Annotated in this window: 58 protein-coding genes (2 of these 58 cut by a window edge); 11 read left to right on the top strand and 47 right to left on the bottom strand. The window is 48.9% G+C overall.

What is annotated here, in order from left to right; translation table 11 throughout:
* Positions 1–275, bottom strand: the start of a protein-coding gene (locus tag ACE6ED_RS07595; RefSeq protein ID WP_410826494.1) for a 5-methyltetrahydropteroyltriglutamate--homocysteine S-methyltransferase. The gene continues 868 nt to the left of window position 1, outside the view; the window shows 275 of its 1,143 coding nt (coding positions 1–275); it begins with the start codon at positions 273–275; its stop codon lies off the left edge, out of view.
* 216 nt (positions 276–491) lie between these two features.
* On the opposite strand from ACE6ED_RS07595, the gene ACE6ED_RS07590 reads away from it, so the two are divergent.
* Both ACE6ED_RS07590 and ACE6ED_RS07585 read left to right on the top strand, forming a co-directional pair.
* A complete protein-coding gene (locus ACE6ED_RS07590; RefSeq protein ID WP_410826493.1) occupies positions 492–1,286 on the top strand; it encodes a TrmB family transcriptional regulator in 795 nt (264 codons plus the stop codon).
* Between the two features lie 82 nt (positions 1,287–1,368).
* Complete coding sequence (locus ACE6ED_RS07585; protein WP_410826492.1) at positions 1,369–2,193, top strand: inositol monophosphatase family protein; 825 nt, start codon at positions 1,369–1,371, stop codon at positions 2,191–2,193.
* A 102-nt stretch (positions 2,194–2,295) separates the two neighbouring features.
* On the opposite strand, the gene ACE6ED_RS07580 is transcribed toward ACE6ED_RS07585, so the two are convergent.
* The 4 genes from ACE6ED_RS07580 to ACE6ED_RS29250 form a co-directional block, all read right to left on the bottom strand.
* The gene (locus tag ACE6ED_RS07580) at positions 2,296–3,597 is read right to left on the bottom strand and encodes an extracellular solute-binding protein (RefSeq protein WP_410826491.1); all 1,302 of its coding nucleotides are present in this window, start codon (positions 3,595–3,597) and stop codon (positions 2,296–2,298) included.
* A gap of 402 nt (positions 3,598–3,999) precedes the next feature.
* A complete protein-coding gene (araA, locus tag ACE6ED_RS07575; protein WP_410826490.1) occupies positions 4,000–5,424 on the bottom strand; it encodes an L-arabinose isomerase in 1,425 nt (474 codons plus the stop codon).
* 55 nt (positions 5,425–5,479) lie between these two features.
* The gene (locus ACE6ED_RS07570; RefSeq protein ID WP_410826489.1) at positions 5,480–6,175 is read right to left on the bottom strand and encodes an L-ribulose-5-phosphate 4-epimerase; all 696 of its coding nucleotides are present in this window, start codon (positions 6,173–6,175) and stop codon (positions 5,480–5,482) included.
* Between the two features lies 1 nt (position 6,176).
* Entirely contained in the window at positions 6,177–7,790 is a 1,614-nt protein-coding gene (locus ACE6ED_RS29250; protein ID WP_458782622.1) for a xylulokinase, read from the bottom strand.
* A 335-nt stretch (positions 7,791–8,125) separates the two neighbouring features.
* Between ACE6ED_RS29250 and ACE6ED_RS07550 the strand changes: the two genes are divergently transcribed.
* Positions 8,126–9,211: a GntR family transcriptional regulator gene (locus tag ACE6ED_RS07550; protein WP_410826488.1), complete on the top strand. Its 1,086-nt coding sequence runs from the start codon at positions 8,126–8,128 to the stop codon at positions 9,209–9,211.
* A 506-nt stretch (positions 9,212–9,717) separates the two neighbouring features.
* Here ACE6ED_RS07550 and ACE6ED_RS07545 read toward each other — a convergent pair.
* The 6 genes from ACE6ED_RS07545 to ACE6ED_RS07520 all read right to left on the bottom strand — a co-directional run bounded on the left by ACE6ED_RS07545 (position 9,718) and on the right by ACE6ED_RS07520 (position 15,153).
* Positions 9,718–10,419, bottom strand: coding sequence for an aspartate/glutamate racemase family protein (locus ACE6ED_RS07545; RefSeq protein WP_410826487.1), 702 nt, complete (start codon positions 10,417–10,419; stop codon positions 9,718–9,720).
* An 84-nt stretch (positions 10,420–10,503) separates the two neighbouring features.
* Positions 10,504–11,220, bottom strand: coding sequence for a response regulator transcription factor (locus ACE6ED_RS07540; protein WP_410826486.1), 717 nt, complete (start codon positions 11,218–11,220; stop codon positions 10,504–10,506).
* A gap of 14 nt (positions 11,221–11,234) precedes the next feature.
* The gene (locus ACE6ED_RS07535; RefSeq protein ID WP_410826485.1) at positions 11,235–12,701 is read right to left on the bottom strand and encodes a sensor histidine kinase; all 1,467 of its coding nucleotides are present in this window, start codon (positions 12,699–12,701) and stop codon (positions 11,235–11,237) included.
* A 3-nt stretch (positions 12,702–12,704) separates the two neighbouring features.
* Positions 12,705–13,430 (bottom strand): ABC transporter permease subunit, encoded by a 726-nt coding sequence (locus tag ACE6ED_RS07530; RefSeq protein ID WP_410826484.1) that lies wholly within the window; start codon positions 13,428–13,430, stop codon positions 12,705–12,707.
* Positions 13,427–14,149, bottom strand: coding sequence for an ABC transporter ATP-binding protein (locus ACE6ED_RS07525; protein WP_410826483.1), 723 nt, complete (start codon positions 14,147–14,149; stop codon positions 13,427–13,429). Before ACE6ED_RS07525 ends, ACE6ED_RS07530 begins: the two co-directional genes overlap by 4 nt.
* 26 nt (positions 14,150–14,175) lie before the next feature.
* A complete protein-coding gene (locus ACE6ED_RS07520) occupies positions 14,176–15,153 on the bottom strand; it encodes a hypothetical protein (protein WP_410826482.1) in 978 nt (325 codons plus the stop codon).
* Between the two features lie 255 nt (positions 15,154–15,408).
* On the opposite strand from ACE6ED_RS07520, the gene ACE6ED_RS07515 reads away from it, so the two are divergent.
* A complete protein-coding gene (locus ACE6ED_RS07515; RefSeq protein WP_410826481.1) occupies positions 15,409–15,771 on the top strand; it encodes a nuclear transport factor 2 family protein in 363 nt (120 codons plus the stop codon).
* 34 nt (positions 15,772–15,805) lie between these two features.
* On the top strand, positions 15,806–16,687 hold the full coding sequence (locus tag ACE6ED_RS07510; RefSeq protein WP_410826480.1) for an NmrA family NAD(P)-binding protein: 882 nt from the start codon (positions 15,806–15,808) through the stop codon (positions 16,685–16,687).
* 294 nt (positions 16,688–16,981) lie between these two features.
* On the opposite strand, the gene ACE6ED_RS07505 is transcribed toward ACE6ED_RS07510, so the two are convergent.
* The 6 genes from ACE6ED_RS07505 to ACE6ED_RS07480 form a co-directional block, all read right to left on the bottom strand.
* Positions 16,982–17,584 (bottom strand): TetR/AcrR family transcriptional regulator, encoded by a 603-nt coding sequence (locus ACE6ED_RS07505; protein WP_410826479.1) that lies wholly within the window; start codon positions 17,582–17,584, stop codon positions 16,982–16,984.
* A 356-nt stretch (positions 17,585–17,940) separates the two neighbouring features.
* Positions 17,941–18,546, bottom strand: coding sequence for a hypothetical protein (locus ACE6ED_RS07500; RefSeq protein WP_410826478.1), 606 nt, complete (start codon positions 18,544–18,546; stop codon positions 17,941–17,943).
* 122 nt (positions 18,547–18,668) lie between these two features.
* Positions 18,669–19,649 carry a BtrH N-terminal domain-containing protein gene (locus ACE6ED_RS07495; RefSeq protein ID WP_410826477.1) on the bottom strand — a complete coding sequence of 327 codons (981 nt, stop codon included), beginning with the start codon at positions 19,647–19,649 and terminating at the stop codon, positions 18,669–18,671.
* Entirely contained in the window at positions 19,646–20,203 is a 558-nt protein-coding gene (locus tag ACE6ED_RS07490; protein ID WP_410826476.1) for a PadR family transcriptional regulator, read from the bottom strand. Before ACE6ED_RS07490 ends, ACE6ED_RS07495 begins: the two co-directional genes overlap by 4 nt.
* A 156-nt stretch (positions 20,204–20,359) precedes the next feature.
* Complete coding sequence (locus tag ACE6ED_RS07485) at positions 20,360–20,836, bottom strand: phage tail protein (RefSeq protein WP_410826475.1); 477 nt, start codon at positions 20,834–20,836, stop codon at positions 20,360–20,362.
* 20 nt (positions 20,837–20,856) lie between these two features.
* The gene (locus ACE6ED_RS07480; RefSeq protein WP_410826474.1) at positions 20,857–21,351 is read right to left on the bottom strand and encodes a GyrI-like domain-containing protein; all 495 of its coding nucleotides are present in this window, start codon (positions 21,349–21,351) and stop codon (positions 20,857–20,859) included.
* Between the two features lie 99 nt (positions 21,352–21,450).
* Between ACE6ED_RS07480 and ACE6ED_RS07475 the strand changes: the two genes are divergently transcribed.
* A complete protein-coding gene (locus tag ACE6ED_RS07475) occupies positions 21,451–22,422 on the top strand; it encodes a helix-turn-helix transcriptional regulator (protein WP_410826473.1) in 972 nt (323 codons plus the stop codon).
* An 18-nt stretch (positions 22,423–22,440) separates the two neighbouring features.
* On the opposite strand, the gene ACE6ED_RS07470 is transcribed toward ACE6ED_RS07475, so the two are convergent.
* From ACE6ED_RS07470 to ACE6ED_RS07440, 7 genes are all read right to left on the bottom strand, one after another.
* Positions 22,441–23,655 carry a hypothetical protein gene (locus ACE6ED_RS07470; protein WP_410826472.1) on the bottom strand — a complete coding sequence of 405 codons (1,215 nt, stop codon included), beginning with the start codon at positions 23,653–23,655 and terminating at the stop codon, positions 22,441–22,443.
* 98 nt (positions 23,656–23,753) lie between these two features.
* Positions 23,754–24,395, bottom strand: a complete 642-nt coding sequence (locus ACE6ED_RS07465; RefSeq protein ID WP_410826471.1) for a hypothetical protein — start codon at positions 24,393–24,395, stop codon at positions 23,754–23,756.
* 3 nt (positions 24,396–24,398) lie between these two features.
* Entirely contained in the window at positions 24,399–25,478 is a 1,080-nt protein-coding gene (locus ACE6ED_RS07460) for an ankyrin repeat domain-containing protein (protein ID WP_410826470.1), read from the bottom strand.
* 216 nt (positions 25,479–25,694) lie between these two features.
* Entirely contained in the window at positions 25,695–26,114 is a 420-nt protein-coding gene (locus tag ACE6ED_RS07455; RefSeq protein ID WP_410826469.1) for a VOC family protein, read from the bottom strand.
* Entirely contained in the window at positions 26,114–26,548 is a 435-nt protein-coding gene (locus tag ACE6ED_RS07450) for an SRPBCC family protein (RefSeq protein ID WP_410826468.1), read from the bottom strand. Before ACE6ED_RS07450 ends, ACE6ED_RS07455 begins: the two co-directional genes overlap by 1 nt.
* Positions 26,549–26,619: 71 nt before the next feature.
* Positions 26,620–27,579 carry a sigma-70 family RNA polymerase sigma factor gene (locus tag ACE6ED_RS07445; RefSeq protein WP_410826467.1) on the bottom strand — a complete coding sequence of 320 codons (960 nt, stop codon included), beginning with the start codon at positions 27,577–27,579 and terminating at the stop codon, positions 26,620–26,622.
* A gap of 131 nt (positions 27,580–27,710) precedes the next feature.
* A complete protein-coding gene (locus ACE6ED_RS07440; RefSeq protein WP_410826534.1) occupies positions 27,711–28,391 on the bottom strand; it encodes a TetR/AcrR family transcriptional regulator in 681 nt (226 codons plus the stop codon).
* Between the two features lie 128 nt (positions 28,392–28,519).
* On the opposite strand from ACE6ED_RS07440, the gene ACE6ED_RS07435 reads away from it, so the two are divergent.
* Positions 28,520–29,872, top strand: a complete 1,353-nt coding sequence (locus ACE6ED_RS07435; protein WP_410826466.1) for an MATE family efflux transporter — start codon at positions 28,520–28,522, stop codon at positions 29,870–29,872.
* Positions 29,873–29,963: 91 nt separating this feature from the next.
* Here the strand turns inward: ACE6ED_RS07435 and ACE6ED_RS07430 are convergent, their stop codons facing one another.
* The 9 genes from ACE6ED_RS07430 to ACE6ED_RS07390 form a co-directional block, all read right to left on the bottom strand.
* Entirely contained in the window at positions 29,964–30,347 is a 384-nt protein-coding gene (locus tag ACE6ED_RS07430) for a hypothetical protein (RefSeq protein ID WP_410826465.1), read from the bottom strand.
* Between the two features lie 236 nt (positions 30,348–30,583).
* Positions 30,584–31,018 (bottom strand): MarR family winged helix-turn-helix transcriptional regulator, encoded by a 435-nt coding sequence (locus ACE6ED_RS07425; RefSeq protein ID WP_410826464.1) that lies wholly within the window; start codon positions 31,016–31,018, stop codon positions 30,584–30,586.
* A 4-nt stretch (positions 31,019–31,022) separates the two neighbouring features.
* The gene (locus tag ACE6ED_RS07420) at positions 31,023–31,979 is read right to left on the bottom strand and encodes a quinone oxidoreductase family protein (RefSeq protein WP_410826463.1); all 957 of its coding nucleotides are present in this window, start codon (positions 31,977–31,979) and stop codon (positions 31,023–31,025) included.
* Between the two features lie 92 nt (positions 31,980–32,071).
* On the bottom strand, positions 32,072–34,378 hold the full coding sequence (gene secA2 / locus ACE6ED_RS07415; RefSeq protein WP_410826462.1) for an accessory Sec system translocase SecA2: 2,307 nt from the start codon (positions 34,376–34,378) through the stop codon (positions 32,072–32,074).
* Positions 34,379–34,396: 18 nt separating this feature from the next.
* Positions 34,397–35,107: an ABC transporter permease gene (locus ACE6ED_RS07410; RefSeq protein WP_410826461.1), complete on the bottom strand. Its 711-nt coding sequence runs from the start codon at positions 35,105–35,107 to the stop codon at positions 34,397–34,399.
* A complete protein-coding gene (locus tag ACE6ED_RS07405) occupies positions 35,104–35,949 on the bottom strand; it encodes an ABC transporter ATP-binding protein (RefSeq protein ID WP_410826460.1) in 846 nt (281 codons plus the stop codon). Before ACE6ED_RS07405 ends, ACE6ED_RS07410 begins: the two co-directional genes overlap by 4 nt.
* A 140-nt stretch (positions 35,950–36,089) precedes the next feature.
* Positions 36,090–37,025 (bottom strand): LytTR family transcriptional regulator DNA-binding domain-containing protein, encoded by a 936-nt coding sequence (locus ACE6ED_RS07400; RefSeq protein WP_410826459.1) that lies wholly within the window; start codon positions 37,023–37,025, stop codon positions 36,090–36,092.
* A gap of 161 nt (positions 37,026–37,186) precedes the next feature.
* Positions 37,187–38,248, bottom strand: coding sequence for an aminoglycoside phosphotransferase family protein (locus tag ACE6ED_RS07395; protein ID WP_410826533.1), 1,062 nt, complete (start codon positions 38,246–38,248; stop codon positions 37,187–37,189).
* Positions 38,249–38,662: 414 nt separating this feature from the next.
* Positions 38,663–39,046 (bottom strand): collagen-like protein, encoded by a 384-nt coding sequence (locus tag ACE6ED_RS07390; protein WP_410826458.1) that lies wholly within the window; start codon positions 39,044–39,046, stop codon positions 38,663–38,665.
* 197 nt (positions 39,047–39,243) lie between these two features.
* On the opposite strand from ACE6ED_RS07390, the gene ACE6ED_RS07385 reads away from it, so the two are divergent.
* From ACE6ED_RS07385 to ACE6ED_RS07375, 3 genes are all read left to right on the top strand, one after another.
* The gene (locus ACE6ED_RS07385) at positions 39,244–39,645 is read left to right on the top strand and encodes a hypothetical protein (RefSeq protein ID WP_410826457.1); all 402 of its coding nucleotides are present in this window, start codon (positions 39,244–39,246) and stop codon (positions 39,643–39,645) included.
* 185 nt (positions 39,646–39,830) lie between these two features.
* Positions 39,831–40,601, top strand: a complete 771-nt coding sequence (locus tag ACE6ED_RS07380) for an ANT(4')-I family aminoglycoside nucleotidyltransferase (protein ID WP_410826456.1) — start codon at positions 39,831–39,833, stop codon at positions 40,599–40,601.
* Positions 40,602–40,897: 296 nt separating this feature from the next.
* Positions 40,898–41,836, top strand: coding sequence for a VanZ family protein (locus ACE6ED_RS07375; protein WP_410826455.1), 939 nt, complete (start codon positions 40,898–40,900; stop codon positions 41,834–41,836).
* Between the two features lie 366 nt (positions 41,837–42,202).
* Here the strand turns inward: ACE6ED_RS07375 and ACE6ED_RS07370 are convergent, their stop codons facing one another.
* The 14 genes from ACE6ED_RS07370 to ACE6ED_RS07305 all read right to left on the bottom strand — a co-directional run bounded on the left by ACE6ED_RS07370 (position 42,203) and on the right by ACE6ED_RS07305 (position 55,690).
* Positions 42,203–42,802: a DUF4304 domain-containing protein gene (locus tag ACE6ED_RS07370; RefSeq protein WP_410826454.1), complete on the bottom strand. Its 600-nt coding sequence runs from the start codon at positions 42,800–42,802 to the stop codon at positions 42,203–42,205.
* 86 nt (positions 42,803–42,888) lie between these two features.
* Positions 42,889–43,566: a DUF4386 domain-containing protein gene (locus tag ACE6ED_RS07365; protein ID WP_410826453.1), complete on the bottom strand. Its 678-nt coding sequence runs from the start codon at positions 43,564–43,566 to the stop codon at positions 42,889–42,891.
* A gap of 85 nt (positions 43,567–43,651) precedes the next feature.
* Positions 43,652–45,214 carry a LuxR C-terminal-related transcriptional regulator gene (locus ACE6ED_RS07360; RefSeq protein WP_410826452.1) on the bottom strand — a complete coding sequence of 521 codons (1,563 nt, stop codon included), beginning with the start codon at positions 45,212–45,214 and terminating at the stop codon, positions 43,652–43,654.
* A gap of 703 nt (positions 45,215–45,917) precedes the next feature.
* Entirely contained in the window at positions 45,918–46,505 is a 588-nt protein-coding gene (locus ACE6ED_RS07355) for a uracil-DNA glycosylase (RefSeq protein WP_410826532.1), read from the bottom strand.
* 93 nt (positions 46,506–46,598) lie between these two features.
* Positions 46,599–47,432 carry a DUF6544 family protein gene (locus ACE6ED_RS07350; protein WP_410826451.1) on the bottom strand — a complete coding sequence of 278 codons (834 nt, stop codon included), beginning with the start codon at positions 47,430–47,432 and terminating at the stop codon, positions 46,599–46,601.
* Positions 47,433–47,465: 33 nt separating this feature from the next.
* The gene (locus tag ACE6ED_RS07345) at positions 47,466–47,927 is read right to left on the bottom strand and encodes a MarR family winged helix-turn-helix transcriptional regulator (RefSeq protein ID WP_410826450.1); all 462 of its coding nucleotides are present in this window, start codon (positions 47,925–47,927) and stop codon (positions 47,466–47,468) included.
* 178 nt (positions 47,928–48,105) lie between these two features.
* Complete coding sequence (locus ACE6ED_RS07340) at positions 48,106–48,840, bottom strand: DUF4241 domain-containing protein (RefSeq protein WP_410826449.1); 735 nt, start codon at positions 48,838–48,840, stop codon at positions 48,106–48,108.
* Between the two features lie 185 nt (positions 48,841–49,025).
* Entirely contained in the window at positions 49,026–50,216 is a 1,191-nt protein-coding gene (locus ACE6ED_RS07335; protein WP_410826448.1) for a winged helix-turn-helix domain-containing protein, read from the bottom strand.
* 343 nt (positions 50,217–50,559) lie between these two features.
* Positions 50,560–50,964, bottom strand: coding sequence for a VOC family protein (locus tag ACE6ED_RS07330; protein WP_410826447.1), 405 nt, complete (start codon positions 50,962–50,964; stop codon positions 50,560–50,562).
* Between the two features lie 216 nt (positions 50,965–51,180).
* Positions 51,181–51,546 (bottom strand): GntR family transcriptional regulator, encoded by a 366-nt coding sequence (locus tag ACE6ED_RS07325; protein ID WP_410826446.1) that lies wholly within the window; start codon positions 51,544–51,546, stop codon positions 51,181–51,183.
* Positions 51,546–52,199, bottom strand: a complete 654-nt coding sequence (locus ACE6ED_RS07320) for an ABC-2 transporter permease (RefSeq protein WP_410826445.1) — start codon at positions 52,197–52,199, stop codon at positions 51,546–51,548. Before ACE6ED_RS07320 ends, ACE6ED_RS07325 begins: the two co-directional genes overlap by 1 nt.
* Positions 52,192–53,046, bottom strand: coding sequence for an ABC transporter ATP-binding protein (locus ACE6ED_RS07315; protein ID WP_410826444.1), 855 nt, complete (start codon positions 53,044–53,046; stop codon positions 52,192–52,194). Before ACE6ED_RS07315 ends, ACE6ED_RS07320 begins: the two co-directional genes overlap by 8 nt.
* A gap of 168 nt (positions 53,047–53,214) precedes the next feature.
* Positions 53,215–55,026: a response regulator gene (locus ACE6ED_RS07310; protein ID WP_410826531.1), complete on the bottom strand. Its 1,812-nt coding sequence runs from the start codon at positions 55,024–55,026 to the stop codon at positions 53,215–53,217.
* A gap of 76 nt (positions 55,027–55,102) precedes the next feature.
* Positions 55,103–55,690, bottom strand: a complete 588-nt coding sequence (locus ACE6ED_RS07305; RefSeq protein ID WP_410826443.1) for a sensor domain-containing protein — start codon at positions 55,688–55,690, stop codon at positions 55,103–55,105.
* Between the two features lie 238 nt (positions 55,691–55,928).
* On the opposite strand from ACE6ED_RS07305, the gene ACE6ED_RS07300 reads away from it, so the two are divergent.
* A protein-coding gene (locus tag ACE6ED_RS07300; protein WP_410826442.1) for a serine hydrolase crosses the window boundary here: on the top strand, positions 55,929–57,360 show its 5' portion. 575 nt of this gene lie beyond the right edge of the window; only the first 1,432 of its 2,007 coding nucleotides appear in the window; the start codon lies at positions 55,929–55,931; its stop codon lies beyond the right edge, outside the window.

Here is a 57,360-nt window from a genome sequence, read left to right as displayed (position 1 = left end):
TCTACGCCATCAAATCCCCAAAAGAAGTCCAGATGCCACCAGGAGCGGCGGAATTCGCCGTCGGTTACCGCCTGCAGGCCCACTTCTTTTTGTTTCTGCACGAGTTTTATAATTTCGGTGTCCTCCACCTCGCGCAGCTGCTCAGCATTAATTTCGCCGTTCTTGAACTGCAGCCGGGCTTCCTTCAATGGGGCGGGGCGAAGAAAACTGCCGACAATATCATATCGAAATGGAGTCACGGTCCGTTGTTTCGGTTGTTGGGTTTGTATGCTCATTAGGTTCGTCTCCTCGCAAAATTATTTTTAGTTACTATAGCATACGCTGCCGGTTATATGGTTCTACGAAAGAGCTATGGTTAGTTATAGGCAGCGGCTATAGCAATAAAGGACTAATAAACCCGGTCTCCTATTACAGTCAACTAAACCGGCTTGACCTGGCCTAAAACCTCATGGTAGTATTCAAACATACGACTCACAAGCAAGGAGGTAGACATGGAAATTGAAATGCTGAGGAAAATCGGATTATCCGATTTGGAGGCACGGTGTTACCTGACTTTACTGGAGGAAACGGATCTTTCCGGTTATGAAGTGGCTAAGCGGGTATCGGTGTCCCGAACGAATGTCTATGCTGCGCTGCGGTCATTAACCGATAAAGGTGCCTGCCGTGTGATTGAAGGCGAACCTCTACGGTACAATGCCGTACCTGCCGACCAACTGATTAAGCTGCTGCAGGATGGCTTTACGCAAACGGCGAAGCAGCTTCTAGCTGTGTTGAACACAAGACCGCGGAAGACGCCGGCTTTTTTCAACTGGCAGGGAAATCAACAGCTGGAAACGGCTCTACAGCGGGTCATTGCCATCGCGGAGCATTCGCTTGTTGTCGATATTTGGGCAGAGGATTTTCATATCGTTGAGGGACCGCTGCTGGAGGCAGAACGCCGGGGCGTCAAAGTCACGGTCGTGATGATCGGCCAAAGCCCCACACCGCTCAAACATATTATAGAGCACCAACGGAACGGGGAATGGACGGCCGAACGATCGCGGAAGTTCTCTGTTTTGTGCGATTCGCAAACCTCTATGATCGGCAGCTTCGGCGGCGATATCAAGGCTGCGGCGGTGGAAACGGACCATCCTGCCGTAAGCGAGCTGCTGCGCAATGCCTTCTACCACGATGCCGTCATGACAAGGATTGAGCAGGATTTTCCTGACCAACTTCGGGCCCGATACGGAGAGCATTACCAATCTATCCTTGAAACCGTGCTGGAATCCTCGGGTCTTAAGCGTTAACCGGCAGTATCAATGCTGCCGCTTTTTTTCTGTAATATTTATAGTAGTATTCTAAAATACCCCTTAAAAGGAGCGATCGATTATGAATCAAAATGACTTGGATTTTTGTGAATCCCTTATTCGAACAGCCGGTGCTGCCCTGCATTCCCAATGCGCCGGACGGACTCAACCTCCGGCAACAAAAGAGGCTGTATTTATAACTTTCCAAGAAGCGAATGATCAAATCGAAACCCTATTGAAGGAGGCGCTGCTACAACGTTTCCCCGCCATCCGCTGGTCATCGTCCGAATTCAGACCCGATCAGCAGCAGCAGCCGGAGTTCGACGGGCTTTATTGGATTTGCGACGCTATTGATGGAGCCCTCCATTTTCTGCAGGGATTTGGGTTTTATTCGCTTTCCCTGTGCTTGATTCAGGACGGAAAACCCGTCCTTGCTTTTATCTATGATCCTGAACGTGACGAATTATTTTATGCGCAGGAGGGTGTGGGCGCCTTTATGAACGGAAAGCGAATCTCACCTGCCGCAAAAACAGCACTAAGCGATGCTTACATCGCCACCTCTCCCCCCTCCTTCCCCGCGGATGAGCCGGAAACCACAGCATATGCCATTCAGTCTGCTCATGCGGTCATGATGAAATCTTTTGCTGTAAAAATGCTGGGTTCCGTTAAACTGCAGCTCGCTTACGTTGCTTGCGGAAGGCTGGACGGTTATTGGGAGTTTGCCAGCGGATACGGCGATTATTATGACTGGCTGCCCGGAGCTTTTATCGTTCAAGAAGCTGGAGGAGTGGTTACGGACACAGAAGGCCGCCCGTTTACATGGGGAACACGCGGCGTGTTAGCCGCAAATGCCTCCCTCCAGCCCCATTTGGCACAAGAGTTATCCGTTATTAGAAACAAGAAATAACAAGACAAAAACCAAGAGCGCCACCAATATGGTGTGCGCTCTTGATAACAGTAAGGTCACCCTTGCGTAGACAGTTCTTTGATTTCTCAATTCTATTTTGCCCTACTTGTTCCCAGCCTTGTTAAGGATATTCTGCACCTGCGTATTGATAGACTGGAGGGCCTTTTCTTGATTTTTTTTATTATTGATTACTTGTTTGATTTCACCCTGCACGATATTTGAATACTGTATATCAAATGACATTCCTAATGGGTTCTGATAAGCTGGAGAATCCAGATTAGGTTTCAATTTGTAAAAGGCATCCAGACGGTAGCCTTTGTACTCCTTGCTATAATCCATGCGGGACAGGGCATAGTCGCCCAACTTGCCCGACTGAGACTTTGCAAATTCCACTCCATTGTAGAATTTTATGAAATCCCATGCGAGTTCCTTATTTGTTGAACCCGTTGGAATAGTCATAATCGCCGGGATCAGAATGTTTCTGGTTGTTTTTTTATTTTTTGGATCAGCAGGACCTGCGGCTATTCCAACTTTGAAAGGCTTGAAGTTTGGTAGCGCGGATTTATCCGCGGTAATATCCCTTAGGGTATCGGTACCCGATGCGGCAACCAGCATAGCCGATCTGCCCATAATAAACGAATTATTGGAATAACCGCTTGTATTTGTCCCCTCAATAGTGCCGGACTTTATGGCGGACACAGCCATGGCAAATGTTTTTTTCCATGGGGCGGTGTTCATTGCAGCCTTCAGATTATCCGGATCATAACGGGTTAGCCCTTCTGAATCTGCGATATTATTCAATAAGTAAACGTATTTATCAAGCGGGTAATCAAGCCCCCAAACCCGGGTATCCTTGCTCCCTTTGGTTGGAAACTTCGCGGCTAGCTTCAAAATCTCCTCCCAGGTCATTCCATCATGGGGCAGAGCAACCCCGTATTTCTTGAACAAATCCACATTGTAGTAAATGGCCTGCGTATTGAAGGTTGGACTTAATCCGTACAGCTTACCGTTGTTTTTAAGAGCCTCGAGCAGGCCGGGGTAAATGGAGGTTGTGTCGTATTGATCACGCTGAATCAACTGCCCCAAATCCACTAACTGATTGCCTTTGGCAAGCTGCTTGTATTCCGCCGTATTCAGCATCACAACATCGGGAGTTTGCTTGGCGATAAAATCGGTTAACCTCGTTTTGCCATCCCAGTATACTTCCTTGATCTCCGCATTGGGATATTGCTTTTTAAACAAAGATTCGTCAAACAGGTATTTCTCCTTATACATTACTTTTATAGTTTGTTTCGAAACGGTTTGTTCCCCGGTATTTGCGTGGACTGCGGCACTGCCCGCGAAAACAAATAACATTATACTCAAACTAATCATGGAAATCTTGTGCATCCAATTTGCTTTCAAAATAGGCCGTTCCTTTCTCAAGGGAGTTTGAAGTGATGGGCGCCTAACCTGACAACGACACAATCTTGGTTCTTTTAAAACCAATATATTTCTAAGCGGACCAAGCATCACCCCAATTGTTATGTAATGGTTGTTATATGTTATACGGAACCATTTCCCAGTATATTGCGTGCAAAATTATACCGCCATGCAGTTACCTTACACTTTTCTTACAGCAGGCATAAGGTTATGTTCGGTCTGCTGCACCTTCTGCTCTCTCTTTTCTGGTCAAACAACCGCCAGTTCCGGAGCAAAATAATAGGGCACCCTGCAAGGGGCGCCCTATTTAATGTCTATTTCTATTGTGGTGACTGCGACTTCTTTCTGACGTCTAATGCGGCTTCCGGATTGGCCGCGGCTTGATTATTTAATAATCACATACTCCAGATTCACCAGTTTGGCATAAGTCACGATCTGGTCTGTTGTCAGGTTCAGCGAAACTACAGTATGGTGGCCGCCGCCGTTTTCGATCCAGGCTTTGACGCCATCCTGGAAGTTCGGCTTCACCTTCCACAATACCCGGGCCACCGGTAGCTTGGGAGCCGGTACTGTCGGCTCGAATGCCGTGACTTCGTTAATCAGCAGCTTGTAGTGCGTGCCGAAGTCTGCCATCGACACCACCACGCCATCGCCAGCCTTGCCGTCAAATACGAGCCGGGCCGGATCTTCGCGGTCGCCAATACCAAGCGGAGACACCAGAATTTTTGGTTTGTTGCCTGCCAGACTCGGGTCTACCTCAAGCATATGGGACTGCAGGATGGCTTCCTGGCCCGCAGCCAATTCGTACGTGTAATCTTCCATAAATCCGGTGTTCTGGTTGTGGCTCATCACTTTCAGCAGACGGTCAAGCGCAGCCGTCTTCCAGTCGCCTTCGCCGGCGAAGCCATAACCCTGCGCCATCAGGCGCTGCACCGCAAGCCCGGGAAGCTGCTTCATGCCGTGCAGATCCTCAAAGTTTGAAGTGAAGGCATTGTAGCCGCCGTTATCCAGGAAACGTTTCAGGGCAATTTCGTAGCCGGCCTGTACTTTTACGCTGGCCTCCCACGTCTCCTTGTCATAATCGCCATAATCAAAATCATACAGCTCCGCATATTCCGCAAACAGTGCGTCAATCTCCGCTTCCGTAACCTCGTTTACATAAGCGACAAGATCGCCGATGCCGTAATAATCGACCGTCCAGCCGAATTGAATTTGGGCTTCGACTTTGTCCCCTTCCGTAACGCCAACATTACGCATGTTGTCGCCAAAGCGGGCAACCTTGATGTTAAAGCTTTCGTTATAGGCAACCGCCACGTCCATCCATTCCGCAATTTGCTTCTGCACTTCGGGCCGTTCCCAGTACCCGACCACCACTTTGTTTTGTTTCCGCAGCCGGGCGTTGATGAAGCCATATTCACGGTCGCCATGGGCGGCCTGATTCAGGTTCATAAAGTCCATGTCAATGGTTGCCCACGGAATGCTCTCGTTGTATTGCGTAGCCAAATGCAGCAAAGGCTTTTGCAGCAGCTTTGTGCCGCGGATCCACATTTTGGCCGGAGAGAAGGTATGCATCCAGGTGATGACACCGGCAACCTCGTCACGGTAATTAACTTCCTTCATGATGGAGGTGATTTTGTCCGCGCTGACCGCAAGATCCTGCAGGACAAGCGGATAAGGCAGGACGCCGCTTTTGTTAAGCGCATCGGTCATGGCCTGCGCGTGTGCTTTGACTTCCGACAGCGCTTCTTCCCCGTAAAGATGCTGCGACCCTACGACAAACCAAAATTCCTTGGCGACTGCTGTTGACATAATGCTCAACCTCTTCCTTTATTTGATATGGAATGAATGATGGATGACCGTATCTTTACTTTTGACCGTAATAGGCGTCTTTCCCATGCTTCCGCAAATAATGTTTATCCAAAATCCGCTGCGGCAGCTCTTCGGCAAAATGGTTCAAACTGCGGGCAAACAAATTCATTTTGCAGACTTCCTCCAGCACAACGCTGTTCATTACCGCCGACTGGGCGTTTTTCCCCCACGTGAATGGGGCATGGCCTTTAAGCAGGACACCGGGAACCGCCATAATATCCAGCCCGCGCTGCTCAAAAGTTTCGATAATCACCCGTCCGGTCTCCGCCTCATAGCCGCGGTCCACCTCTTCTTGGGTCAGGAAGCGGGCGCAGGGAACGGAGCCGTAAAACGTATCGGCATGTGTAGTCCCCATAACCGGAACATCCAGGCCGGCTTGAGCCCAGGTCGTCGCCCAGGTCGAATGCGTGTGCACAATTCCGCCAATTTCTGCGTAATGCTTGTAGAGCACGGCATGAGTCGGCGTATCGGAGGACGGTCTAAGCTCGCCTTCCACCACATTGCCGTCAAAATCCACAACCACCATGTCGCTGGGTTTCATTTTGTCATAGCTGACGCCGCTTGGCTTGATGACGAACAGCCCGCTGTCCCGGTCCGCCGCACTGACATTCCCCCATGTATATTTCACAAGTCCATGCTTCGGCAGATCCAGATTGGCCTCATAGACCTCTTCTTTCAATCGCTCTAACATCTTATTCCCTCCAGTTCTCCACCAGATGATCTACAGCAGCCTGCTCAATTGCAAGGCCGCCGATGTACCGTTCCATGAACAGCCCAAAGCCTTTCACATCCGCGGGATCGGGATGAATGACCTGCCCTTCCGCATCCTTAAAGACCTTGTTCTCCAGGAAGTCGGCCAGCTGCTCCTGCTCCTCTTTGTTCTTCAGATAGGCGGCCAAAATCGCCATTCCCCATGCGCCGCCTTCTCCGGCTGTCGCCATTACGGCTACCGGAACACCCAGCGCGGCCGCGACCATCCGCTGCCCGACAACCGGGGTCTTGAACAGTCCGCCATGCGCCAAAATGCTGTCGATCGCCACCCGTTCTTTTTGCGTGAGGATGTCCATGCCGACCTTCAACGCGGCAAAAGCGGTAAACAGATGCGTCCGCATGAAATTGGCCAAGGTAAACCGGCTCTCCGGCGAACGGACGAACAACGGACGGCCTTTGTCGATGCCGGTAATGTTCTCCCCAGAAAAATATCCGTAGCTGAGCAGGCCCCCGCCATCGGGGTCCGCTTCCAGCGCCTTGTTGAACATAACGCTGAATAGTTGGCCGGCATCCGCCTTATGCCCCATCGCTTCATAAAACTCACGGAACAGGCCCAACCAGGCGTTGATGTCGCTGGAGCAGTTGTTGGCATGCACCATGCCAACCGGACTGCCGTCCGGTGTCGTTACCATGTCGATCTCCGGATAAACCGCCGACAGCTTTTGCTCCAATACAAGCATGGCAAAAACCGAAGTTCCCACGGAAATGTTGCCGGTCCGCTTGCGTACGCTGTTTGTGGCCACCATTCCTGTTCCGGCATCGCCTTCCGGCGGACACAGCGGAATTCCCGCCTGCAGATCCCCGGATGGGTCCAGAATAGCAGCTCCATCTGCGGTTAATACGCCTGCCTGTTCGCCTGCATTATACACTTTGGGAAGGATGCTGCTCAGCTTCCAGGGGTAGCCCTTGGCTGCCACAAGCTCATCAAACTGCCCGATCATCGCGGCATTGTAATCCTGCGAAGCTTCATCAATCGGGAACACGCCCGAAGCGTCGCCGATTCCGAGCGCTCTGTTCCCGGTCAGCCGCCAGTGAATGTACCCGGCCAGAGTAGTCAGATAATCAATCTGCGGCACATGCGGTTCTTCGTTCAAAATAGCCTGATACAGGTGGGCGATACTCCAGCGTTCCGGAATGTTGAATTGAAAAAGGTCCGTCAGCGCCGCGGCCGCAGCGCCGGTTGTGGCATTCCGCCAGGTCCGGAACGGAACCAGCAGCTCGCCCGTCTTATCAAAAGCCATATACCCGTGCATCATCGCGGAAAAGCCAATGGAGCCGACCGTCTGCAGGGTGACCCCGTACTGCCGCTCGACCGCTTGTTTCATTTCGCGGTAGGCCTCTTGCAGGCCCTTAATAATATCCGTCAAGTTGTACGTCCAGTACCCGTCAACCAGGAGATTCTCCCACTCATAACTGCCCGATGCGATCGTTTCAAACCGGGAATCAATCAGCACCGCCTTGATCCGTGTGGAACCCAATTCGATCCCAAGCGAAGTTGCGCCTTGTTCAATCGCTTGTTTGACGTCCTGATCCATGCTCACGTTACTCCCCTCCGTGACACTGATTTTTTACCTGTATCCCTGTAAGAATGCGCTTTCCTTTATTGTCAGCCCTAGTATATTTTTTGTCCGTACATTTGTCAATAAAAATAATAAGATATACTAACAAGTAAGCCGAGGGAGAAGTCTTCCTATGAATCCTTGCGACTGCATGTCCAAACCTGCCGGAGTTGTTGTATAATTTCGCCTGCATTCTTCAATTTCATTTCCTATAGATTATAATTACGTTCATCTTGTGCTAGAATATGTACATACAAATTCTAAACTAAAAATAATTCGTATTCGAACAACTGTGAAAGAAGTGACTATAGATGAAGCCAAAATATCAGGTCATCCTCGAGGAGTTAAAAAGTGACATTCTATCGGGGGTATATAGTGTAGGCGAACAAATCCCTACGGAATCCGCTCTGCAGGACCGGTACAACGTCAGCCGGCAGACGGTGCGCAAGGCGATTATGGAGCTGTCCAAAGAGGGTTTTTTGCGGAGCGAAAAAGGGTCCGGCACCTACGTCAGCAACCAGTTCCGGTCCAAGTCCGCCGGGAGCTCGGCTAAACGTACCATTGGGGTGATCACCACGTATCTCTCCGATTATATTTTTCCGTCCATTATCCGGGGGATCGAAAGCCGCCTAAATGAAGACAACTATTCGCTGCTGCTCGCCAGCACCAATAATGATGTTGCCCAGGAGAAAAAAGCGCTCGAAATGATGTTGTCCTATGGCGTGGACGGCTTGATCATCGAACCGACCAAAAGCAATTTGTACAATCCCAACATTGCTTATTACCTGTCGTTCAAGGAGCAAAATGTTCCTTTTATCATGATCAACGCCTACTATGAAGAACTTGAGGTGCCCTTTCTGTGCCTCGACGATGTGCAGTCCAGCTATCTGGCGACCCGGGAGCTGATCTCCAAAGGACATACCCAAATCGGGATCATCGCCAAAATGGATGACCTGCAGGGCAAATACCGCATGAAGGGGTACATTAAAGCGCTGGGCGAAGCCAGGCTGCGGTTCCATCCGGAGCAGGTGCTGTCGTTTGATACGGAGACGAAGCAGGAGCTGTCCGTAAATTTAAGAAACTTTTTGACGGAAAATCACGGCTCGATAACGGCTATTGTCTGCTATAACGATGAGGTAGGGCTTGAAGTGATCAATGTGTGCAGACAGCTGGAGCTGTCCGTTCCGGGGGACTTATCGGTCATCGGCCAGGATAACTCGTATATCGCCAAAAATGCCAATATCAAACTGACTACCTTAACCCACCCGCAGGAGCAGATGGGCCGTGACGCCGCCGATTGGGTTATTAAGAAGCTGCAGGGGAAAAAAGATGTACGGGATAACGTTTATTATCAACCCGTGCTGATTGAGGGAGAGACGGTGCGGGAGAGGCAGTAAATGCTCCGACAGCAGCATATTAGGATGTGTACGCAAACTGTAAATTAAAGATATAAGGGTCAGTCACCCGACTCCGTGATGGGTTACGAGATGCTAGCAACCCTGGATCTATACCTGTTTATTGCCTGATCGATCTACGCATCCTCTCCTGTGACACACCCGCAGCGGAGCAGCGGATTACCACAGAACGCGATACGGAGGTCTTTGCGGACCCAGCGGACGTTATTTTTGAATTTCTTGGGCTTTGGTATGCCTTGCGGACTCCAAGGCCGTTATTCGTACCGAAAACCTACAAACTATGGATTCTCCGTGTAAATAGGTGCTTCTGAGTCCGCAACTTCGCCAAAACACGGAATAATCAGCAAATAGGGTCCCCTGAGTCCGTGAACTTGTACCCATACTTTCTCTGACGGCTACAAAAGGGGGGAATCTGGGATAAAAGTTGCGGCTCGGTGGTTTGCGGTTTGCGGTTTGCGGTTTGCGGTTTGCGGTTTGCGGTTTGTCTGTCACGCTTCGTCTGCCAATGCAAAACCAACGGCCGCCTCGGCATGAAGTCTTGTTGTGTCATAGACCGGTATCGTGCAGTCCTCCTGGGAAATCAGCATGGTGATTTCCGTACAGCCAAGGATAACGGCCTCTGCTCCCTGGCGGATAAGACGGTCAATGACCTCCAGATATTTTTGCTTGGAAGCCTCTTTTATGATCCCAAGACACAGCTCCTGGTAAATTATATCGTGAATGACCGCCCGATCCGCTTCATCGGGGACCACGACCTCCAGTCCATATTTTTCGGTAAGCCTGCCCTTATAAAATTCCTGTTCCATCGTAAAAGCTGTTCCTAACAAAGCCACTTTTTTCACTTGATCCGCAGCGATTGAATTTGCAGTGGCATCTGCGATATGGAGTAATGGAATCGACACGGAGTTCATTACTTCCTTCGCCATTTTGTGCATGGTATTTGTGCATATGACGACGACCTCGGCTCCGCCTGCTTCTAGTTTTTGGGCCGCTTCAATCATAATTTCCGTTGCGGCTGTCCAGTCCCCTTGATGCTGAAGGTCTTTAATTTCTTGAAAATCCACCGAATACATCAGACATTTTGCCGAGTGGTGCCCTCCCTTCCTTGCTTTTACCGTCTCATTGATGATTTGGTAATAAAGCATCGAGGATTCCCAGCTCATGCCTCCGATCAGTCCAATGGTCTTCATTGAAGCTTCCCACCCGCCTTGTTCTATGTTCTCTATGCAAAAAGCCTGCGGCCAACACAGGCGATAAGCAAATATGTGCGTGTGCTAAATCTTAAACCGGTATCCCGCGCCCCATACCGTCTCGATAAACTGGTGTTTTGAGGGTTCCTTCTGAATCTTGTCACGAATTTTACCAACATGAACCGTGACCGTAGCGGTGTCGCCAAAATGTTCAATCCCCCACACCTTATCCAGCAGCTCATCTTTGGAATATACCCGGTCGGGATTTTCTGCGAGAAACAGCAGCAGGTCAAACTCTTTTGCCGTCAGCGGGACCTCTTTGCCGTGCAGCAGCACCCGTCTAGCATCAACCTGAATCGCAAGCCCGTGGATGTTCAGTTCGCGCGTCTTCCGCACAGGCGCAGAACCGGCACCGGCGGCAGCCCCGGTCAACCGGTCATACCGCTCCAGATGCGCCCGCACCCGCGCAACAAGCTCCGACGGGCTGAACGGCTTGGTCACGTAATCATCCGCGCCTAACCCCAGCCCCCTGATTTTGTCGATATCCTCCTTGCGCGCCGACACCATCAGCACCGGAATCGGCTTCGTCTCCCGGATCCGCCGCAAGAGATCGAAGCCGTCCATGCCCGGCAGCATGACATCCAGGATAATCAGGTCGTAATCCTGTTCCAGCGCTTCTTCAAGCGCTTCTATGCCGTCAGCCCGAAGAATAACCTCATAACCATGAACCTCCAGGTAGTCTCGCTCCAGCTCAGCGATCGCCCGGTCATCCTCGACGATTAGCACTTTTCGCTTCGACATCTCCCACTCTCCAGTCACGTTCGATACTGAACCATCGGGAGGGTAAACCTCACCGTCATAAACTGCCCCGGTTCGCTTCTTGCCTCAATTCTTCCGCCATGTTGCTCCACAATCTGCTTCGCGATTGCCAGGCCGAGGCCGGAGCCGGCCACGTTCTGATTCCGGTTGGCATCTCCGCGGTAGAACCGGTCAAAGATCTGCGCAAGCTCGCCAGGGTTCATTCCAGGTCCATTGTCGGTTACCGCAATGACCCATTTATCCTCCTGCCTTCCGAAATGAACACGGATGCACGGATCAGGTTTATCCATAAATTTTATCGAGTTGCCGACGATGTTGAGAATGACGCGTTTGATTTTCTGGGCGTCCATCGTTGCAAACGCATCGGCTCCCGCCTCATACTCGCCCGTCAAGCGAACGCCTGCACTCTCGTATTCCATGGACAACTCATTAAGCGTCTGCTCATAGAACTCTTCCAGCGGTACCGTTTCAAAATAAAATCTCTCCTGCTCCAAATCGAGCTTGGAGAACAGGAACAGGTCGTCAATCAGTCGATCCATATCCAGCGCCTTCGAATGAATTACGTCGATATACTTCTTCAGCTTCTCCGGATCGTTCGCTATACCTTCCTGAATTCCCTCCACATATCCTTTGATCGAAGTCAGCGGAGTCTTCAGATCATGCGATATGTTCGAAATCAGCTGCTTGCGGCTCTCCTCCAATGCCAGCTGTGCTCCGATCGCCCGCTGCAGCTCGCTGCGCATTTTTTCGTAAGAGCGGATTACACTGCCCACTTCGTTGCGTACCTTCGACTCCAAATGGAAATTCAGGTCTCCCTCTGCAATCCGGCGCGAGCCCTGTTCCAGCTGCCTCAGCGGCCGCACAATATCCTTTGTCGTGATCCAGATCAGCGGAACGATGATGATACTGAATAAGATGGCAATAGCTATAAGCATGAAACCCTGGAACCGGTGGTCCGGGGTCCCTGTCTCTGTCATATCGATGATCAGATAATACGCTAAAGGAGCGTCTATCTCCGGAAAGTCGTAACGCACAGAAAGCAAACTGCGCCCTTCCCACTTGCTTACCCCAAACGGCTCATCCCCGTGCATCCGGGAAGCTGAGGCATCCTGTCTCAGCTGCGCAAGGAAGGGTTCCCCTTCACTCAACTTGCCGTAGCTGCGCCACTGCTCCCCCTGCCGGACAACTACAAAACCCCCAAACGGCTCCAGCCGGTCTCCAAGCTGTCGAGCAAACGAAGAAGACGTCAGCTCCGCTGGCGTATACCGCTCCGCATAACGCAGATCTACGAACAGGTCAATGCCCCGGAAGATCGCATCCTCCGTGGACTGTTCTTTCACGAGGCTGTTTCCGTAATAGGAGATAATTCCCGTGATTACCCCGATTCCAGTCGCTGTAACGATGATTGCGGTCAGGAAAATGCCAATAATATACGTTAAAATAAGCTTTAGCCGAATGGACATAGGTTAGATTTCTTTCCTTTGGAAGGCTAGCAAGCCCGTTATAGTGCCCATGATATAGTAAGCGGTCATAAATATCAATGGCGCTACCGACGCGCCTGCATTTCCTGTATAAAGGAGCGGCTGCACCCAATCCGCGTAGTCCGTAACGAAAAACCGGCTTAACTGTGGCTCAAAAAAACCAATGACGCCCATGGCCAGCCACAACACGACGCTGACAACCATTCCAACCCCGCTGCTTCCCGTCCACAGGGACACGCTGTTCACCAGTACCACCAACAATCCGCAGAACACCATCGCGCCGCCCGCCTCCGCCAAAGCTGCACCGATCGATGGCAGGGCAGTCATTCCCTGCAGGAACAGGCTCCCTAGAAACATAGGCACGAACAAGCTGAGCACAATCAAAGCGCCAGCCGCCCATCCTGCGAGTATTTTTCCTATAAAAAGAGTCTCCCGGCTGACCGGCAGCTTCAGCGCATGTTTGATTGTGCCATCTTTGAATTCGCCGATCATCAGATCGCTGCCGAGCGACACCATGAATAATGGAAGCACGACCACAAGCAGCAGCTCCAGTGCGGTCACTGGCAGGTTTCCGCTCAGGCCAAGACGTTCGCCAATGAAAACAAAGAGAATCCCAATCAGAAAAGAGAGCAACAGCAGTACCCTCAGCTTGCCTCCGCGAAGCAGCTTCCGCAGCTCTTCTCCAGTGAGATAAAAGATAGGCATCCTCATGCCGCACCTCCCCTTTCCTTGGCTATGCAGTTCAAATAATAGTCCTCCACGCTTGCAAACGACTCCCGTATCTGCGCAGCACTTGCGGTATCCACGTGTTTTCCTTCATAGATAATACATGCCTGCGTAATCCAATCCTCGATCTCGTGTACCTGGTGGGAAGAAATGATGATGCTTATTCCCGTCTCCGTCACGAGACTCCGCAGCATCGCTGTCATCTCCCGCCGTCCTTCAATGTCCATGCCCGAAAACGGCTCATCCAGCATCAGGAGTTTCGGCCGGTGCAGCAGCACGCTGGCCAGCTCGATCCGCTGCTTCATGCCAGTGGAATACTTCTTGATTAAGAGCTGCTGGTGCCTGGACATCCCCACAAGCTCCAGGGTCTGCCGGATACGTGCTTCGTCGATGCCTGGATACAACCTGGAGTAAAGCTTCAGATAATCACTGCCTGTAAAATAGGGATGCGGAGCCGGCTCGCCGATCATCAGGCCCATATGGAGCCTCGTCTGTTCGGGCCGATCCGCAACGGAAACGCCGTTCCAGCGCGCTTCCCCGCGGTCTGCGGTGAGCCATCCGGCCATTGTTTGCAGCGCTGTCGTCTTCCCGGCACCGTTTGGTCCCAGCAAGGCTGCAACCTCACCGGGATGTACGGTGAGGTTCAGCCCCTGGATGCCGCGGCCGCCGGGATAGACCTTGGTAAGATCACAAACTTCAAACATTCGTAAGGCCTCCCCGAATTGTGCTGTTAGCCGCGGTCTTCGAACACGTCCGCATCGATGATTTCTGCAGAATGGCCGGCAGGGTCATATACGTCAGGCGTCGTTGTGTTGACGCCGCTGATGTCGCCCGCACCTTCCAGCTTCACGCGATGGGCGGCACCTGCTTCGTCTTTGCCGCTTACCTCAAACTCCCCTTGTACACCTTGCAGCTTGTTGTCCGTATCAACCTTCATCTGCAGGCGCACATGCTCAATCGCAACGTCTTCCGTCAGCTCCGGCAGTTGGCCTTCAAGGTCTAGTGTGTCAAACCCCTGGAAAAAGGGGAGCTGCATTAATCCCTCCAGCTCTGCCGGCATCCCCGATGCGTGCTCATCTTCATGTTCCCCCATGCCGCCGGCCGACACCACTTCCATCAGCAAACGTACCGTTGTTGGAACTTCCTCTTTGCTTACATCCAATGTGATCGTCTTTGAGCCGTCCGTATGGCTTGCTACACTGAAGTCGTCGCTTAGATCGCCGACCAGGAAGTCGAGAAGCGCTTCCTCCGGTTTATTCATCGGGCGATTCTCAGCGTGTTTCAGTTCCGGCCGGTTGCCGTGCTTGCCGGCATACTCATCATCCAGATTAATTACCTGATAGTGAAGACCATGGGTTTGGTCTACAAAATAAGCCGTGTCCCCGTTACTGCTGTACACGCTGCCGCTGCGTTCAATGCCCGGGAGGGTCAAGTCAAAATCAGCGCTTGCACTGTACTTCCCGCCTGCGTCCTTAACCTTCGCCGTGCCGTCTGCTTTCACCAGCGTTTTGCCATCCAGCTGAATCGTGAAATTTCCGTTCACTGTTCCGCTTTGGATGGTTTGCTCCGCTATTTGGTTTGCTTTCAGCACCTCTTTGAATGCCTTATACCCCTCCAAATCCGGCGTAGACGCAAATGCCGTCACCGCGAACATACTTACCGCCGCCACCGACGCGCCGGTCATCAACACTTTGCTTTTCCTTTTCATTTTGTACCCGCTCCTTCAAAAGTGGTTGAGTTTTGTTTCGTGCTTACAACCTTAGTCTAAAGGAGGAGTCTAAACTCCCTCGAAAGCAAAAATAAAAATTTTCTAAATTATTTGACCAATCAGTCCAAATATATTTGACCGAACAGTCCGGAAATGGTATAGTTTGGTCACACCCTTAGTTTTTACGGCAATCATCCCATAAAAGAAAGCGAGGCTGCTAATATGAGTAACCTGTCTTACGAGGAGGCCGAAAAGATGATGCAGTTATTCACCGAACGTTATGTTCAGAAGGATCTTGCTGCTTTTCTTGATTTGTTTGCTGACGATATCATCTTCGAATTTCCTTATGCCCCGGCTCCTAATCCTAAACGCCTGGACGGAAAAGCCGCGATGCAGCAGTATCTGGAGCGGCTGGAAGGGGTGCTTGAGATCCATTCGTTTACAACACCTATTATTCATGTTTCGGCTAACTCTCCGGTGTTTTTTGCCCAGTTTGAAGCGCGCGGCACCAACCTGGAGAAAGACAGCCCTTATGAACAGCACTATATTTCCGTAGTGGAAGTAAAAGACGGAAGGATTTCCCGTTACCAGGACTACTGGAATCCATTAGCCATTTGATGGGGAACACAACATACATGGAGGAGATTTTCTTATGCATACCAATACATCAGCTCGTATTTTGTTAACCGGAGGACTAGGCAAAACCTCCTCCCGCATCGCTCAACTGCTGAGCAGTCAAGGTTATCGTGTCCGCAGAGCGGGACGCAGTTTATCCAGAGCAGGAGGTGAACGGGCGGAAGAACACTTCCCCTTCGACTGGTTCGATGACTCTAACCACGCTGCCCTTCTGCAGGACGTCCATGCTGTTTATTTGGTTTCGCCGCCAAGTCTACAGCCCGAGGAATTCATGATTCCTTTTATACGCAGAGCGCTTGATGCTTCCGTTACTCGCTTCGTATTGCTGTCCAGCGCATCCATCCCGGAGAACAGTCCGCCTTTTGGAGCGGTTCATCGCTTCCTGCGGAAGCACGCTCCGGAATGGGCCGTACTGCGCCCTTCCTATTTTATGCAGAACTTTACTGAAGGCGGACACCTGTATACCCTGCGGGAAAGCGGGCAGATCTTTACAGCAGCCGGAGACGGAAAAGTAGCCTTCGTCGACGCAGACGATATCGCCGCTGTTGGATTCCATGCTCTGACTGACGAAAAACCTCATAACAGAGAGCATATCATTACGGGACCCCAATCCCTTTCTTATGATGAAGCCGCCGAGATCATCCGCCGGGTTACCGGCTTACAAGCGAAACACTGTTTCATCTCCTCGGAGGAACTTGCAGTAAGACACACTGCTGCCGGGTTACCTGCGGATTATGCCGGACTTTTGGCCAGGATGGATGATCGCATTCGACTGGAGGGAATGGAGGATCAAGTTACGGATACAGTGCTTCGTGTAACAGGGAGAGAACCTCGCTCCCTGGAGGAATTCATTAGGGACAACAAGGCGTCGCTTCAGTCTGTCCTGCAGAGTATATAATAATACTGACTGAATGATTGAATGACAGGAAAGAGGAGCAGGCACGGAGGCAATTTGGAGATGGAGGAGCGAACGCGACTGCCTTTATTTTTGGAGTTCTCCCGATAACCGGGCCTGCTAATCAAGAACTCCGAAAATAACAGCAACCGGAAGTCCCAAATTCGCCGCAGTGACTGCTCTGTTTCACCTGTCCTTCTTAAGTTCAGTCTATTAGATGAAAAATAGGCTTTCCTTAGGACCGCTGTCGAGACGGCGACCGCAAGGAAAGCCCTTCTTTTTGCCTAGGAATACAGCTTACTTGCCCTGCTGCACCGCTGGCTGAAAAACGGTTAGAACCATTTGCATGATACCCAACAACCTGTGTTCATCCATTCCCAGCTTGGCTGACGTAATCAGCGCGATTCGTTCATGCACCAGGAACCGGGCCAGCTCCCGGATATTTACCTCGGGGTTAAGCTCGCCCCCCTGTACCGCACGTTCCAGCATGGTATAAAAAATCTGCTCCGTCTGTTCAGTATTCGCCTGTAAAAAGGCTGCCAGCTCCTCATTGTGGGGTGCCTGCTCAATCGCACTGCTAATAATGAAGCACTGCGGGCGCAGTTCGGGGTCTACAAGGACCTTAATAATCGTAGTGAATACCCGTTCCAATTTGACAATCAATGTCCCTGGTCCGTCCACCTCCTGCTGTAAATCGCAATTCTTCTGCTCCATATAATGCCGGACTGCTGCGAGAAACAAATCCCACTTTGTCCCGTAAGTGTCATATATACTTTGGCGGGCAATGCCGAGCCCTGCGATCAGATCCGGCAGTGAGGTGCCTTCATAACCGCGGTTCCCAAAGACATTCATCGCTTTATGCAAAATCTCGGTTGTATCAAACGCCTTTGTTCTTGCCATCTCCAGCCCCCCTTTCCCTGCCATTTCAATATATAAACTGAACTTAAGAAAAACAGGCATGGATTGGCACTGCGGCGAATGTGGGACTTCCGGCTGCTGCGTTCGCTCCTACAACTCCAAATTGCCTCCGCGCCATTTTCTTTCCTGTCGTTCAAGCATTCAGTTTATACAGCTATACAGCCATTATACGATAGACTGGCCTCGCTCACGCAACAAAATCACCGTTCCACGGCTTTTGAATTTGAATATGTACAGTGTAAAAAAGTCGGTATGTTGATTATACGTTGAAAACGGAGGGCATAAGCTAACCCCCTTTGAGGTTCAAAGGGGGTTAAATGTCCTTAGCTGTGTTCAGGCTATTCATTATCCGGCTTGGCCTCGCCGGGCGGGTTCATCAAACCTTGAACAGCGCCGAGAAACGGGCGGATGGATTTGATCATGCCGTAGCCCATCTTGACGACCGGTACAAATCTTTGGACCATGCCGAACAGACGCATCCCGCCGCCGAGCAGGCCTCCCAGCCCGCCTCCGCCCGCAGCGGCACCGCCGCCAAGACCGCCAAAGCCGCCGAACAGCGAGCCCAGCATCGGGAGGAAAGCCGAAACCTTGGCGACCGGCTTACGGGAACGGGAACGCGAGTAGCCGGACGGCCTGCGGGAACGGGAACGCGCTTGGCCAGACAGCCTCCGGGAGTGGGAATGCGAGCGGCCGGACGGCTTGCGTATGCCGCTGCCCCGGACACCAGAACGGGTGCCTGCTGCACGTGCACCCGTTCCGGGGGACCGGGAGCTTGGCTTTCCGGAGGAAGCAGGCGGAAGGGTCCCCGCGCTGGCAAGTACCAACTCGCTGGAGTTCACGTCGGTAATGTACCCGACGTAAGTCTCACCGCTATGGAGGGTGACACAGACCGGGCGTCCCTGCAGCCTCTTAGCCCGAGTACGCATCGCTTTTGATTGTGCCATGAAGTTAGTTCACCTCGCTCACTGGTTTGTACTTCAATGTACGCCAGAGACGGGCGAATTGCTTGTGCGAATGGGGGCATACGCACGCCAAAAGTCACTTGGTGATGCCTGCAGCCGGCTTTTTAAAGCTCCAGTAACAGCTCCATAGCTTCCTTTTCCTTTACGGCTATCTCCTTTAAGATTTTGGAGGTATGCCGCAGCCAGTCCTCATTTCCCGTTTTTCCCGCTTTGTCGATCGAAGCGGCAACTTCACTCCATGCCGGAGCAATTTCCGTGAACTTCAAGCAAGCCTGCTTTATCCTTGGCTCATTAAGGAGCTCGTAACTTTCTTTAAGGAAATCCCTGTATAGATTGCGGAACAACGCGCCGCCCGTCCCTCCTCTTTCCATCAAAAGGGCCATCAAACCTAGGCTATCCGCCAAATCGGAACCACGCGCCGGCCATTTGAGCACTTCTTTGCTCATTTTGTCGATGCCTTTATTCCCGATATTACGGATCGGCGGGTTCAAATACTTGTAAGCATTTCTTGAGATAGCCGTCCGGAGGATTGAGGGCAGCTCTGGAAGTGCGGATGGCTGCTCGATGGTGTAGGATAGATTACGGGAGCTCATCGGCCCTTTTTCATTTCTGGCGAGAGACAAGGTACTTAACCGCGTTTGGGTACGGCTGCCTTGTTGAGCTGTGTCGGCCATATAGGCGTATTCATCATCATACCCGTATATAGCGGCATAGTGTCCCGCAAAGTGAACTTTATTGTTGAAATAATCCAGATGGTAGCTGTCCAGCTTCAGGCCTACGGGAATACCGCGGTCCAGCTTTTCCTTAATATTCGACCATGCCTTTGTCACAGAGCTGGTTTCCTGTACCTCAAGTTTCAAGTTTAAATGCGACGCTACACAGGAGGTTAACTCATCCGGCTTCACCCTGCCGCCGATAAAGGGGAGTTCCATGCCCTTCTGATCCCAATAGATAAACCCCAAACCTTCTCCTATTCCAAATAGCATCGGTTCAGACAGCCGGATCCCCTTATGCAGAAGCAAATTGCCAAATGCAGTAGTCTCACAGTGCTCCCCTCTATACGGAACAAAACGGTCTATTATCATTTCTCTGCTCCTCCTTCCAGCTCACTTATCAGCTGACCAATAAACTGCAGTTCTTTATCAATGAGACTCAGCGGGTGCAGGAAAAGCGCCCGGACATGCAGCGGCAGCTGTTCCCCGCCCTGGATTTGGTATTTCTCCTCTAATTGAACAGAGGTTTTTGTTAGAAAATCACACCGTTTACTTAACGCTTGTACAGCTTCTTCCTTGGGGATGAAAGGTAAAGCAGCCAGTCCAAGATCAAAACGGCTGTCTCTCTCCCGCGTGGATGACAAGCAGTCAATAACCTCCTTGTGGAGGATCTGCTGCCCGTTCTTCGTAATTGCAAATTTGGTGGGCAAAGGGCCTTTTCCGGTTTTATTATCAGAGTGATCCGATTGGATGAGCCCTTTTTCCTTTAATTTGTGTAAACCCGCATAGATGGAAGTGGTGCCAATCTTGGTCCACTCCCTGTACCCCCGCTGCCCGATCAGTTTATTGATATCATAGCCCGACACCTTGCTTGACTCTGTAATGATTTGTAACAGCACCATCTCTACCGCTGAAAGCTGATTCACGATAAGTTTTCCTTTCTGCATGTATATTCCACACACGTAATATAACACTAGTGAAATATAAAGTAAACACGAATACAAAAAAGGCACCCATTCAGGTGCCTTCCCATTCAGGTGCCTTGATGCCTTTCACGGCCTCCCGCCTGCTAAGCAGGGGCTTTAAGCGAGTTCATACTCCCCTTTAATCACGAAAAACGATCCGCGGATGGTGCCGGCCAGCTTGGACTTCTGTCTGGCGAACTTAAACTTTTTCTCTTCCAGCTCCTTGGGAATTTCCATTCCTTCGGACAGCTTAAACCCAACAGCCCGCTTTTTAGGATCATCAACCGTATACATGACATTGACCCCCAGGCCATCTTCATAAAAAACGAACGCCCACTTGATATTCTCCACTTGAAACCGCGCTGTTTCCAGAGGTTTGGCCGCAAACTCAATCCCGCGTTCCTCTTTCAGAATGCGGCTAACATAATCAAGGGTCTCCTGGCTTTCGCTTGCAGGCGTCACCGTAAACTCATGTTTGTATTTGTTCATAAAATAGCGGGCTTCATTCGCACGCAATCCGGCAAGCGCATCCGCCACAGGGGAGGACTCCAACCCGGCTGTTGACACCTCTTTAAAATCAACGGCATAAGACATGTTCATCGCTCCCTTATCTCTTATTTCCTAACAACAGGAATCCACATCTCCCCGACAATGGAGCCGTCCCGCTCTCCCATCATAACTGCCGCATTAGGCCCGCCCACATAGGCAATATGAGAAGCTTCCGGCAGCGCTTGGCCAAAGGCAATGCCAGCCAGCTTGTTGCTTAATTCATCTGCTGTTTTCCCTTCCCCTTTTACAACCAGGTATTCCCCCTTAGGGAATTGAATAATCCTGGACCCTTCCGCTTCCGCTGCAGACCCTGGCGCCGTCTCGGTCATCACTCCGGCATAATACATCATTTTGTTATTCACCGCTTCATTCACGGCAAAAATGTAATCATTGGCAGCCATGTTCTTTAAAGCGTCAAGTCTTCCATCTGTGCTGACGGTCTGCCAAAAATCCGTTTTTTCCTTGTTAATGCCGGCATAATCGGTATAATCGCTTTTCAGCTCCGTGCCAAGACCATAAACGATAAAGCTTTCTTTTTCCTCTACATTGTAAACTGCCATAATCCATTCCTTCTTTCTTTTATTATTTTGTGTTCTTCACTTGATAGGTATATGATAGCCTTAAATCATGTCAAAAAATGAAACTGTTTAGGAGGCCCGATGAAAAAAGTTGAACGGATTAATACAATCATGCGGTATATCAACAACCGTTCCCACTTTACCATCTCCGAAATTATGCGGGAGTTTGCCATCTCGCGTTCCACCGCGATTCGCGATATTCGCGAAATCGAGGCCTTAGGCATGCCGCTTGTCGCTGAGGTTGGACGGGATGGCGGCTATTTTGTCATGCACAATTCTCTCCTGCCCGGTGTGCGTTTCACCGATAATGAGGTTAAAGCCCTTTTTATTGCCTTTATGGCTACAAGAAATGCGCAGCTCCCCTATTTAAAAAGCCGTCACTCTTTAGCCGAAAAATTACTGGGCCTGCTCTCGGCCAACCAGCAGGATGACCTTGTGCTTTTAAATCAAATCCTGCTGTTTGAGGGGACCAACCCGCATAACCCCGACCTGCTGGAGCTGTCGGACCTGCCCCATCCCATGCTCGAAAAACTCATCCAGAGTCTGCTGATAGACAGTCATCTGCTGATTACCGTTGAGGAAGCAAAAGAAATGAACGCTTATTCCATCCATCTCCTGCACCTTTATCACGAAAAAGGCCTTTGGTTCATGGAGGGTTTTGACTTAAAGGAAGAAGAGAAACGAATTTTTTCGGTCGACAGCCTTACCGAAGTGCAGCTCTACCCGGAGAAAAAAAGAGTTACCCGTAAAAAAATTGCAGAAAAATTAAGCAGGCAGGAAGAAGAAATTAACCTTGTCCTTGATCTTGGCCCCAAAGCCATTGCGCAATACAAAAAATACCACCCTTTAAAAGCTTCCCTTTCCTACACCAACCCGTATCAAACCACAGCGATACTTAAGACGTTTGTCCATGTGAACAAACCCGAAGAATTGTCCGAGTTCGTCAACTGGCTCCTGTTCCTGGGAGACGATATGAAGATCAGGCAGGCGCCCGAAGAGATTGGGGAAGAGATGCTACAAAGGGTGGGGCTTTATGCTGATTTTAAAAGCTAGCTCCGGCGCTTGTTCCAATCAATAATCGCGTGCTGCATCAAACCAGCGCTGCGCCATTTCCTCTGTTATCGTCTGGCCGGTCTGATTAGCGGACTGGCTGAGCTGCCATACCGCTTCACCAAGGTCTTCCCTTTCGGTCGTTTCAATACCTTTTACTGTATTGAAACGTTCGGTGAAGGCGGTGATGGCAGCCTCGGCTTCGGCCAAACTGCGGGCCTCTGCCAAAGCAGCCTGTGCAGTGTTGTACGCTTCGTTAGCCAGCTTGGCCAGACGTTTCGGCCAGGCTGAGAAAGGGCGGCCAAATTCGGTTGTCCACCACTCCGTCTTTCGCAGTTGACTCACGGATGCATGGCCGGTCCACGGGCGGGTTTTAGCCCGTGTTTTCAGCTGCTGCCTTAGCCGTTTGCCTGCGGTCTCTTCCACATTATGGGCAATAAAACAGTCAAGCAGCGGCCACGTGCCCAAAGGGGGTAAATCTTCCAAATCCGGCATGAACCGCAGCTCCAGATTCGTTAACTGTGTTTGACGAGCCAACAACTCTAAGCTGCAGAAGTTCCCCCACAAGCTCAGGGAGTCCAGGTTGGGGAACCGGTCCAGACATTCAAGCGAAACAGGTTGTCCGAACGGCTCGTTTACCAATGTGAGGCTCGTCACCTGATGCAGCAGGCCCAGGTCGGGCAGCAGAAAAGGAGGATCCGTGTGGCGCCGGCTCGTGCGCGGCGCGAGTGACAGCAAAGAAGGTATACTGCCGGTGGCCGAGAAACGCGAGAGATCGCCGGAAACGATCAGCCGGAATATGCTTTCCGAAAGCTTTAAGCTCAGCCGCCCGCCGGACTGGTCCAACCCGATTTGCAGGCTATGGATCCGGGACTTGCTGGCGTCGGCTACCGTATCGGCAGACAGGACCGGGGTCCATGTCATTCCCTCAATGGGGCGCTGCTGCGCCCAGTCAAAAAAACCTGCATCACTGCCTGTATAATGCAGAAACCGCGGCCAAGGCGAACCCGCCGGCGTGGCAAAAGCCTCGAATACGTTCCAATGAATGCGTGTGTCCGGCTCGGCGTGAAGGTCTGCTTTTTTTCCCAGTTCGGAAGGTCCGATCGACAGGCTGCCTACACCAGGCCGGATGACAAGCGTGTGGCTGCGTGGTCCCGTCAGGTCAATGGGGTAACGGCCGGGTTCGCTAATAGAAGCAGAAGGTTGAGCTTGGTTATCGTTTGGCACTGTTGTCATCCTTTCTTTCCTTGGCGGATTGGGGGCCGGCTACGGCCGCTCCTGGATTCCTGTGCTGCATATGCAGATCTACATATACAAGTGCTGCACATGCAGCATCATGAAAATTGCCAAAAACCGGCGGCTGGCTGTTGGATGTCCTCCCCCTCTATTTTGGCGAAAATATAGAGCGCCCCATAACCAAATGGATAACTGTAATCCTTCCGAACCAGCGTTTCAGGGTAACCGTCTTCATCTACTTGAAACAAAAACGAAAAGGACTCCTCTCTCAGCTTCGAGAAATAATAGTCTTCCGTTTGAATAAGTCTCGGATTTCCGCCTAACTTGATCAAAAAAGGCTGATCCATCGATTCTTTGTCCTTGCTGATTTGCCCGTCTGAAATGGCGTGTTTTGCAAGACCGGGGTGAGTAAATAGATTGTTGATGCTTTCAGCAGCAACTGGATGCTCGATCACCTTCACCCGGCAATCCGGATAAATATTGTGTTCCAGATACGTCTCATAATCGTCAGGGATAAAAACCGAAATCATACTTTCGGGTTTAAACGGATGAATGAGGCATAAATAAAAATAATAGTTTTGGTTACCCTCGCGGATAAAGTCGGCTTGATCATCAAAAAACGCAGGCGCATTCCCGCCAATCCAGCCCGCACAGTATTCGTTTGGTAGAACGGGTTCGGCATAATACAGCAGGCAGTCTGTTCTCTCACCCAAAATTTTGGTTTGGTGTTCCATAGGCATATGCTATAGCTCTCCCTCAAGAAACTTCACAAGATACATGGCAGGCTGCATGAGAAACTCTGAGAAGCTGCACAAATCCGCATAAACTTGATGCTCCGCGTCATAACAGCCTATCCGGCCTTTGTTCTTCGGATTCCACACCAGCTGCAGATCGGAGTAGTTGTCGATATCAGCGGATAGACGCAGCAGTTTTTGCCGGCCGAGTTTCAGCTCAATCGTATCGGTCAAGGTGAAAAAGTCGATATATCCGATTTCATATTCATTTTGCGCCAGCTCAAGGCGCAGCTGGTTTCCAGTAAGAAAGCTGACCAGTTCATCGGGTAGTTTGTACTTTTTCAGCTCATACCTTTTGTTTTCCGTGTTATGGAACTCGGGTGGCTCCAGCGATTTCAGATAGTCAGCCAAGGCGGTATTCTTATTGCTGACGGCAATCGTATACGGACGCTCACCGTCTTTTTCCGCCAAGGTAACGTCTGCCCCGCGTTCAATCAAAAATTTGACCATACCCATATTCCCGATACGCACGGCAACGGTTAACGGAGTCGCTTGATAAGGGTAAACCGAATCCGCCTGATTGTAATTGATGTCTACTCCCTGATCGAGCAGATACGTGAGCGTCTTGATGTCATGATCCGACACAGCTTGACGTGTTACAGCCCCGCCATGCAGCTTGATATTCAGTCCCAGCTCCTGAATAAGCGGGATATTCTTTTTGTTGCCGTAATATGCCTGTGAATATGCGCCTGAGCCTATGCGGTTGACCTTGTCCATTTCTGCCCCTTGCTCTACAACGTAGCGAACGAGATCCTCCTTGCAGTAACGGACAGCGCGCAAAAAAGCCGGATTATGCGGGACATTCAAGTTAACGCCGTGCTCCACCAGCAGTTTTACAACCTTCTTTTTCTGCGCTACAAGCGCCAAATCCAGCGGACTTAACGTGGTGTTTTTGCTAAGTACGATGCCAGCTTCGATATCCCAGCCTGCTGCGATTGCAGCGCGTAAAGCCGGAAGATCTTCGTTATAAATCTGCATCGCAATTTCGGGCAGCTCCTTAAACTTCCCTATATCCTTCAGAATGATCATTTCATCCCCCTCCTGCTTCTGGATGTTCCCGCTTCATTTAAGCGGACAACACGGGCTCGCCGAACCCCTCCCGCTGTAACTATTTTCCTATCATTTTATCATAAAGGCCTCTTGTTGATTTAGCATGCGGCTTTATTCTTATTAACAAGGCACCGGTTTCTTTATCCATAAAAAAAGCTGCACCATCACTGGGCAGCCTCTTTTCCATAAGCAGTGTTAAATTTCCGTGTAAATTTGGAAGGTGACACCAAACTTGTCCGTCACATCGCCAAATCCGGGGCTAAAGGACTCTTCCTTAAACGGCAGGTTCACTTTACCGCCCTGCTGCAGCGCTTCAAACATTCGTTTGGATTGTTCCACCTCGTTTGTTGTAATGCAGATGGTGACCTTTTGTCCGCTTTCAATAGGGGAACCCCACGGATTATCAGAGAACATAAGCTCCGATTCACCAATTTGCACCTTGGCATTGGCCACAAAGCTTTTCAGATCATCATTAAAAGTTTCCGGCATATCCGGCATGTCTCCATAAGTAACGATCGAGATTACTTTAGCACCGATAGCCTGCTCATAAAACTGAATGGCTTCCTTTGTTTTTCCACCTTCTAAAGTAATATAAGGAGTGAGTTTTACCGTCATCAATCGTTGCCCCCTTGTTCCGTGTATTTTTTGAAGTTGTCTATAATCGCCTGCCAGCCCGCCTGCTGGAATTCAACGGGATGCGTGTTTTCTGCGTCAAATGTTTCAACAACCTTCGTTTCCGTGTCTTGGCCTGTGAAAGTAATCTCGACTTTTCTTCCATCTCCTATGGTATAGGAGATCCATTTGAGCGGCTCCACTTCGTCATATACTCCGGCAAAATCAAACCCCATGCTGCCATCCTTAGCTTCCATCCGGGTCAGAAACTTGCCGCCGGCCCGCAGATCATTTTCCGCGTTCGGTACATGCCAGTCCTCGGAAGCTTGATTCCACTTCATAATGTGCTTGGGCTCTGTCCAATAGCTCCATACCTTTTCAACAGGAGCCTGAACAACCGTCTGAACCGTTATTTTTGTCGGATGATTTGTTCCCATTTCACTAGACACCTCACTATATTCGTCATTTTTGCTTTTACAATTATGTAGACGTTATTCCAATCGGAAATTCATCGGTGAATTTGCTCCGGAAGCCCAAAACGCAAAAATAATTTGGTGTTAATAAAATTTTGAACGTGCAGAATCTTCTGGTCCTTGATTTCTACTACGTGAATCCCCCAAGGAATCAGCACGGAAGCTTCTTCAGGACTCGGCATATACTGCGCCAAAGCAGGATACCCTCCATTAATCGTGACCGGCAAAAAGCGGGAGCCTTCACAATGCGGCCGGGTCAGTGAAAAAAACTTGAACAAATTGTCCTTACCGCGCACCCACATGGTAAATGGCGGCATAGACATGCAGCCCTCCTCATGGAATAACGCAACCAGGGCATCGACATCAAATTGTTCAAAAGCCTGGATATAACGTGACAGCAGTTCCCGGTCGGGCTCGGCATCCATTTGGTTGGGACCGTCGGAGCGCAGCTCTGTTCGTTTCATCGTCTCCCTGGCCCGCTGCAAGGCACTATTTACAGCTGCAGGCGACAATTCCAACACTTCCGCGATTTCTTTGGAAGACCAGTCAAACACATCCTTCAATATAAAAACAACACGTTGGCGTGGCGGCAAAGTTTGCAGGAGTGCGATAAAGGCGAGCTGAAGCGTATCTTTGCGGATGAGAGCGTCCTCGGGGTTCTCCCCAAAACCGGGGGCAGGCCAGATCCAGGAGGAGTCAGGCAGCGTTTCACGGGGGACGGTAATGGATACCGCCGGATCAGACAGGTCAATGGGCAGCATGCGGCGTTTGGCTTGTCTCAGTTTGTCCAGACATAAATTGTTGGCGATACGATAAATCCACGTTTTGTGGGAAGATTCCTGCCTGAAGGAGTTCCAGTTCTGCCAGGCCCGGATATAGGTTTCCTGGACCGCATCGTCTGCATCTTCGATGGACCCCAACATTCTGTAGCAAAACGATGTTAGTCCCGGCTTCAAATTCTCCAGCAACTGCACGTCCAGTGCCGCCTCGCTCATAGTAGCCTCCTTTTAAAAGGTAAATTGGATTGTGCGTTTTGTCATAGTTTACCACAGGGCCGAGCGGTGATCATCCTTAGATTTTGCGAAAAAAACGGGCTGACCCATGTGGCCAGCCCTCCTCTTTCCTTTTACTCCTCCTGCTCCTTGATCACCTGCTCAATCCCCAGCAAAATCAGCCTTAAACCGAATTCAAACGCCCGGTCGGTTCCCATCAACTCAAACAATCCGTTGGTGAACATCCTCCGGAACAATCCCACATCCGTCTCACCCATCGTGTCCAGCAGCTGGGCCACCTCCTCACCCGGAGCAGCTCCCTGGTCTTTAACAATTTCGGAGACACTGCGCTCATGCTGATAGTTGTCCAGCACGAAGTAATAGACATAGTTCACAAGCGTAGTCACCACTTGCATCTTCTGCTCCTGCTTCAGCGGCGTCGATTCCACGCAGAGCAGCATTTGGTTGGTGAACCGGATGATGTCGGGTTCATGAGGCAGCGTCATCATCATGAGCTGCGTGGAGCAAGGATATCGGCTGAGTACGCTCCGTATTGTGACCGCAAGCTCCGTCAGTTGCTCCTTCCAGTCTCCCTCAGCGTGGAACTCCTCCAAAATGATTTTGGATACTTGGTTGGCCAGACGCTGGTAGAGCTTTTGTTTACTCTTGAAATACCAGTAGAGAGAAGGGGCCTGAATTCCCAGCCTGTCGGCGAGCCGCCGCATGCTTAGCTTCTCAATGCCTTCCTCCCCAAGAAGCTCCCAAGAAGCTTCCAAAATTTTATCCTCCGAAATCTGAGGCTGCTGCTTTTTCATCATAATCCGCCCTTTTATCTAACAGTGTAAGTTTATGCTTTACAGGTTTGTAGTCTTATGATATCATCTAACACTGTAAGGTTCAATCTTACACTGTTAGATAAAGAAAAAAGAAAGTGGTGATCCGTATGGACGCAGAAAACCTTTATTATTTTGAAAAGGCACCCGTCACAAAAGCTGTAGCGCACTTCGCTGTACCCATGATGTTAGGCACATCCATGAATGTTATTTACTCCATTCTAAATGCCTACTTTCTCGGTACACTCCACAATACGGCGATGTTAACCGCCCTCGCCTTAACCCTGCCGTTATTCGCCGTCATTATGGCGCTGGGCAATTTGATTGGCATAGGCAGCGGCACCTTCATCTCCCGTTTGATGGGTGAAAAAAAGGCGGATGACGTAAAACATGTATCTTCATTCGCCTTCTACAGCAGTTTGGTTCTTGGACTCCTTGTAATGGCCGTAGGTCTCCCGTTAATTGATCCCATTGTTCATGGCTTGGGGGCAACACCTGACTCTTTTGGTTTCACCAAAGATTATGTCACGGTTATGCTAATAGGTTCCCCATTCGTTGTGCTGTTTTTCACCCTGGAAAACATCGTTCGCTCGGAGGGGGCAGCGATCACATCGATGGTTGGGATGATTCTCAGTGTAATTGTAAACATTGTTCTCGATGCGTTGGTAATCTTCGTTTTTCACTGGGATGTGCTTGGCGTTGCGTCTGCTACGGTCATCTCTAACTTGGTTGCTAGTGTATTCTTCGCCTTCCACATCAAAGCGAAAAGCCAATTCCTAACGGTCTCCGCAAAATGGTTTAAGGCCTCTAAAGAAATTTTGAGCAATGTGTTCAAAATTGGCGTTCCCGTTTTTATTATGAGTATCTTTTTAGGGGCCATGTCGCTTATTTTCAACCATTTTCTTGTCGAATATGGGGATCAAGCCGTAGCAGCTTACGGACTTTCATCCCGGTTATTGCAATTTCCTGAGTTTATTCTGATGGGTTTATGCGAGGGAGTTGTACCGCTCATTGCCTTTACTTTTACAGCGAATAAGCTGCGGATGAAACATACGATTGGATTTACGATTAAAGCGATTGTGGGATTAGCCGTCGTGTTTGGCATCGTCGTTTATTTGGTCTCCGACCATCTCATTGGTTTATTTACCAATGATCCGCAGTTAATCGAAATGGGCAGCTATATTCTGCACGTAACCTTTTTATCTTTGTTCATTTCCGGAATGACCACCCTTTTTACGGGGATCTTTCAGGCCACAGCACAAGGCACCGCGGCGTTTGTCATGTCGATTATTCAAGGCGTCACCTTGATTCCTGTGCTTTTTATTGCCAATCGGACGCATGGTTTCCATGGGGTGGCCTGGTCGCTGGTCATTGCGGATGCCGCCGCCTTCCTTGTGGGTGCGGTTATGCTGTATGTGCTGAGGAATAAATTGCAGCCGGAGTTGGATGCATTGGTGCAGTAATCCATGTGGTGCGCACCCTTCCGCTTCACAAAAAGAAGGTGTGAACAAGCCGGTTCAGCACCGTACGCTTGTTCACACCTTCGCTCTTTTGTTATATTAATGCGTTAAAATGGCCTTCCGCATCCACCGTTGCCGTCCGCGGATCGGTTTGACCGATGCCCTCGAAAGCTCCCTTGCCTTCCTCCCGCCAGATTGGGGGGTGGTCCTGCAGCGGAGGCGCCGGTACAAAGCCGGCCAAAGCGCCGCTCCCGCTTTTCTGCACCATTTGGGCCTCCAGCAGCCGGATCTGCCGCTGCAGCTGCTCCCGGCGATACGGAGTTTGATTCTCTCCGCCCTGCGCTGCATTCACCTTTTCCAGCTCGATCAGCAGCCGGTTCCGCTGGTTCTCCAGGGAACTGACATCACTCTGTGTTCCGCCGTAGGCCGAAATCGCCTGCACCGGACTGATGCCGGAGACCGTCTGTTGTATCGCCATGGTCTGTCCCTCCGTTTCCTTGGCTTGCCGCCTCGAATCCAACAAATTCGAAGGCTGTATCCCCCATTATTACCCAGGGAACTCCGCCGTGAAAACCCTACAGACCGCCTATCCGCAATAATCGTTACTTCGACTCAGCCAGCCTCTTTTGAAGGAATATACTAAAGACCTACCCATGCCCGGCCAAGGTTCTATTGCTGGTGCATATCTGCACGCAAAAATCACAACTTTTTTGTTTAGTCGAACTTTTTCATAGATTCAAATAAACGCCTTAAGTTATGCAGCAGGTTGGTCTTCTCCTCCAGTGTCCAATCGGCCATAGCTTCACGCATAATGCGTTCACGCGTAAGGCTGATCATGGTGTTGAGCTCCTCCCCGCTTTTCGTCAATTCTGACACCCGGATGCGGGAATCCGAATTTGACGGATACGTATGAACCAACCCGGCCGCCTCTAACTTATCGATTTGCCGGCTTACGCTCGAATAGTTTTTCCCCATCATGGCAGCCAAATCACCCACACTGGTCGGTTGGACATGCCCAATCCCAACAAAAACGCGAAAGGCCGCCTCCTCCAAATTAACGCCAGCCTCAGCGATCATCTTCTTATCGCGGTCTGGCCGATTGATCATGGAGACTAAATCGATAAAAGCTTTAAAAATTTCATTTTCCATTGATTTATTCCACCTTTATAACTGGACGAGGAGCCATTGGGGCATTCCAGGCCTGCTCGATCTCTTCCAGTGTGAATACTGCTGTGTCAATTTTGATTTTCCCTTCGGCAGCCAATTCAAAAACACCGCTAACCGCGGTCAGCATATCCGCCTGCGAGACACTATTGCCCCCGCTCCCGACAAGTTCAATGGTTGATGAACGTAAAATAGCGGAAGGCAAATGAATGTTTTCCTGGCCGGATGCCGTTCCAATGCTTACAAAGCGGGTAACACGATCTGTAACTGTTTTGGCAAGAGCTGACATGATGGCGATTGCGCTATCGCCCCAAAGGTAATCCAACACCACATCAATCCCATCAGCAGCGGCGGGCATTAAGGCGGATTCAAACCTTTTTTGTCCATTATCAGCTGTCATATCAAAGGCAATTACCTCATCGGCTCCCAGAGCTTGCAGCTTCGATTCGTTGCGTCCCGTTACAATAATTTTTTTGGCGCCCAGGCTTTGGGCAATCTGAACAGCTAAATGACCGGATACGCTTGTAGCGCCATTAATCAACACCGTCTGCCCGGATTGAAAGCCTGCCCGAAAGACCAATGCAGCCCATGAAGACATGCCAGGGTTGGCGATAGCGGCAGCAGTAATGTCATCAAGACCATCGGGTAAGCGGACCATCCGCTTTTGGTTAACAAGGGTGCGCTCCGCCAAACTGCCGTATGGTGCTGTAGGCAGCGCAAAGTAAACACGGGACCCGTCTTCTAATGTTCCAACTCCATCGATACCGGCTACAATTGGAAAATTAGCTTCTGATAAGTAGTGCATTCCCATTGAACGGAACTTACTGACACGGCTTAATCCTGTGGCCGTAACCTTAATTACCACTTCCCGATCTGTTCCAACTGGGACGTCCATTTGGCCCAATACAGGATTTGTCCCTTTACTCCTTACGATTGCTGCCTTCATAGCTATCGACACCCTTCTTCCGCTTCAAATTATGTGCATTTTGCACATAATTCAGTATAGCATAATTGTGTGCGTTTTGCACATATTATCGATCAAAATTTCTCCAGTTTGTGTACCGGCCACAATACTCGTCTCAAAGCTTTACGTAGATAATAAGCGATGATCGTGCCCGCTGACCAAGAACTGGGTTTCTGCAAATAGTCCATGTATTGATCGCTGATCATATAAGTCCAGGTGGAGGTCGGGGTCTTCAGCCCGAACTTGGCCCACACGGCCGGATCGTTGGAACCTCCGAGCTTGACCAGCATATTGGCCGATTCGCTATCTATTTTCGCCGGCATTTCCTCGTATGCCTGGATCATTTGCATATGAAATTCATCGATTGGATTGCGGTTAGTAAGGCCTGTCAAATGGATGCTCTCGCGAATGTAAGAAGCGTATGCCAGATGTTCAGCCCAGAACTTGTCGATAAAATAAAGCCGTACCCGCTGCTCCGCAGGGCTCATCGTCTTCTCGCCTTTCAAAATCCGAAGGCGCTCCTCATACAGGAGACGCCTCTGTTCCTCCACCATATCCGCATAACGGTTCAGCTCCTGGCGGATTTCAAAGTTCTGGCCCATAATCACGCGCTGAATATGTGTAATTTTGCCGCGGAGCACCGACTCTTCCAGCGCTTCATCCTGTCTAAGACCGCGATAAGCGGTCGGGATTACTTTATCGATGCCAAACCGGAGCATCAACTCGTCCTCCAGGCTTATAAAAAACACGGAAGCTCCCGGGTCGCCTTGGCGTCCGGAACGCCCGCGCAGCTGGTTGTCGATCCGCACACTTTCGTGCAACTGCGTCCCTATCACGTACAGCCCGCCCAGTTTGGCGACAGCTTCGGCCTGCGCAGGGCTGCCGCCGCCGAGCCGGATGTCGACGCCGCGTCCCGCCATGTTCGTGGATACCGTCACGGCGCCGATTTCTCCTGCTTTGGCGATGATCCCGGCTTCTTCTGCATCGTTTTTTGCATTCAGAACATGACAGGGGACGCCGGCAGCCGCCAACGCCTCCGCCAGCAGGCCGGATTCCTTGACGCTTGACGTGCCAATGAGAATCGGACGTCCCGTCTTATGAACAGACGAGATTTCTTGTACCAGCGCCTTCAGCTTGGCCTCTTTATGGGTATAAATCCGGTGCGGATGATCGATTCGTTGGTTTGGCCGGTTCGGCGGGATCTGCACGACCTGGAGCCCATAAATCGCTTCAAACTCCATTGCGGAGGCTTGCGCGGTAGCTGTCATTCCGCAAATTTTGGGATAGAGGCTGAGGAAGTGCTGAAGGGTGATCGTACCAAGAATTTTTCCGCCGGCTAAGGACTGCAGCCCTTCTTTGGCCGCAAGCGCGGCCTGCAATCCGTCCGGCAAATGCCGGTTCTCCGCCACGCGGCCGGTATATTCGTCGATCAGCTCGATTTTACCGTCCCGGACGATGTAATCGACGTCTTTTTTTAATAACAGCTCCGCATGCAGCGCGCAGTTTAACGACGATAACACATGACTGTTTTGGCTGTCGTACAAATTGCCGCAGCCCAGCAGCGATTCCGCTTTTGCTGCGCCGGCTTCATTTAAATAAACATTCCGTTTGAACTCGTCGAAGTCATAATGTGCATCTTGTTCTAGCTGCCTGGCCACTGCCGCAAAACGAACACCGTCGTTACCCGAAATGTCCGGCTCACCGGCGATAACTAACGGTACCCGCGCTTCGTCGAGAAGCAGCGAATCCGCTTCGTCAACGATAACGTAGTGGAACGGTCGATTTACGGTATCTTCTTCGCTCAGCGCAATGGTGTCGCGTAAATAATCGAACCCCGCCTCTTTTGCCGTAACATACGTGATATCCGCAGCATACGCCTCCCGTTTATCCGGCAAGCTCATGCCTGCTTGAACCGATTTAACGGTTAAGCCGAGAAACCGGTAGATCGGGCCCATCCACCTCGCATCCCGGTTTGCCAAATAATCATTAAAGGTCAGCACATGAACGCCTTTGCCGGTCAGTGCATTTAAATATGCAGGCATTACGGCGGACAGCGTTTTTCCTTCCCCGGTATGCTGTTCGATCAAAAATCCCTCGTGCAGAGCAATAGCAGCCATAATCTGAACATCGTAAGGCTCCAGCCCGAGCATTCTCTTTGCTGCTTCGCAGACCAATGCGTAAGCATCGACAAGCAGCCCGTCCAAAGGCGTACCTGCTCTTGCTTCCTTTTTGAGCCGCAGCGATTCCGCCTGCAGCCGCTGTTCGTCCCATGCCTCTAAATTCCGTGTCTTGATAAGCTCCGCTTGTTCCCTATAGCCTTTTAGCTTAAGCCGGTTGTCGCGGCCTTTAAATTCCTGGATTAGCTTAACGGCTGCATTCATCGGATTGCCCCCCTTTTTTTACTCATCCTTTAACCGCCGTTGATACAAAACAACAGAAATTGCGGTTAATCCAACCGTCCATACCAAGATCATGAGAAGGGGTTTTAGTAGGTCTCCCGCGGCAAAACCTGCTTTAGGCAGATTTAGCAGATGCACAAGTTGACTGCTTGGCATGTAATCCAGCACTTTTAAAATGGGGTAATCCTCCACAAAAAACGCTCCCCATGGCGGCCCGGCAAAAACGATCCCCACAGGAATGATCGCTAGTGAGGCATCAAGCAGTGTTTTGGAGTATAAACCGCATATCGTCCCGGCTGCTATGTATAAAATAATAGAGAGTAGGATTGCCGCCACAAACGCCCACATGCTAGCCGGCTCGTAGCCCAGTATAAGGGTGGAAGCCGCAAGAACAACAGCAGACATTACAAAAACCAAGGTGCTTTTTCCGATTAAAACATCCATGGTCGTAGCCGGAGTCATCATTAATGACCGTAACGTGTTACGTTCCTTTTCCTCCGCAATCAAACATGCCTGTACTAAACATGTTAGGATCACAAACGAACTATTTAGAAGAAAACCAATGGCTCCCGGTAAAGATGACCCTGCCCCCCGAAACAGTAACGCAAAGACTAATGGAAAAATGACAACAATCGAAATCGCATAATTACGGGAGAACTCTTTGTAATCCTTCACAAATATCGCCCGGGCGCGTTTGAATGAGAGATTCATCGCAACTCACTTCCTGTCATCTTAATAAAAATCTCTCCCAGGCTCGGCTCTTTTGTTTCTAATCGATCAATTAACCCTCTTTTCATCCAATCAGCGATTTGATCAGCCGTTCCCTCATCTACCGGGAGCTCGTAAGCTTCTCCATTGAGCAAGTCAACACGCACTATGTTTTCCCTATGCTGTTTTTTCAGTTCCCTTGGCGAGCCGATCGTTTGGATTTGTCCTTGATACAGAATCGCTACACGGTTACACATCAATTCCGCCTCAGCCATATCATGTGTTGTTAAAAAAATCGTGGTTCCCTGCTCATTTAAGTAACGTAAGCCTTTATAAATATGTGCTGAGTTTACTGGATCTAAAGCCGAAGTAGGCTCATCCAAAAATAACAACTCCGGCTCATGAATCACCGCACAGGCCAACATGACACGCTGGCGCATCCCTTTCGATAACCGGTTGACTTTCTTTTTGCGTTCTCCGCTCAAGTTTACAAACCGCAGGACCTTATCAACCGCAGACCTGGGGAAATCATACAACTTACGATACAGCTCCAGATTTTCTTCAATCGACAGTCTCTCATATAAACCACTGTTATCCGTCAAAATGCCAAACCGCATCTTCTGTGCAGACAGCTGCATCCTCTCCGCCGGCTGATCCAATACCCTCACCTGCCCGCTTGTCGGATTTAACTGCGCCGTTAAAATCTTGATTAATGTCGTTTTTCCCGAACCGCTTGGACCGAGGAAACCAAAAATCTCACCTTTCGGAATGGAAAAAGACACATCTGCTAACGCATCCTTTGTTCCAAATCTTTTCCGAATGCGTTCTACTTGGATAACATTCACTTCCACCACTTCCTTAGGTTGATGATGGTTCGAGTATATAAAGATTACATGCCTCCAGCCATCAAAACCCGCCGAATTGTAGCTATTGCCGCCTGAACTGTACCATTGCATGCTGATTGGTCCGACATTCCCCTCAAAAATCAGATGTTTAGAAGCGACTTTAATTCTTGCAGCTTTGAACGGGATAACGGAACCACGGCATCTTTGTCGGTATTTAACCGCAAGCTGTAGCTGTTTTTTGTCCAGGTGATAATCTCCCTTACTTTTTGCAGATTAACAATGTAGGATCGGTGACACCTAAAAAATCCGAAGTTCAACAATCTCTGCTCAAGCTCGGTTAACGTCAAAGTACAGTCATAATTTTCTCCGCCCACGTGGACATGAATGGAGCCCTCCACACTTTCGATAAAATCAATTTCAGGCGGATTAAACAAAATCACCTTGTCTTTTCTTTTGGTATAAATCTTCTGCAAGGTTATGTTGGCCCGGTCTTGCTCCTGCACTTCCTGCTTATCCTCCTCAGGGTCCCGAATGTCCAATGGATGAAATCCAAGCTTGTTCAATTGATAAATGACATCGCAGGAAATAAGAGCATCCTCCAGATTTGAGGTCAAAATTAAAATTTGTTTTTCCTTCGACAGGTCATCTAGAATTCGTTTCAAATGACGGCGGTCTTGTTCTTCCAAATAAAAATAGGGTTCCTCCAGCACAACCGCAGGCTGATGCGCAAAAAAGACACGCAGTAATGTCACATACGCCCTTTTGGATGGGCTTAAATTTTTGATTTTGACTTTTTGTTCTTCTTTTAGAGCAAAATACTCCATCAACAAGGTGACACGGTCGTTCCTCTCCGTCACATTGATTAGAAAGGTAATGAGCTCTTTCACCGTTAAGTGCAAATACTCGTTTTGCCCGGCGCGAAACAAATAATATTGCGAAGGATCCTCTAATTGATTCATTAATAGCTGCTTTCGCTTCAAGTCCGTTATAAGGCCAACCGATTGATTCGGTATCATATTAAATTCGATTTCCGGCAGAAGTAATTCCCCGTCATAATAAACTGGTTGAAAATGCATGCTGCCCCGTCCTCCTGATAAATACCGCTATAGGATATATATAACAATTATAGTGCCGGGAGGCTTTTGGGGGAAATCTGACGCAGGTATCGAGTGTGATCGTAATAAAAGAAAACTCCGAAGACCCGTATATATACGGGCTTTCGGAGTTTCTTTTAAAGTCAGCCATGCACAGGGCTGGTTTGCATTTCATAAATTTTTTGGAGGGTATCGATACATTGCGTTTTCTCTTCCTCATCTTCTGTGTGGAGATACCCTTCCACAAGCCTATACCCAAATATGAGAAGGATAAATTCGTGAACGCAATGTTCTGTTATTGGGGAGGCCTCTGCATACTCCAAAAAACCTTTGTAATACGCGGGGACACAACGCTGGTAGTATTCGACCATGTGATCGATATCCGCTTCATCTGCAATCAGGCTTGCGAGATCTTCGCCCAGGTACCCCCATCCGCAGGTATCCCAGTCGATGAGTGCAATGTTGCCGTCGGCGTAAATCAGGTTGGTCACCCAGAAGTCCCGGTGGCATAACACGCGGGGCAATTGTTCGATACGGGCGAATATCGCATCTGCATGCTCATCGATGCCGATGAGCATTCGCCGCACGTGCCGCGGGAATTCGCAGGCATCCGAGCGTATACAATCGTAGACGACCGGCCAGGACCGGTAATGCAGATACGTTTGTTTCATGAGATCAACATGGCTCAGGTTGTTTAGGCTGCGCAGTACGGCGGGCTGCTCCGCATACAACTTGCCTTGATAGCGTCCCAACTCCAGCGCGGCCTGCTCATACATGTCACCAGTCAAGTCTAAACCGGATATGCCATCGATGTATTCCAGCCACAGCTCAAATTCATTTTCTTCGGTATTCATCTCGGCGTAGTAACATACCGGCCAGCGGAAAGAATCCGAAAACGTTGTTCCCAAATCAGACGCGTAGAGATCATATTCACGGCGCCATGAATCCGGATCGCCGTAGCGCTCCCATTTTTTCTGGATTTTCAGGACAATCCGGTACGGCAGTTCGCCGCCATTCGCGGTTTCTGCGATCCCAGTTACCAGGTACACCTTTCCCACAGTTCCCCCCTGTAACGAACTCGATTGCCAGTCGGCGGAGAGGATCTCTGTTTTGAACTGCTGGCTTAAAGCATAGATCAGCGCTTCCGGTTTACGGGTTTCATCTCTTCGATCCCCGTTTGCATATCCATAGGTTTTGAAATCCATCATGGTTTTGAGTTAGCTCCTTTAATGTTGTTTTGGACGCAAAAATGCCGCGGACAAGCAGCCTCTAAAGAAACTGTTGTCGCGCGGCATCAAGACGCAAAAAAGATACGACCTTCATCGTATCCTGCAAACAGCATATTTCACGAAAGGTTACTATGGATGGCATACTAAATAAGACGGGCACTCCCGCTTTATTGATGTATGCCTGCTATTCAGTTCTAAGACCCAACCACCCTATAAGTAGCTGCCATTTGAACACATCCCCTTTCGTGTCAGGAACTCGCTTATCGCTAAGCTGTTTATAAAATAACCTGTTTTGGAAAATAAATCAATCCCGTTTGCGTTTCGAAACCTTATACCTGAAAAACCGCAGAAAAAAAGAACAGCATGTAAGCTGTTCCCTTTCGCTGTGCTTTAAAAACACGTAAACGAGCTAATCCGTCTCAAATCGATGCCAAAGTACCCCCAGAAGAAACCGAACCATCTAAATCCTGCAACAGAATTGCGCCCGACGAATACCGGGAAAAACCAGAATTGCTCGCCGTTATTTAGCCAGATGTACGTGTTACGGTACAGGCAGCGTCTAATCCCTCCGGGGTCGACGGCAAAAGTGGAAACCTGCTGCGGCACAAATTGCGGCGGCGGTGCTGTTGGCGCTTGAACGCCTCCCGGTGCTCCCCCTGGAGATCCGCCTGGAAACCCTGGCCCTCCCGGCACGCTAGGCCCCCCTGGTACGCCAGGTCCCCCTGGGATTCCCGGAAATCCTCCGCCAGGTCCGGGTGATGGAAAAAACCCCATATATGATCGCTCCTCTCATTGAATAGGCATTATCATCATATGCATTCGCGGAGAAGGCGCTTGGGCGGATGCCCATAAAAAACGTCCAGCTGAAGTTGGACAGCAGTTACAATCAGGGCAACAGCAAATGGTAACCTTTTCGGTTTATCCGCGTCTTATTAAATAATAAAGAGATCTGACGATTCGAGGTGAATGCTTTGAACAACACCATAAGATCTATCCTCGCAGCAATCGGGATCGTATTTGCATATGCTGTTGGCGCCTGGCTTTACTATAAAGGGAGTCAAATCATTTTCCATCAAACCATTCGCGAAAATGAATACAAAGGAATCGTCGTTTCGTCATTTTTCTTATACTTGTTGATCATGGTGCCTTTAATTTATCTCGTTTGCTTTGCCCTAGACAGAAAAATAAAATCCATTACCTTAAAGTGGCTGTTCTCAATTATAGCCTCCATTTTAGTTGGTTTCATTCTCCCTTTTTTAGCAACCGGCGGACGTGTATTTTCTCCAGAAGGTCAATTGCTGTTATGCTTTTTTATCCCGCCCGCAGTTATTCTGGGGATGTTATTTAACTTGCTTTTTGCAAAAAAACAATGAGGCCATGGAACGCAGCTCCCAATTCCCTCAACTTGCGCTAATAGAGCGGGTTGGATATAATTCCCACAAAGGAATTTGTAGGAGGAAAATTAGATGCATCCAAAAAAAGTCCCCCGTTAAGCCCGAGGTCCTCCATCCATGTGCTGTGGCAAGTACCCAAATAAATCAAAGGGAGATGTACACTAATGCACATGAATGGACCTATAAATATTTCTCGGAACGAAAGACTTAAAACCTGCCACGAAATTGCTTCGAGATTGCACGAGGTATACGGTGAAAAAATCCTGGCTATAGGGGTATATGGTTCGGTATCTCGAGGTACCGACGGCCCTTTCTCAGATATTGAGATGTTATGCGTACTAAATGAATCCAACGAATCCGTAGAGTTTAGCTATGAATGGTCAGCGGGACCCTGGAAAGCAGAAGTCGAAGTATGTAGTGCGGACGTTCTCCTTAATACCGCCTCAACAGTGGAGGGCGATTGGCCATTAACGCATGGACCTTTCTTTTTTCAACTTAGCCTGTATGATCCAACAGGTTTTTTTTCAAGATTGAGGGAGGCTGCCGAATCTCCAACAAAAGAGGATTTCCGGCATTCTATCAATGAGGTCCTTGTAGGGGAAATGTACGAATTTATTGGGAAGCTCAGGAACGCCAGTCTAAATGGACCGCGAACCTACTTGCCCTACTTGGCAATGGAGTTTGCTCAATACGGAGCGATGTTAATCGGTTTGCATAATCAAAAGCTCTTCACCACTGGCGCATTGGTTCTGCCAGAGGCATTAGAATTGCCTGGCCGTCCAGAAGGATTTGACGATGTCGCACAAATGGTGATGTCTGGTGAGTTAGCAGAACCGTCGAAGATCATTGCAGCCTGTGAGAATTTTTGGAACGGTCTTGTGATGTGGGCAGCCGAGCATAACTACGTAATAAATACAGAACGCATTCCGTTTTGAGATGCAGTGCGGCATTTACAATCATAATCGGTAGTTTTGATAAACCAAAGACCCCTTTGCGGGGGTCTTTGGTTTATACAGCAGACTGACCATAAAATTCTGCCTTTTGGACCGCTTGTCTAAATTTCAAGCAGATAAGGAATTCTCCAAATTTGTTTAATCAACGATCTGGATCCGGAAGAGGGGCCATGAATGATTTTGGGCAGGTAAAGTTAATCAAGCTAAGGGGTTGGGGTTCATGAAACAGGTAAGTAGGTTAAAGTGATAGATGGAAAAATAGAGTGGAGGATTTAAGCATGGTCAAACAACGCAAGATTTTACTAACTGTAACCGTATTGTACACACTGCTTGTTCTTTATTTTATGTTCTTTGCTTTCGGCAGAGGAGAGGCTTCGGATAATATTTCGGGATATACCTTTATTTTCATGCCCGATAACTTCCTTAAGCTGCCGTCTCCATCTGATCTTCTGCCTCCCACCCTAATGGATTTGGTGGGTTTCGGGAACACTATTGCGTTTATTCCTTTCGGTATATTGATTCCATGGCTGTACCGGGTCAGCTTCGTCCGGTTCATCACCTTATTCTTCATCGCGATTCTTGTGCTGGAAACGATCCAGGCCCTTACATTCCTGGGCAGCTTCGATATCAACGACGCTCTTCAGAATTCGATTGGAGTAGCCCTCGGTTTTGGGGCGTACAAGCTTGGTTTCCGTTACCGGAGCCTCGGGCGCAATCTGGTGGCAACGGCTATATCGGGTATGGTTCTTTTTATAGCTTTATGGGGATTAGGGGCGGCGGTAGACAAAATAATAACTAAAGTAGAGGGTCCGTTTACGGCGATCACTGAATGGACGGACAACACGGGCAATTCATCCACCGGAGACAAACCGGACCGTATTCAAATCAACGGACAGAAGATACCGCTCCGCTATAACCTATATGGCGCTGAAGGCGGAGACTCCAGAACGTTCACGTACAAGTCTGAGGGACAGACAACTTTCTCCTTCGACTACGGATGCCCCGAACCAACGGATTATTCCGGTAGTATCAGCGTTACTCGCGATGGCAAGGAGATCATGAGCAATTCTGGAGAGTTTCAGCGTACTAATCCTGATCTGTTCCCGGGGTTATTCGAGATTCCGCTTGAGCCAGGGGATGAGCTGAAGATCACGATTAAGGGCGACATGAAAGCATGGGATGTAGGATATAAGCGGATGCAGTATTTCTGGAACTGAGTGCTTAATGGGATGTCGCCGCCATTTTATCATGAATAACACCTAGCGCTTGGGTTTCCAAGCGTTTTTTTTACTTTGAGATCGGGATTTTCAGAAACCTGGTTATAACCTAGGCTGGTTGGTTGTCCAGTTGGGTATTTTAAAGGAGCTGAAGGTCTGGAGAACGATTGGCCCCTACGCTTACCGAGTACATCGCTATGAAGGAAAGCTCAATCTCTTGGAAAATGCCGCCCTGCTCCTATGTTGGAAAGAAGGAGATGGCTTTGAACCTAAGCAGATGAAGGCCTTTCTGAGCACGGATATTTCACTGAGACTGGACTGAAAACACAAAAAACCACTCCAAGAGCGGTTTCTTGTATTTTCTATTTACACTCGTAGACCTAATCGGTTAGCCAGCGCTTTAGCAAACTCTCTTTGAGAGTCCAACTTCAATTTGTTATACTCTCTTCTCATGCGTTCCTGTGCTTTCTCCATGTCACCTATTGAACAATAGAGTATCGTCAAATGATGAGGAGTCTCGAAAACCCCATTTCTCTCCCGTGACTCCATTACTTGGATGACATCAGTGATACTCTCAAATTGCCGAAGATATGGGAGGATATATTCTGTAGTATCTTTTGTTATCTGTTGTTTAAGCAGTTCAACATCAGTGTCGGCAGTCAGCCTATACCAACTGTCGTCTTTCGTTAGTTCTGTGCCACGAATACGCATAACCGAGTTGATTTCCAGTGGGAATTTCGGTTTTGGGAGTTGATACATTAACATAAATACCTTTTCTACATAGATGCCTGTATTGAAGAAGAATTCAACCTCATCTTTTGTATTCCCTTTTGATGACTGAATGTTCACTGTTGCTGAGAAATCAGAACACACGTGAGCGAAGTTCTTCCCCTGCTTCTTATACCCTTCTTCCTTAAACAAGGGGGCAATGGTCTCACTAACAACCAGCTTAAATACATCCTGCATACACAATCTACATTGCCCCTTAGCTATAGTACCCTGCTGTTATTGTAAAATGCTGCTCTTCAGTCCCAGCTTTTAGAATGTAATTCTCAGACGCTCTCCATCTTAACAGGAGTTTGCGTATGGTGATTAAATCCCTTGAATATAAGCCAAACCGGCAGCACGATTTCAAATATCGCCCCCGGGATGAACAAAACCTCTCCGGCATCCAAACCCGCCATGGACAGAGAACTGCTCGCCAACAGACCCGTATACCCAATCAATCCGATCACGGATAACAACCGCGGAACCAACCTCGACCGGTAGAGAATATAACAAAATAACAAGCTCCCAACACTCAATACAAGCATGGCTAAATCAAAAAGCATGTAATGGGCTTCGACCGCTAAATTCCCTAACGTTTGCAGGTAGGAATCACCGGAAGCTCCCGCGGATGTAGACAGCTTATTGAACGCAAGAAGGATAAGCGGACCGATTAAACTTACCACCAGCAATACCGACTCCATGACCCGGGAAGCGAAGTACCCATACGCAAACCCTTCATGATATTTTTTTAACGCCGGCTGCAGCAGCATGGCAATCCCTACAACGGCTATGGCATTAATCAGTTCCAAAAACAACCCTGCCAACACGCTCGATTGATTGGAGCCCACACTAACCAGCACATCCGTTCCGTGCAGCACAGGGTCTAAGATCTGACTTCCCACCAAAAAAACGGCCGTCGATAATAAAAATAATACCCCCACCATACGCTCCACTTTTCTCATAATCGATCTCCTCCCTAAGCTAACTAATAGCAGTATAGCTTGGGGAGCAGGGGGCCTGTAGACACCTTAGTGTGGTTATGGAGTGTTATATCAGACGGAGTTCACGGGCGCGGGCGACCGCTTCCGTACGCCGCTGCACTTGTAGTTTTTCAAAAATCCTCCGGTTATGGCCCTTCACCGTATCCAATGCCAAAAAAAGTTTGTCCGCGATCTCCCGATTGGAGAGCCCCTGGGCGATGAGCTGCAGCACTTCAATTTCGCGCTCACTTAGCTGCTCGATCCGGTTACCCTTCATTCCCTGTTCGATGAGGCGGCCCACACGCTCCAGTCCCATTTGAGCTTCTTGAACAGCCGGGTGCGGCAGACCCTCGGCAAGCCTTATCGCCTCCCGGTAATGCTCTGCTGCCAGATCGGGCCGCCCTTCTGCTTCTCTAATTTGAGCAATTCCGACTATGGCCGTTACAGCCATCAGCTGATGGCCGATGATCCGGCAATTTGTTATAACTTCGTTATAAGCTTCGCAAGCCTCGGCATAATCGCCACGCCGCTGGCAGGCGGCGCCCAGCATCCAAGCAGATGCTGTTCGGGCTGGCAGATTATCCGGCTGCAAATAAGCAAGCGCCCGGCGGGATTGGATGATAACTTGGTCTATCCCGTTTGCTTCATTTCTCCCGGCATTCCAAGCAGGCGTAATTAATCCGACAAGTTCATCCGTCTTGTCTTCAGTCTTCGAGATTTGCATAGCTGCTTCAGCTGCATGGAGATTGGGTTCCACAGCATTGCGGTTATCAGTCAACAGTAAGGAAGCCAATGTAGCGCGGGTAGCTGCAATCCAGCCGATCAGGTCCATCACGCCGGCGTCTTGTTCTATGCCTTCCAATGCAGCTTCTGCAGCTTGCAGTTTGCGTTCGATCCCCGTCGGTTTACCGGCAATCAAAAGAGCGGATCCGTAAAACACCCATAATTCCGGTTTCGCATCCAGCTCCTTGGCAGACAGCGTCTCCAGCCAGTTGATCGTCATTCTGGCCGCCCCCCGCAAATGCAGCGGCATCCCGCCGCCTTTTAGCAGGTGCGTGCTTCGTTCATTGTCCCCGGCCGCTATAGCATGATGAAACGCTTCAATCTCAAAGCCATGGTCTTCATACCATCTACTTGCGCGCTGGTGCAATTCGGAGAGATCGTCTTTGTCCATACTCTCCAACACCCGTCTACGGAGGATGTCCGCAAACAGATGGTGATAGCGATACCAACGCCGTTCTTGATCCAGAGGGATCAGAAACAAGTTTCGGCGATCAAGCTCAAGTAACATTTCATTCCCCGAAACCTCAGGATTGGGGATAATCTCATCACATAGCGATCCGCACATCCGGTCAAGGAGAGAGGTCCGCAGCAAAAAATTTTGCACAGCCTGAGGCTGCCGCTGTAAAACTTCCTCTGCCAGATAATCGAGCACCATATGGTGATTTCCCGTAAAAGACTGAAGCAGCCGATTGGCATCGTGATCGTCTTGGATAGAAATTGCAGCCAACCGGAGGCCCGCAGCCCAGCCCTCCGTCCGCTGCCGGAACCCGGTTATATGGTCCGTGGAAAGGTGCAGATTCATGACATGGTTAAAAAGGGCTTCCGCTTCGCTATGCGTAAATTTCATATCGGCTGCGCGCAGCTCGGTTACTTGATCCCGAACCCTCAGCCGCGGCAGGGAAATAGCTGGGTTTTCCCGGGATGTCAGGACAAGATGCATCTGTGCGGGAAGGTGGTCCAGCAGGAAGCTTACAGCTTCGTCGATTTCTCTCGAACTGGCTGTATGATAATCATCAAGGACAAGGATGAAAGAAAAGGGAAGGGCCGCAAGTTCATTAAGAAGTGCCGTTAGGATGGATTCGGCTGGTACTGGCTGGGGGGAGCTGATTATAGATAACACGCCTTCCCCTATATTCTCCGATAGAGTCTGAAGAGCGGAAATCATATACATCAAAAAGCGCGTAATTTCCTTGTCTCCTTGATCGAGGGAAACCCATGCCGCCGGCCGCCCGCAATGGGCCAACCATTCGCAGACTAACGTTGTTTTGCCGTAGCCTGCCGGTGCAGAGATCAGGGTTAATTTACGGTGCAATCCCTCGTTCAGCCTTTCAGTTAACCGCCGGCGTGTAACCATTTTGGAACGAGAAACAGGGATATATAATTTGGTGTTATTTATTAGGGTTGACATGTATCTATTTTATCAGCACCCATTGTCTACCATCAATATGGCGTTTCGGACGCGGGTAAAGTCAGGGATAAAATGAGGGGGTTGGATTTTTCTCTGGATCGGAATTGCTGCATTTCAGAAAAAGCTTATTTTTGCTGATATCCTATACCCTGCGAGGTTGAATCTCCTTCCATTTCTCCTTCAAGGCTTTCAAATCCTCTATAAAGAACCTAAGCAGGTTGGGCCGTCTTCTTACGGCAAGCGGGTGATAGGTGAAGCTGATGGGTGTATCCTGCCACTCGAGCCAGTTCCCCCGTAACTCCTTAACGCTGGCATCCTCTCGATCTGTAAACAAAGCTTCCGCTACAACATTGCCAAATCCAAATAATACAAGCGGCTGTTTCTGAAAAAGCTGCATTTGTAAATGAGGGAGACAAGCCGTTCTAGCTGCGGGTTTATTGTAGGCACGTACCGGCCGGCATTTTAACAAATAGGTAACATACACATCATTTACATCGATCCCCGCCTCCCTCATGCCGAATTGGAGGGTTTCTCGGGTACCGCATAGAAACGAATTTCCTTCCCGATCCTCCCGGGCTCCGGGGTTATCCAGAATCAACATAAGCGGGGCCTTTGGATTTCCTTCCCCCCAGACGACACGGTTCCGCTGCTTGGATAGTTCGCAAATTTCACAGTGCTCGATACCATCGGGCGCTTGTTCTTCAGGCAAGATTATATAGGGCTGGTCCATTGCTTTGCCGTGCAGCTCCTTCCTTTCACACACAATGCATCTATTATGCCCAACGACAACAAAAATCTGCTGCTCCATCCCCATATTTTACGGCTACAATCTATCGATTCGAAAATCACAGCTATCAAAATAAACGATGTCGCCTTCTGGAACATGCCAAATCGCCCGTAACCGAGAGGGCTGCTTACAGCCGCCTTTAGTCTGGTAATCGCTAAGCAACGCCGTCCACTTCACCCGCTGACGTTCGCCATTCATCGAAGTATAGGTCCGGTCATCCGTTGAAAAAGAAAGCAATTCCCCGGTTTCGCTAAAAGTAAATAAACCGCTAGCCTCAATGCCGCCATAGATGATGGTTGCTTCAGCGTGTGTTTGATCCACCTCTTTCCAGGTGATGTAGTTTTGTAATGCCGCATCAGGAATCAATAACGATTCGGATAAAAAGGTCACCAGACACGCCTGATCCATGTCCTTTCCTCTTTCGTTAAACACGGGAATCCCTTTGGCCAGAACACCTTTCATGCCGCCTCTACCTTCCAAAAGAGAGTCATATCCTTGAAACGGAATGCCGTACATTCGTGTATCAATGAATGCAACCCGGTCAGGTTCCCGGACAAAATTAACCTGTGAGTAATCAATTTTGACCATTGGCTTTTCCCGCGATAGTTTAAAATCCACATTTTTAAAACTGATTTTCATGTACGCATTCCTCGGTTTGCCTATATAACCACAGGTCTCTAAATATCGTTTTACAGGAGCAGGTAAATCCTCGACATCTTTATAGGTTAGGGTCCCTGTCGCTTGGCTAGAGCGTTCTATACGCTCCTTGATATCCCGGTTATATTCTGCCTTTAGCGGCGAATACGGAATAACAAAATAAACGACGGCGGCAACAGCTATGAAAGCTAGTAAAAACAATCCGATCAACATGGGTTTTCACTTCTTCCTTTATGCTCATAATCTTTAACTCTCTCTTACTCGGCAGCCCTCTTCCATCCGTCCCAGATTGTCTGCCAACTGTTGAATGCCGTAAAATAAACCGTTTGTTCTCTCCTCATCAAAATGATGAAACAAATCCTGCATAAACTCATCCTCAAGTTTTTCTCGTCCCTTAAAATAAGCGTAACACTGGGATGTCAACTGAACACGAACCACTCTCGCATCCCGTTCATCTCGCTTAAGGGTGACAAACCCCTGCTTCTCAAGAATCATGGCAAGTTTCTTTATGTTTTGTCTGGAACAACCGAAGATGTCGGCAACTTCACCTAGCGTAGGGGATGGGTTTCCATTTTTTAAAATAATGGCGATAAGGAGCCACTGCTTTAAGGTGATGTTTTGATCCAACTTATCTCCTACGATCTGCATCCGATTCGCCAATGTCAGCAAAGCAGCAAAAATGAAGGCTTGCTTCTCCTCCTGATTCATTGCTCTAAACCTCCCTCCGGAATATGTAACTAGTTACGTTTCTTATTTTACTTAATCAGTTACCTATTCTTCAGTGAGGTAAGTTATACTACAAATCAACATTGGGCAGATGACCACGCTGTCTGCAACGGCAAGATTTAAGGCCATCCTTTAACGGGATGGCCTTCTCTGAACTGGCTTATGTGTATGCCAATTGAATATCAATAAACTGAACGACGATTTGACAAATTTCACCCGACTGGTTATAACCCCAATAAACCGGATAAGTGCCGTCGCCAAAACCGGACTGAAACATGGGAATATGGTATCCGGTATCAGGAATCATCCAGTTCAGCCAATCGCCGCCACTGCGCTGATACTGCGGGTTTTGGCTGAAGCTTTTGGCAAACAGGGCAGCAAAATAATCATCGTAAAGATTGCCATCAGGATGTTCCTTATGCCACTGGTCCTTAAAATCGCAAAAAGCTTGATGCGCCTGCTTATCGCAAATGCAGGCTAAACCGGCATCTACATTGAAGCCAAAATACTCTTCGTCACCCATTCCCGAAATATCTTCATGTCCAATCAGAGCCTCCTCAAACCGGACGGCAGGAACATCGGAAAATCGCACACGAACCGCGGCATAACGGGCACAGTCCCCCTCCTCGTCCGGCTTCACCACACAGACTTCCGTTGAGTAGGTTCCTGCGGGCGCAGTTTGAAAGTAAGGCTGCTCTTCTCTATGTCCCAAATAACATAGCGGATCGCGGACAAGAAGGCGGCCGGTAGGAATAGAGGCTGGACCGATATCTATAACTGCCAGCTGCTTGCCTGCAATTTCAGGCAAAATAAAATAGTCATTCAAATTCACTGGGCATTTCAATTTGTCACGCTGCTGCTCCCACTGGGACAACCATTCATTTGTTGGTGCCATAGGCATTCATCTCCTGGACGTAGAATTGTATAAGTAGCGCATGAGGGTATTGAAGTCATAGGCTAACAGTCATTTTGACTCTGCTATGATACGATGCAATATATTTTTGCTCTCTTCGTCCTTAGCTCGAGGTTATCTTCCAATTTGTTTATAAACTTCCTTTTCCTTTAAAATCTGCATTAGGTTTACAATATCTGTTTCCGAACCGTCTCACACTCGTTAAATAACGCAAACCTTTGGAGACAATTGTTCAAGGCTGTTTGCAAGTGCGGTGTTTGCTGCACGCCGTCTTCGTACCAGATGTTTTTGACAACAAGCGTTCGCGTTTTCCGCTCCACGATGATCTCAGCTCGTCCTATAAAGCTCTCTCCATATAATAGAGGCAGCACATAATAGCCGAATTTTCGTTTGGCTGCTGGCGTGTAAATCTCCCAAGTATAGTCGAAACCAAACAATTCGTTGATAAGTTTCCGGTCCCACATTAAATTATCCAGAGGCGCAATGAGCTCGCAGCGCAATTCCGGTTTCTGATTCTGCAGAACGGTTTCAATAAGCGGCATATCCTCCGCAAGGCAGTACAGCATATCCTTCGTATGTTCCACAGCTACAGCAACTATGCGGGCTTCATGTAATAACTGGCGAAAAACTTCGTTGCGCTGCGCTGCTTTTAGTCCCCATATATTCAGCCATGCATCTGACGCGCGGTTCCATAAGAGGCCAACCGCACCAATTCGGCGCAGTACCCGCCACTTATGATGCTCAAGCTCATCCTCCAGCGGCTCTGCTGCATTCAGCAGATGGGGCTGTATGTATTTTGTGGCAAGATCGTAATATTTGCGCGTCCCTTTTTTATGATGGATAATCAACTCCCCCGTCGAATACATCTGTTCCAGCACAGACCGGGATGAATTGTTCCCGCCGCTCCAGTGGATGGCCGATTGCCAGGAAAAATCTCCATCCAATTTCAAATCATCCGAACTTAGTGCGCCGTGAGTTTGGATATGAGCTCGCACCTGCGCTGTCAATGCTTCCATTGCAGGATAACGTTCGGCATGAAGCCGGGCGGCTTGCCTGTATCGTTCAAAATAGGGCCAGTCCTCGACAGGGATAATGGCCAGGTTTTTGTCGGGATAATCGACAAGACTCCGGTCCTCATACAACAATTCGGCGAGCATTCCCTTGGTAAATCCTTTGATCCGCGACTGTAACACCAATTCGGCGTTTTTTCCGCAAATATCGATGGGATCATATTGAATACAGCCAACCTGACGGGCAAAATCCAATACGCCCTGCTTCCCGCTAAATTTGTATTCGCCCAAAAGCCCATGCTTCAACAACAGAAATTGCCTTGCCTGACGGTTGGTTAATTGGATCATGGTTGCACCTGCCTCTTAGTTTAGTGCAGTATAAAAACGAAGGTGTGAAGGCTCTCTTTTATCATACAAAGTATTTACTCAAAAGGAAAGAAAAAACACAAACATTTGTTCCCTCCAGAAATACAGCTCAGATATTAAGAAAGGTGCCGATCTACGCATGCAAGATCAATTGTGAAGCAAGTTTGCGTCTCAAGAACGGAATGCCATCTTTATTCCCCCTCACGCCAGATCAAGTTTAGATAGAATTACCCGTCCTGTACCGCTATCTTAATGGTTGACTATCTTCTATCTTCTGAACTTCGCGCCATGCGGCTTGGGCCGTGTCTCGCAGGCCCGGCCGACGTCAATGTCTACCTCTAAACCGTTTAATCGCATCTTCAGTCACCGGCGTGAAGAGGTTAAGAAGGTTGCCGTCGGGATCACGGAACAGCATAGAACGGTTCCCCCACGGCATCGTGGTCGGTTCTTTTACCCAATTATCAACAAGTGGCTTCAAGCGCACATATTCGGCCTCGACATCGTCGACGCGGAACTCAATAATGACAGAGCGATTATTCTCCGCAACTACGGAATCGGCACCGAATAGCTGCGCCGTCTGGGAGTGGCCGATTGCAAGAGTACATGATGGCGCAACGAGTTCGGCAAATACAGGCGCGGGCCGCTCCGCTGAAACCCCCATAATATTCTCATAGAATTCGACGAGACGGTCCACGTCATCCGTTATAATGCGTACAGAAGCAAAGTTCACGATATATCATCCTTCCTAGTAATAATGGATTAGGCTATAGGCTGTGTCCCTTAGCCGTTGTATTTTTACTTCTCTCTCTATTACGTTTACTGTCCGATCATAATAAAACGCTACTGACAACGTTTTGTCAGTAGCGTTCTAGAATTTTTCGGGCTTCCTCACGTATCTGACTTCGAAATGATTCATTTCGGTACAGCGTTCGTCAGCTCCTCCTGCCTAATATACCTTTTTCAACATCTCAATCACTTCATCCAAAGTTAGGCCAAAAGACTTGTAGTAGGAGGTGTCGAGAAGCATCTGCTTAAGGATCATTTCATCCCGGATTTGCAATTTCTGATCGGGCGACAGTTCGGCGACAAAACAGCCCTTTCCCGTTATAGTATGGATCAATCCGCATCTCTCCAGTTCTTCCCAAGCCTTTTTGACGGTAATCACACTGATGCTAAGCTCCTGGGCCGCTTGCCGGATCGGCGGAAGACAATAACCGTTTTCCAGCTCTCCTTTTAGAATCTGGGCGCTGATCTGCTCAAAAAGCTGCTGGTAAATCGGTTTGTCCGATGCGTTCGAGATCGCGATATTCATTAGATTTCCACTCTGAGGAACCGTTTGGCCGCCAGCCGATAGGCTATCATGGAGAACGCCGCGAAAATTACAATTCCAGCGATCAGGATGAAGGTTTGGAGCGTCACTTGCTGCGCCTCGGTTCCGTAGAAAATCTCATTCACAACCGGGCTTTGAATGCCCAGCCATTGGGCGATGGCGGCGAACAGCATGGCGGCCATAACGGCTGCGAGCAGCGCCCAGCCGAATTTATAAGCCGTCTTATAAAACATCGGGATAAAGATGAGGTTAAAGATCGCAAGCATAACAAGGTTTAACCCCCAGAAACCCATATTGGGCGGGAAGAAAAGATAGGTTACGTCCGGATACAAAATCATCGAAATGGAACCGAAGACCGCGGCAGTCACGATATGCATCAGCTCTAAACCGACGATAACAGTTACCCTTGCCTTTACCATATCCCGTTTGGAGACAGGCATTACCGACGTAAACATCAAATCGTTTTGCGCTTTAAATTGGTTGAATACATTCGGAATCGTAATCCAGCAGAAATACAGCGGGACAACAAAGTAAATCCAACCGGGAATGAGCATTAAGGCGCCAAACAAGAAAGGAAACAGAAAGAAAAAGGGGGGCACGGCCAACCTTACATCCTTCATCACCAGGTTATACATATTCCTCCTCCTTCTTCGCGAAATAAACCATAATCTCCTCAAGGCTCGGTGTGGAAGCTTTCATGTTCCAGGAGCGATCGAAGTCTTTTGCCGGAATCAATCCCGTAAAACCAAATGAATTCTGCTTATAGGAGATCAGTTTGTCCTTCACTTGGTTTAGTTGGGCCGCAGCACCATTTAGAAGAAGATAGGATTCTTTGAACTCTTCCTTCTCACCACTGTGAATGATCTGCCCATTTGCAATGAAGGTTATAAAATCGGCGCACTTCTCCAAGTCTGAAGTAATATGCGTCGAAAATAAAATGCTGATCTCTCCATCAGCGACGAGTCCTTGGAAAATATCCAACAGTTCGTTCCTTGCAACCGGGTCAAGCCCGCTTGTCGGTTCGTCGAGAATGAGAAGCTTTGCCCCATGGGACAAGGCAAGGGCAATACTGTATTTCACCTTCATTCCCGTCGATAGCTCGGCAATCCGTTTTTTTTCATCCAGCTTAAATTTCCGAAGGTAATTGCGGTACGTTTCCTCGTCCCAATGGGCATAGAACTTCTTGATCACATCGGTCAAGGTCTTAAGTTTGCTCCGGGTATAGAAGTCTACGCCGCCCATAGCGTACCCAATTTCCTGCTTCAACTCCAGTTCATACTCGGCCATATTTTTCCCGAATACATGAATTTCCCCGCTGTCCATGCGGGTCATATTCAAAATTGATTTTATCGTCGTGGTCTTTCCTGCTCCGTTCGCACCAATAAAACCCATAATATAGCCTTTTTCCAATTGGAACGATACATTCCTTAGTTGAAAGTTGGGGTAACTCTTATTTACATTCCGAATATCCAATGCGAGCACTGCATCCATCCCTCCTCATCATATTGTGTATATCGTGCATGCACAATATAACTTGCGTGAGCTGGTTTTGTCAATACCTGCCATGATTAATTTGCTGCTTCATACGCAAAAAGAACCCACAGCCCGTACACCTTTATTTAAAGTGTCCAGACTGTGGGTCCTCGTCTATCATTGCAGAATCCCGGCTGCCAGTGCTTTCCGCACCGCTTCTTCCCGATTGCGCACGTCTAATTTGAGATACACAGATGAGGCATAATTCCTCACCGTTCCGTCAGACAAGTAGAGTTTCGCAGCAATCGTTTTATAACGCAGCCCTTGGGTTACCAACTGTAAAATTTCTAATTCGCGCGGAGTTAGTCCATAGGCTTCCAAAGGCTTCGCTTCCAATGGCTTCGTCTCTATTCGTTGGGCTTCTGCCTCTGTTTCGGACATCTCAAGATCTTCAAACAATTTTGCCGACATATCATGAGCGATAATCGTGCCCCCCCGATGAATGAGGCGGATCGTTTCCGCCAACTCGCCGGGCTCCATGGACTTCAACAAATAGCCGTCCGCTCCACTTCGCAGTACCTCAATGGCTTTTTCTTTTTCTTGAAAGGTGGTCAGGATCAGCACCTGAATGTCCGGCCAATTCTGTTTTATTATTTTTATTGCTGAAACACCATCCATATTCGGCATGTCCAAATCCATTAGTACCACTTGCGGCTGCATCTGCCCGCACATAGTCACAGCTTGCTGACCATCCTCGGCCAAACCAACCACTTGCAGGTCCTGTTGCCCTTCCAGGAGGATTCGGAGGCTTTCCCGAATGAACGGCTGATCGTCAACAACGAGCACCCGGATAACTTCGCCAGGAAGCTCCACCTGCCTTGGCAATGTACAGGTCACGACCGTTCCTTCGCCTGATTTGGAGTAAACAGAGATTTGCCCTTGAAGATTAAAAGCCCGTTCTTTCATAGCTGCCAATCCGAAGCCTTCCTCCAGCTGCTCGGCTCCTCGACCGTTATCCTGCACTTCAAGCCGGGTCTGCCGCTGCTCAAAATGTAAAGAAACTATAATTTCTGTTGCCTGGCCATGCCTTACTGCATTAGTTAAAGATTCCTGCAGGCAGCGATAAAAGGTTATTTGGGCCTGTCTTGGTAACGGGAATTCTTCCCCTATGGGTCTAAACCGAACGCTGACGCTGGAGTTTGCCTGAAACTCGTCTATGAGTTTCTTTAAGGCCTCAATTAACGGCAGTCTATTTTCAGGTGAATCCATTTGATGTACATATCGTCTGACTTCACCTATGCTCTTACGCGCCAAATCCAGCAAAGAATCCAGCCTATCTTGGGCAGCGCTTGTAGTTAATTCAGGTCGTAAAGTTTCCATTCCCATGATGATGGACGTATAGGAATGACCTATCGTATCGTGCAGTTCCTTGGAGAGGCGGTTTCGCTCCTCGAGGATCGTTACACGTTCAATTTGGGATACATACTGTTTTAATACGGTATTCTGGTCACGAATAATCTCATTTTGCCGATGATTGACTACGAGTAGATGAAAGACAAAACCTATCGTATAAGCCAATCCTGTGTGAACAATCGACAACCAGGGAGTAGGCTGTTGGGAGACCGCATTGATCAGTATTGGAATAACAAAAATGGTGATAGGAAGCGACCAGCGATAAGAATTATGAGCGCTATTGGCTGCGATCATGAATGCGGGCAGCAGAAAAACAAGATAGGCTTCAGGAAATAAAGTAACCAGATATAAGCTTATTCCGCCGGAAAGGATTATTTCTGCAACGAGATAATAACGAAAGTTAAGCAGCAAACAAAGCCAAGGGACAGAAAAAGCCGCAATCTCCCAAAAAACAACTCCCCACAAAGGCAACGTCAACTGCTCATGCACTTGTACTATGGTGAAAATAAGGGAAACACAAATTGTAAGCCGCAGTATCAGCATGATCCAGTCATACCAAAACCACTGTTTTACCATATCAAACAAATCAGTCACCTCCTTCAACCGTTCCTTCCCATAATAAAGCAATCTCCGTCTGTAAGCACTGAAAATGTTAATCTTTAATCGCTTTGATCATATGACGCGTATATGCACCAATCATTCGTACTGCCCCATCACCGATCCATGAGCCAAGGAAGGCAAGAGCAAGACCCAGAGCCGTAACAAACAAAGATTTTCCCAATGTATCTATCGTGATACCCAACATGCGGATTTCCCCAAAAGAGACCAGGAAAGGGGCCAGAATTAAAGTCAAAGGCAAGATATACAAGACAACCGTACCGATAAGACAAACAACCCCTAGCCCAAATTTCTGCATCAACCAAAAGATCGTGCTCCAGTTACGCCGGTCCATAAGCTCTGCTTTCGCCTGTATCCAAAGCGGGCCTTCTATGGGGTGTTTCCATTCGTATGGCTCTATTGAGATATCCGTATAAATCTTCGTTTGAACACGTTCATATTGTACAAAGGTTTGCGTAGTCCGCATCACATAGGTAAGCAGGGGAAGTCCTATCAATGTAAAGGACAGACTTACCCCAAGCGTTATGCTAACTAGGTAAAAACAGAAGTAAAACAATCCCGTAGTGAAAGTAAGCAGCAAGAAGACTACATTTTGCATTTGGTGGATGAGCCGTTTTTTCAAGTTTGTTACACCTCCATTGGTTGTTGAGCCACTTTAACCGTCTGTAGTCTACTCCACCTGCCCTTATGATTTCTAGTGTCAAAATGTCATATGACAGAAACCCAAGGCCTTTTAGAAGACAGAATACAAAGAGGTGACAGAAGGTAACTGGTTAGGATGACACGTAGGCTGAGATACTTGGAACGTGTTATCCGCTCGATGTACAGCGATACCCATAACCATTAAAGGAGAATATGTTATGAAAAAAAGGACTCGCAATCTCGCTCTCGCAGCTCTACTGTTATCTTCAACTGTTGTTACAGCTTTTTCAGCGCCGGAATCCTATGCAGCACCTGGGCAAGCCGTCTCTAAGCCAGCGATTAAGGCAAGCCTGAAAGGCCCCGTGGACCCCAAAGAAATCCAAGCGTTCATGGACCCTGTGTTTGCGGAAAAAATGAAGAAATACAATGTGAATGGATCCAATTTTGTACTCGTGAAAGACGGCAAAGTGCTCGTAAATAAAGGGTACGGTTATGCCAATAAAGAAAAGAAAATACCTGTAGATAAAAATACCGTCTTCCAAATCGCTTCCGTTTCAAAGACATTTACCGCCTTAGCGGCCTTGCAGCTTGCAGAAAAAGGAAAAATTAATCTCAAGCACGATATCACCGAGTACCTTGGCGGCATGAAAATACCTAATAAAACGAATAAACCGTTAACCATGTACAATATGCTGACCTACACAGCAGGATTTGATTATCCGGATAAAGCACTCTATGTTGCACCTGAGTATGTGAATCAAGTTATTCCAATGAAGAAGTTTATGACAGAACATATGCCAACAGTCGTTCGGACACCTGGAGAAGCTTATACTTATGACAATTTTGCTTTCCTGCTTGCTAGTTATGCGATAGAGACCGTAAGCGGTATGTCGTTTTCGCAGTATATGGAAAAAAATGTGTTTCAGCCATTAAAAATGAACTCCACCAGCACTCGTTTCACTCCAAAGCTTCTGGCCAGAATGGCAACACACTACGGTGAAGATGGCAAACCTCATCCGGCTATGGGAAATTCGCCAACAGATGGGGGCCAGGGCAGTATCCTCTCAACAGGAGATGATATGGCCAAGTATCTAATCATGTTTCAACAACAGGGGAGATTTGGAGGGAAGCAAATCATCAGCAAACAAACGGTTAAGCAAATGCAAACCTACTCCGTGTTTGCCGATAAATCAATTCCCATGACGACGGTTGGAGGGTTTGAAGGCTATCGTAATGATCTCATGAATGGCCGTCATGTCGTCCTCAAGGGAGGCAACTTGCCTGGTCATCAATCTTTGGTCGTGTTATTACCGGAGGAAAAAACGGCTTTTTACATGTCTTACAACAATGATTCGATGATGAGTTTAGAAGTTTATGAAGCCTTTATGGACCGTTACTTTCCTGACGAGAGAGTCCCGGAGAAAAAGACTTACCTCCCACTAAGTGAGTCAGACGCGGCTAAATACGTGGGCGCTTATCAGAATACACGATTTCATTTCTTAAAATCCAACTTTACTTATGCAAATGGAAACCTGCTAATGGAGACAGGGACCAGCGGCAAGCACACCTTAAAAATGGTAAATCCCCTGTTGTTTGAGGATGAATCCGGGAACAAACTGGCTTTCAAAAAAGATCATAAAAATCGAATTG

This window comes from Paenibacillus nanchangensis (assembly GCF_046543445.1).
Lineage (GTDB): Bacteria > Bacillota > Bacilli > Paenibacillales > Paenibacillaceae > Paenibacillus_AQ > Paenibacillus_AQ nanchangensis.
This window is presented reverse-complemented; position numbering and strand designations above follow the sequence as displayed.

Bases quoted from the DNA above. Each gene is read 5' to 3' on its own strand.
- ACE6ED_RS07590 (WP_410826493.1), top strand. From the start codon at position 492: ATGGAAATTGAAATGCTGAGGAAAATCGGATTATCCGATTTGGAGGCA.
- ACE6ED_RS07585 (WP_410826492.1), top strand. From the start codon at position 1,369: ATGAATCAAAATGACTTGGATTTTTGTGAATCCCTTATTCGAACAGCC.
- araA (WP_410826490.1), bottom strand. From the start codon at position 5,424: ATGTCAACAGCAGTCGCCAAGGAATTTTGGTTTGTCGTAGGGTCGCAG.
- ACE6ED_RS07570 (WP_410826489.1), bottom strand. From the start codon at position 6,175: ATGTTAGAGCGATTGAAAGAAGAGGTCTATGAGGCCAATCTGGATCTG.
- ACE6ED_RS29250 (WP_458782622.1), bottom strand. From the start codon at position 7,790: ATGGATCAGGACGTCAAACAAGCGATTGAACAAGGCGCAACTTCGCTT.
- ACE6ED_RS07550 (WP_410826488.1), top strand. From the start codon at position 8,126: ATGAAGCCAAAATATCAGGTCATCCTCGAGGAGTTAAAAAGTGACATT.
- ACE6ED_RS07545 (WP_410826487.1), bottom strand. From the start codon at position 10,419: ATGAAGACCATTGGACTGATCGGAGGCATGAGCTGGGAATCCTCGATG.
- ACE6ED_RS07540 (WP_410826486.1), bottom strand. From the start codon at position 11,220: ATGTCGAAGCGAAAAGTGCTAATCGTCGAGGATGACCGGGCGATCGCT.
- ACE6ED_RS07535 (WP_410826485.1), bottom strand. From the start codon at position 12,701: ATGTCCATTCGGCTAAAGCTTATTTTAACGTATATTATTGGCATTTTC.
- ACE6ED_RS07530 (WP_410826484.1), bottom strand. From the start codon at position 13,430: ATGAGGATGCCTATCTTTTATCTCACTGGAGAAGAGCTGCGGAAGCTG.
- ACE6ED_RS07525 (WP_410826483.1), bottom strand. From the start codon at position 14,149: ATGTTTGAAGTTTGTGATCTTACCAAGGTCTATCCCGGCGGCCGCGGC.
- ACE6ED_RS07520 (WP_410826482.1), bottom strand. From the start codon at position 15,153: ATGAAAAGGAAAAGCAAAGTGTTGATGACCGGCGCGTCGGTGGCGGCG.
- ACE6ED_RS07515 (WP_410826481.1), top strand. From the start codon at position 15,409: ATGATGCAGTTATTCACCGAACGTTATGTTCAGAAGGATCTTGCTGCT.
- ACE6ED_RS07510 (WP_410826480.1), top strand. From the start codon at position 15,806: ATGCATACCAATACATCAGCTCGTATTTTGTTAACCGGAGGACTAGGC.
- ACE6ED_RS07505 (WP_410826479.1), bottom strand. From the start codon at position 17,584: ATGGCAAGAACAAAGGCGTTTGATACAACCGAGATTTTGCATAAAGCG.
- ACE6ED_RS07500 (WP_410826478.1), bottom strand. From the start codon at position 18,546: ATGGCACAATCAAAAGCGATGCGTACTCGGGCTAAGAGGCTGCAGGGA.
- ACE6ED_RS07495 (WP_410826477.1), bottom strand. From the start codon at position 19,649: ATGATAATAGACCGTTTTGTTCCGTATAGAGGGGAGCACTGTGAGACT.
- ACE6ED_RS07485 (WP_410826475.1), bottom strand. From the start codon at position 20,836: ATGTCTTATGCCGTTGATTTTAAAGAGGTGTCAACAGCCGGGTTGGAG.
- ACE6ED_RS07480 (WP_410826474.1), bottom strand. From the start codon at position 21,351: ATGGCAGTTTACAATGTAGAGGAAAAAGAAAGCTTTATCGTTTATGGT.
- ACE6ED_RS07475 (WP_410826473.1), top strand. From the start codon at position 21,451: ATGAAAAAAGTTGAACGGATTAATACAATCATGCGGTATATCAACAAC.
- ACE6ED_RS07470 (WP_410826472.1), bottom strand. From the start codon at position 23,655: ATGACAACAGTGCCAAACGATAACCAAGCTCAACCTTCTGCTTCTATT.
- ACE6ED_RS07465 (WP_410826471.1), bottom strand. From the start codon at position 24,395: ATGCCTATGGAACACCAAACCAAAATTTTGGGTGAGAGAACAGACTGC.
- ACE6ED_RS07460 (WP_410826470.1), bottom strand. From the start codon at position 25,478: ATGATCATTCTGAAGGATATAGGGAAGTTTAAGGAGCTGCCCGAAATT.
- ACE6ED_RS07455 (WP_410826469.1), bottom strand. From the start codon at position 26,114: ATGACGGTAAAACTCACTCCTTATATTACTTTAGAAGGTGGAAAAACA.
- ACE6ED_RS07450 (WP_410826468.1), bottom strand. From the start codon at position 26,548: ATGGGAACAAATCATCCGACAAAAATAACGGTTCAGACGGTTGTTCAG.
- ACE6ED_RS07445 (WP_410826467.1), bottom strand. From the start codon at position 27,579: ATGAGCGAGGCGGCACTGGACGTGCAGTTGCTGGAGAATTTGAAGCCG.
- ACE6ED_RS07440 (WP_410826534.1), bottom strand. From the start codon at position 28,391: ATGAAAAAGCAGCAGCCTCAGATTTCGGAGGATAAAATTTTGGAAGCT.
- ACE6ED_RS07435 (WP_410826466.1), top strand. From the start codon at position 28,520: ATGGACGCAGAAAACCTTTATTATTTTGAAAAGGCACCCGTCACAAAA.
- ACE6ED_RS07430 (WP_410826465.1), bottom strand. From the start codon at position 30,347: ATGGCGATACAACAGACGGTCTCCGGCATCAGTCCGGTGCAGGCGATT.
- ACE6ED_RS07425 (WP_410826464.1), bottom strand. From the start codon at position 31,018: ATGGAAAATGAAATTTTTAAAGCTTTTATCGATTTAGTCTCCATGATC.
- ACE6ED_RS07420 (WP_410826463.1), bottom strand. From the start codon at position 31,979: ATGAAGGCAGCAATCGTAAGGAGTAAAGGGACAAATCCTGTATTGGGC.
- secA2 (WP_410826462.1), bottom strand. From the start codon at position 34,378: ATGAATGCAGCCGTTAAGCTAATCCAGGAATTTAAAGGCCGCGACAAC.
- ACE6ED_RS07410 (WP_410826461.1), bottom strand. From the start codon at position 35,107: ATGAATCTCTCATTCAAACGCGCCCGGGCGATATTTGTGAAGGATTAC.
- ACE6ED_RS07400 (WP_410826459.1), bottom strand. From the start codon at position 37,025: ATGCATTTTCAACCAGTTTATTATGACGGGGAATTACTTCTGCCGGAA.
- ACE6ED_RS07395 (WP_410826533.1), bottom strand. From the start codon at position 38,248: ATGGATTTCAAAACCTATGGATATGCAAACGGGGATCGAAGAGATGAA.
- ACE6ED_RS07390 (WP_410826458.1), bottom strand. From the start codon at position 39,046: ATGGGGTTTTTTCCATCACCCGGACCTGGCGGAGGATTTCCGGGAATC.
- ACE6ED_RS07380 (WP_410826456.1), top strand. From the start codon at position 39,831: ATGCACATGAATGGACCTATAAATATTTCTCGGAACGAAAGACTTAAA.
- ACE6ED_RS07375 (WP_410826455.1), top strand. From the start codon at position 40,898: ATGGTCAAACAACGCAAGATTTTACTAACTGTAACCGTATTGTACACA.
- ACE6ED_RS07370 (WP_410826454.1), bottom strand. From the start codon at position 42,802: ATGCAGGATGTATTTAAGCTGGTTGTTAGTGAGACCATTGCCCCCTTG.
- ACE6ED_RS07365 (WP_410826453.1), bottom strand. From the start codon at position 43,566: ATGAGAAAAGTGGAGCGTATGGTGGGGGTATTATTTTTATTATCGACG.
- ACE6ED_RS07360 (WP_410826452.1), bottom strand. From the start codon at position 45,214: ATGAAATTTACGCATAGCGAAGCGGAAGCCCTTTTTAACCATGTCATG.
- ACE6ED_RS07355 (WP_410826532.1), bottom strand. From the start codon at position 46,505: ATGGACCAGCCCTATATAATCTTGCCTGAAGAACAAGCGCCCGATGGT.
- ACE6ED_RS07350 (WP_410826451.1), bottom strand. From the start codon at position 47,432: ATGTTGATCGGATTGTTTTTACTAGCTTTCATAGCTGTTGCCGCCGTC.
- ACE6ED_RS07345 (WP_410826450.1), bottom strand. From the start codon at position 47,927: ATGAATCAGGAGGAGAAGCAAGCCTTCATTTTTGCTGCTTTGCTGACA.
- ACE6ED_RS07340 (WP_410826449.1), bottom strand. From the start codon at position 48,840: ATGGCACCAACAAATGAATGGTTGTCCCAGTGGGAGCAGCAGCGTGAC.
- ACE6ED_RS07335 (WP_410826448.1), bottom strand. From the start codon at position 50,216: ATGATCCAATTAACCAACCGTCAGGCAAGGCAATTTCTGTTGTTGAAG.
- ACE6ED_RS07325 (WP_410826446.1), bottom strand. From the start codon at position 51,546: ATGAATATCGCGATCTCGAACGCATCGGACAAACCGATTTACCAGCAG.
- ACE6ED_RS07320 (WP_410826445.1), bottom strand. From the start codon at position 52,199: ATGTATAACCTGGTGATGAAGGATGTAAGGTTGGCCGTGCCCCCCTTT.
- ACE6ED_RS07310 (WP_410826531.1), bottom strand. From the start codon at position 55,026: ATGGTAAAACAGTGGTTTTGGTATGACTGGATCATGCTGATACTGCGG.